Below are 57671 nucleotides of genomic sequence, written 5' to 3' on the forward strand. Positions count from 1 at the left end.
TCGATCCGTTTTATTGTGATTAAACCAGTCCGAAATAATGTGAAAATTTACACTAATTTGTGATATATTTCTTTACTGAAACCAGGATCTCTTAGCATTCTGTTGATTATTAATTCAGAAAGTTCTTCTTTTGAATGCTCCATCAAAAATTGTTTCCAGTTCTGCCAATCCGTTGGTGTTTCGATCCATTTTTTTATTTTCATCATGCACCTCAATTTATTTTTTTGATCGACTGGATTGTCCCTTACTGTCCTTTTATCGCATTTTCGATAATTCGCTTCCCGATGCCGAGCACCCTACTCAATTGTCGAATGCTGCCACCAGTTTCTCGGTATATTAGCTGGATACGTTCATTTCGTTCTGCCTTTGTTAAATCCATTATTCTGGAATAGTGATTACTAGCCTTAATCAATTCTTTGATGTCCTCATCCGTGCATTTTATAAAAGTTCTTGTATCAAGACAATCATCCTGATTTTCTTCACAAGAGAACTTTTCAAAATCGATACTATTTTTAAAATAACTTTGAACGATCTCAGTATCAACCCAACTAAAAATATTTTTATATACATCGAGATATTTTTGATAGCTACTCCATATATATTTTTCTTGCGATTCTGCTACATGCGCCTTTAAAGGATTATTATGTATATATCGCGTGACTGTCAATAAATACCGTTCATCTTCTACTGGTTCACTGTTGTAGCGGTTTTGAAATAAATGGCCTGTTCTCCCATATTTTTGGTTATGATATCGGACATATCCGACCGTTATCCGCTTGACACTTACGCCCAGTTCTTCACCTTCTTTCAGGAGCAAATGCACATGATTATCCATCAAGCAATAGGCGTAGAGTTTAAATTCTCCTAATTCCCGAGCCCGTATGAGCTTTTCCATAAAGAATAGTTTGTCTTCTTCATCCATGAATATGTTTCGACTGTCTATTCCTTTTAACATCACATGATAAACGCCTGTGCTACTTTTTATTCGTGCCTGCCTTGCCATATTTTCCTCCATCCTTCATTTTTAAAAATCATATCATATTTCACTTAATGTGACAAGTGAAACGTCCCCGTGTCACTTTTTAAGAAAGGCTCTATTTTCGGTTTCGCCATAAGCCTTATCCGCTGACAGTTCTTTTGGTTTTAAACCAACTTGCGTCTCAGCCTTTTGGAGCAGCTCCTGTAACTTTTTCCCATCACCGACGTTAAATGGCGTTTGAGATGATGCCAGGATAATTTCGCTGTCTTCGTCGATGATAATATGATCTTTGTAACCTTTTTTAACCGTACCTTTTGATTTATGCGCAACTCGTGCATCCGGATCGACAATGCTCACGATCTTATCTTTTTTATTATGGATATATTGATCCAACAAGTCATAACACAGACCAAATGCTTCCAGGTATTTCTGATTGGTCTGTAATTCATCATAAGTTTTGATATAAAGTATATCCACATACTTCTGGGTGATCTCGAGATGTTTTTGCCAACTGACTTTTTCTGATTTTTCATAAGTCAGATCCAGTTCTGATTCAATCATTGCTGATATTTCAGCTGCCAGTGGTTCATTGAATTCTGCCACCGCTTGGATTACTTTGTTGAAAGCAGTTCTTGCCAGCTTTTTTATTGACGGATAATTGATATTGGCAGCCACATCGGTGGAATCAATAATAAAACGATTTGTCCGGATGAGATCTTTTTCAATGCATTTTTTAACAATTTCAGTGAAAAAGGCTTCGAAATGCTCTTCTGTCAAACGCTGAACGCGAAAGAAACTGAGTGTGGTATCATCAGGAACAGTGTCGTTGATGCCCAGATTTAAAAACCATCGGAACACAATATCTGTTTGAATTCGTTTTACAACTTCTACATCGGAAAGTCGATACAAGTATTCCAGCAGAAAAATTTTAACTAGCATGACCGGGTCTTTGGATCCCCGGCCAATTGGACTATATTGATCTTTTACCAGGTCATAAATGAATGAAAAATCAATAATTGAATTGATTTTTACCAACAGGTGATCCTTGGGAACCAACTTCTCAAAGATGATATGATCAAACATATCTAATTGCGGTCTATTTTTCTTTAGCATGGTCTGAAACCCCCTTGTATCAACGTTTTACATGATTTCTTTATACCCGTTATTGGCTATTTTAGTTGCTATTCTGGGGTAGTTGATCAATAAAGTTCGTTGTGAGATTAGAGCGAGCATATTTATTCGTGTTATTGTATAGATTTACAGGTGCCTTCGTTTTTCGGAGGTTTCACAGGCACCGTTTACTGGAAGCCAGGGACTTACTGGAGATTATCCACGCCCGTCATAAAAAGGTTTCCACGATTTTCTGTTCCCAGTTTGCCCCACTCGGCTAGTACAGCAAATTTCCTGAAGCAACTGTCGCCGATGCCATACTTGATCGGATTGTTCACAATTCACACAGCATCGAAATTCAGTATATTGACAAGGAGCATGATCGCTCCATGCGTGAACTTTACGGAATTGATTCTAAAAACAATTAACTAGCCAATTGGCACCATGCCGAAACGTTTGAAACCACTGTCCGGACTCGGTGGAACGAATCTCCGGACAGGCTGGTTTTTTCGACCGAAATATTCAATTGTCGGCACTGACGGCAATTTGGGGACAAAAAAGATGGGACTGGCTGGAGAATTCAAATTCTTCAGTGAGTTTGGATGATCGGAAACTGGCGCAACTGATTGGAAACAGACAAAAGCTGGAAACCGGAGCCGCCAGCCAAATCTTTTCCAGACAGACTTTTCCAGATTTTCCAGCCACTTCAAAAAATTAAAAAGACGACCCGAGTCCCGAAGAACCCGAATCGTCTCTATTCTCTGTTTCTAAACCATCCAGCTCAATAAGTTAAGTTGAATAAGTTAAGTGACAGGCACCGTATGTACAAGGCACCGTATGTATTCATGTATTCAGGCACCGTAAGGCACCGTATGTATTCATGTATTCAGGCACCGTATGTATTTGTATGTCCTTTATTTCGCTACTGTAAAAGTAGTGAAATTTGTTACTTTTTGTCCGCTACCGAATAATAGATTAAATGTTGAGGATGGAGCTATTGTAATAGCTTGGTTAAACTGAGTAGCAGTTAATGCTGTATCAATAACTAATGTCACTGTACCTGTTGCAGCATTAAGTGTTTGTGTTGTAGCTGTTACTTCAGTTCCTCCAACTAGTACTTTATAGTACCCTGTTATGGTTTGTGTGTCTAATGCCTTATTATAAACTACAGTAATAGTTTGATAATCTGCTGAAGATAACGTAGCTGAAACTATGGTAGGCTGAGTATTGTCATTAAATGTCTTGTCAGCTTTATATGCTTCTGCAATAACGTTGCCCGCTACATCTTTGACATTTTGAATACCAAATTCACGTAATGCTGTAGTAGCAAAAGCATTATCTTTGACTGTTAAAATAACCTTATCTTTTGTGCCATTGTAGTAAGCAGTTGCGAATACATTAGCACCATCTACTGTGTAATTACTAGGTTCAATGGCTGATGTACCCATCAATTCACTATAAACAACCGCAATTGTATTACCTGAAACTGTTGCACTAACAACTGTTGGAGCAACTGTATCTGCACCAGTTAAAGAAGCTGAAATTTCGTATATTTTTGTATTGTTATCAGCATCTTTGATCAAACCTGATGGCAAGGTAATTTTGTATGTACCATTTTCATAGGTTAGTGATGACAAGTCAATTTGTACTTTAGTCGGGTAAACAGTTGTATTTACGTTTGTTACAGTACTATCAGCTACTGTACTTTGTACATTAGATGGTGAAATCACTGTGTAATCAGTTGCTCCAGATGAATCAACTGTTACTGCTTTATCAAATGTAACCGTAACAATTTGACCAAGTGCTGTAACAGAAGATACTGCAGCAGGAGTAGTGCCTGTGATATATGAAACAGATTTAGTTACATTATCAATGGTATTTCCTGATAAATCTTTCTGTCCAGAAAAAGCATAAGCAGTTATTGTATTTGTTGTCATGGTAGGTACTTTAATTGTATATACTAATCCAGTCGTATCAACTGTAGCAGTATAATTTACTGGTGTTGCTGGGAACTCTGTAATAACAGATAATGCATTAGTATTAAGTGTTCCTACAACTCCTAATTTTTCTGAGAAAGTTACTTTAATATAATTAGCACCAGCTGCTTCTGCAGAAACTACAGTTGGTTTAGTAGTTTCTGTAGCTGAAGTTACGAATGTATAAGAAAGTTTATTTCCTTCGAAATAATTACCAGCTAAATCTTTAGCACCTTCAATTGTTACAGTATAAGTTGTATCTGCAACTAAACCTGAAGTATCTAATACAAAATTTGTACCTAAAGTTGTGGCATATGTTGGTGTTACAAAAGTGCCATCAGCTTTTGTTAATGAAACTGTTGCACCTGTTAAAGCTGAAGCTGCATTTTGAAGAGTTTCATCAAAATTAACAGTGAATGTATTAGCAGCTTTATTGTAGCCAACTAAAGTTGCGATTGGTTTTGTAGTGTCATTTACATATACAAGGGTTGCAGCTTCTTTAATAGCCACATTTCCAGTTGATTTGATAGCATCTGCTACACTGGTTGTGATAACATAATTCGTCTTATTAGTCAATGCAGTTGCTAATGTAATAGTCACTGATTTAGCATCAGTTGATAAAACTACTTTTGGTGCGGTAGTAGCATTTAATGCAGTACCATCAAGTTTATAATTTGCTTGAACCACAGATGTTATTGGATCAACTGTAGTATTAAAGTCAATTTTTAATGTTGTAAGGTTAATAGCAGTTACAGAAGTAACCTTAGGTACTAACACCAAGTTAGCCTGAGCAGCGACAATATTTGCGGTTGCTGCATCAACTTCTGATTGAAGATTATCTTCATCAACAACATTAGCATTTACAACTGCTTGATAAGCTGTCCAGCTAGCTGCTGTATAATCAGCTTGCGTTACTGCTGCCAAAGCTGCTTCATAAGCTGTTAAGTCAGCTGCATTCTTAACAATTTCAACTGTAATAGCTTCTAATCGTAAGAATTGACCATCTGTTCCCAGTTGTTCGCCATTTTTAAATGGTCCAACATCACCTACGTTTTGAACGTGTCCGGTGTATACTACTGAGTAATCTTCTAATTGAACGCCTTCGTCGTCAACTAAAGAAATTTTAATTGCTTCGATTTGTTGGCTTTTGCCTTCAGTACCAGCAAATGCACCATCTTGAACTGGATCCATCCAGCCAACATTTTGTACATGTACTTGGTATTCGATATGAGCTCCTGCTGGAACATCACCGTTTAATTGAATCCAGAAGCCTTCAAGTCTAAGACTTTGACCTTCTGTTCCCAATTCTGTTGGACCTTGAATCCAGGTACCATCAAGTGGATAGTTACCTACGTTTTGAATGTGTCCACGGTATTCAACGCCAACATCTGTTGTTGCAGCTGTTTTAGCACTGAATAAACCTAAAAACGATTCCCATGCTGATACTTCTTTTTCAGCAGCGAATACGCTTGAGGAAAATACCATGGAAAGCATTAACAATGTTGTTAAAATGCTAACTGTAATCTTCTTCATACTTTGTTTCCTCCGTTGTTAAATTTTGGGTTTTTTTATCCGGAAGTTCCAGCAATAACTTACGCTAGTCGCCTAGAAATTCCAGAGCTTATTCTTGCTCCATATTTGTGTTCTGGATTTACTGTTCGAACTGTCCCTCTTTCCTCCTTCCTAATTTTTAGCTATGCAAATCATCATCTTCGTTTGAAAAGTCCGGTCTGCCAATACAATTGAACGGTAAACCTAGAAAGAGCGTTCTTGTATGATTCTACACCTTCTTATGATGTTTTGCAATAAATATCGTTGTTTTTTGAATAAAAAACGAAATTTTTACGTTTCAAATCCGAAACAATAATGTCTTCTACTCACATTTTTGACACATTCTAATATTTTATTTTTACAATGTATCCAATGCTTTCAATTCTGGCCAAATCAACTGCGTTTCTGCAGATAAACTTACTTTTAATATATTTACTTCGATGACAGCGATCAGCTCCTTTCGGGATTAACTTCACATTGGCGTTTTTGGTTTTTTGGCTCTACGGTTGGTTAACGCCTGACTAGAGGGTTTTATTGCATTGGATTTTAAGTTTTTTTATTTTTTTTAGTGGGTGGCTGGTCGCACATGAATTGCTGCGATGCCCGGGCGTGACACGGGGACATTTCGCCTTTCATCCCGATGGGCTGACAGGTGTAACGTCCCCTTTTCACACCCTACCTGCAACGTCCCCAAGTCACGCCCTATTGTGCGGGTTCTTCGGGAAGCTGTTCTGCTTCTTCTTCGGCTGGAGCTTCCGGGGTGATTGGGGTGGGTTCGCTTAAGGGGGTTTTTTCTTCGCTTAGCGGGGTTTTCTCTTCGTCAATCGCTTCGGTTTCTTTTTCCGGCGGAGTTACCTCTGGTTCGGCCGGGGTTGGGGGTTCTGTGATTGTTTGATCCGGGATGGCCGGGGTTTCAATCACAGCCGGTTCGACTGGTTCAGTTTCCATCATGGCGCCATTGGTATCACCAGACGTTTCGGTGGTGGTCGCTGGTGTTGTCACGGCCGGGGTTTCCTCGGTGGTGACCGGTTTGGCCAGGTCTTTGGTTTCTTTTTCCGGCGCATCCACGGTTATCACCTTGGTGAGATCCACGGCTTTTTCTTTGGATACGGCCAGTAAATCGGTGAGTGACATCGCCGCCAGGCTTTCCATGGTCAGCGAGCTGTCGGCGACAATCAGTTCTTTCATGACGTTAAGTTTACCGGTGGAAACATTGTATTGTTCGGCTTCAGTCACGGTCTGGCTATCCGGAGTAACGGATTGCCGCACGACGGTCGCCGCGACGTTTTCGGCGGTGGCGCTGTCTTTAATCACCTGATTCAGGGATGTTGCCAGATTATCGGCTTTGGCCGTGCTCTGATTTTCGACGGTCACCATGACCACACTGCTATCCCCATCGAGATAGCCGTTTTTAATCATGGTGGTGACGATCACGCCGACTGAGTCTTCCAGGTTGGACTGGCTGAAGTTTTCCTCATCAAGCAACTGCTGAACATCCTGATCATAGGCTTTGACCGAAAGGATCTGTTTGTGCTTGTTGGTGACAATCTCCACGCTCTGGTTGGCGTCCAGGGCAATAATACTCTCGGGGGTATTAAATTCCACAAACCAGGTGGATACACAGAATAGCATCACCAGACATCCGGCCACGGCTGCGGAGATGGGTTTAAAGTATCGCGGCATCTTTGCATGCTTAGGACCTGGTGTCTTCTGCCTGGTAATGTAGTCGTGCTCAGTCATTTTGACAACCGGCATGGCTGCCAGTTTTTCAAAGTCCAGACTGGGAGCCTGGCTGATACTCCGGGCCAGCGAGGCTTCTATATTCAATTTTTTATGATAGCTCATTATAACACCTCCTGTTCGATGAGATATTTTTTCAATTTTTTTAGTCCCCGATGATATTTAGACAAAACGGTGGATAATTTCATATCCAGACTTTTGGCGATTTCCCGGTGGGTAAAGCCGGAAATAGCATGTAAAAGGATAATTTCGGTTTCTTCGCTGCTGAGGATTTTGAGGGCAGTCTGGAGTACCAGTTGGTCTTCCTGATCACTGACGTAGGAAAAATTTAAGTCATTTTCCATATCGGTGATTTCGATGCTGTCGTTTTTCTGTCTGATTCTGATTTTGCTGATTGACAGATTCCGGGCAATGGTAAAAACCCAGGCCATCGGTTTGCCCATGGGTTGGTAGAGATGAGCGGCCGCCCGGATCTTTAAATAGGTATCCTGAACGACATCCAGCGCGTCATCATGATTCTTGACGGTAGATAAAACAAACGCATAGACGGTTCGTTCCGTCAGGCGGTAAAATTCTTCAAATGCAGCCATATCGTTTTCGGCAATCCGGGTAAATATGGCTTCATCGATATTCAGTTTTTGTTTTTCCTCGCTGCCAGCGTTATTCAGTACCACCATACTCAGGAATAGATTCATCAGGTATAACCCCCAACATTATATTAACGTTCAATAGTAACGTTTTATTGCATAGTTTTTATTTTTTATTTTCACAGAGATGCCCGGGTGTGACATGGGGACGCGACGGATGTCATCCCATGGGACGACACACGTAACGTCCCCATGTCACCCCCTACTTCTGGTGCGCACTCTATTATCGTCTATTTTTCAGCAAATGGCAAGGTGTGGCATCTGCTGTGCCGGATTATTTTTAGCTTTTTTTTATTTTGGGCGGTTTTCTTCTTTATTATTATAACATAAGGGAGCTGTCAAATTGGTGGTTTAATTGTTTATTAAGATTTAAGATAAGGATGAATTTTTATCTCCGGGGGGCCAAGGTTTATAGGTGACTTTTTTTTATTGACGTGATAGAATGTAGCTATTATGGGAATATAATCTATATCAGGTTTTTATGTACACGATATCAACGATAGAACACGATGTCTTGGGATAATTTATTTTTGGAGGAATATTTAATATGGAAAAGAAATTAAGCTACACCGTCGATGAACTCATTGATTTACATGTCTTGCAGCAATTTCAGGATAGTTTTGCAAAAGCTTTGGGGATGGCCAGTGTTTCAGTTGATAACGTCAAGGGAACCATTACCGAGCCCAGTAATTTTACAGACTTTTGTATGAAATACACCCGCGGATCCACCGAGGGTAATAAACGTTGTATCGCCTGTGATATCGACGGTGGCAAGAAATCTGGAAACACCGGTAAACCAGCGGTTTATTCCTGTCATGCTGGACTGGTGGATTTTGCCGCCCCGATCATTGTCGATGGTCAGCAGATTGGCGCTATTCTTGGTGGCCAGGTGCTGGATGCGCCGCCAGATGAGGACAAGTTCCGCAGAATCGCCCGGGAAATTGGCGTTGATGAAGATGAATACATTGCAGCCTTACGGAAAATAACCGTTGTGCCCCGGGAAAAGATCAATGCGGCGGCGGATATGCTTTATGTTTTTGCCAACTCGATTTCAAAAATGGGTCACCACAACCGCTTGCTGGTTCATGAAACAGAAAACTTCCAGGATATTTCGGAGAATATGTTTGAAAATATCGGCATCGTAACGGATGTTGTCAATAATTTCTCGATTCAGATTGAGCAATTGATCAAGGCTTCGGACGAACTGTTGGAATCTTCCACCATTTCCAAGAATAAGGTCAAGGAAACAGATTCCATTCTCAAATTTATTCGGGACGTTGCCACCCAGACTAATCTGCTGGGACTCAATGCGGCCATTGAAGCCACCCGAGCTGGCGAATTTGGTCGGGGCTTTAACGTAGTTGCGGATGAGGTCCGCAAGCTGGCGGTAATGAGTGTGGACTCAGCCAAGAAAATTGAGAGCATTCTTGACAGCATTGTCGTGAGCATGAACTCGGTGGAATCTCAGGCGGCCAAATCCTACAAGATCATTGGTGAGCATCAGGCTGCCATGAGCGAAATCAATGAAAAACTGGCTTTGCTCAACCAAATCTCAGATAAACTGAAGGTTGAGATTAATAATCTTAGAGCCAATCTTTACTAAGTTTGATAAGGCGGGAGAACCCGCCTTTTTTTTATGTCTGAAATACTGCGATGCCCGGGCATGACATGGGGACGCCCTATCTTTTGGCATCTTTTTTGTTTCTTTTCCATTTAAATGGTGTGAAACTATTTTTTTGAAAGGAGATTGAGTAATGCGATGAAGATGATTTTAGATGGTTTGCCGCGGGTCTTTGCGGTGCTGGGATCGGTGTTGGGTTTTCTACTGGGTGGGTTTGACGGGTATTTGTATACTCTGGTTGGCTTTATTCTGATTGATTACCTAACGGGTCTGAGTCTGGCGGTGGCCCGGCGGCAGGTATCCAGTGAAATTGGCTTTGTGGGGATTATGAAGAAAATGCTGATCTTTGTAATGGTGGCGATGGGCCACCTGCTGGATCAGAATCTGCTGGGTGGTGGAGCCACCCTGCGGACGGCGGTGATTTTCTTTTATGCGGCCAATGAAGGGATCAGTATTACCGAAAATCTGGGGAGTCTGGGTTTTCCGATTCCAGCCAAGCTGAAGCAGGTGCTGGAGCAGTTAAGAGAGGAGAATTAGATGTGTATGAATGATGAACAGCTTACGGCGCATTTTAACCGGCAGGAGTTTGTTTGCTGTTGTGAGGGAAGTTATTGTGACGGGTTTCCGGCAGAAATGAACCGGGAACTGGTGGGGCGGATGGAGGCCGTCCGGATGTTTCTGGATTCGCCCATTATTGTGACCTCCGGGGTCCGCTGTCCAATCCGGAATGAGGAGGTCGGCGGTATTCCCCATTCCCGCCATCTGGTGGGTGACGCGGCGGACTGCTATGCCCCGGGATTCTCGGTTTATGAGCTGGCCGATGTGGCCACCGCCGCCGGGCTGGGGGTGATTGTGTATGAGGATGAAGGGTTTTGCCATTTGGAGATTTAGCTGCGCACCCTATTATTTTTTATGGCACCTTTTTCCCAAATGTTCCATTTATAAGTATAACCGATGAAAGGAGGTACACACAATGCCAGTAACAACTGATTTTATTAGCAATAAACTGCAGGTTCGTTCGAACTATGGGATGGTGGATGGTAAAGAAGTGACTAAGTCCAAGACTTATGCAAATCTGAAAGCAACTGCCGTCAATGATGATATTTATGCTGTGGCTGAAGCGCTTGCAGGTTTGCAGGCTCCTGCCATGGAAGAAGTATTCAAAATTGAAACCACCCTATTGATTCCCGGTGTCTAGTACACCGCCAAAATATTAAAGAAGGAGGTAAAAAAATATGGCAGAAATTAAAGCAGCCATGGTCTTTCAACGGGCTGATGGTAAAAACGCGACTATTTCGGTATCGGATGCTGATCCGGCTGTGACTCAGGCGGAACTCAACACGGCGATGGATAATATCCTGGCCCGTAATGTGTTTGCACCTGACAATGTCGAGCTGGTGAAAAAGGTCAGCGGCAAGCTGATCAGCACCACAACCCAGGATTTTGAGATGACGGTGTAGATGATGAGGCGGGGGTTGACCCCCGCTTTTTTTATACCCTAATCAAACGTTTGTTCGGAAAACTGTTGATAATTGAATTTGAATGATGTATAATAAACAAAAGAACTGATGTTCTATTTTATTGAAAGAGGTGACAATATGGAAAATAATGAAATGATTCTTTTGGTTCGGGGTGCCCAGCAAAGGGATCCCCGCTGTCAATTGGCGTTGATTGAGAGCTTTCGGCCGTTGATGCTGGCGATGATCCGCCGTTATATTTATCAGACGGATGCGGTTGATGACTATTTGAGTGAGGCCGCCATTGTTCTGCTTAACTCGGTGGAAGCTTATAATGAAAATCTCGGTGTTCCCTTTTCCGGCTATTTGAAGAAAGAACTATTTTATTATTTTGTCAATGTGGCCAAGGTTCATCAGAACTTCACCTCGCTGGATCTTTCAACTAACGATGGCGAAGCGTTTTCACTACTGGATACTCTGGCCGATACGACTGATATCGAGGGTGATTACGTCCGGGCTGAGGACCTGTCGGCGTTGCAGATGTACCTGCCCCGTCTCCGCGAACGACAGCGCTGGATTATTGATGAACATTACCTTAAAAACCGCAGTTTCCGGGAAATTGCGGCCAGCATTGGGGTCAGCTCCAACAGCCTGGTCAAACTACATCGCCGGGCGATTGCTGATTTGCGCAAGTATTTTGGATTGGATCTGGTTAATTAATAAAAGGGCCAGCGCACAAGGGGACGGTTCTTTTGTGTCTTCTATTGAAACTAATTTGGTTGACACAAGAAAAACCGTCCCCTAGTGCTCTGCCCTATCGGCTTTTGAGGTCTTCGGCGATCTGGTTGAGTTTTTTGAGACGGTGATAGACGCCGGACTTTCCGACGGGGGGATCCAGGCGTTCACCCAGTTCTTTGATGCTGGCGTCGGGATAGTTTAATCGCAGTTCGGCAATGTCATAGAGATTTCGGGGGAGATTCTTTAAGCCAAACTGGTCTTTAATCAGCATGATATCGGCGACCTGATCATAGGCGGCGGCAATGGTTTTATTGAGATTGGCGGTTTCGCAATTGACCTGACGGTTGACGTCGTTGCGGACTTCCTTGACGATCCGGATGTTTTCCATTTCCAGCAGACCCCGGTGGGCGCCGATGACGCTGAGAAAGTCGGACACTGAGGCACCTTCTTTGAGGTACAGCACCCAGTGGGCCTTGCGGTGGATCAGGTTTGACTTGATCTCGTACTGATCAAGGATGGTTTTAATGCTTTGCAGATAGGCGCACTGCTCAACCCCGGCGACCGGGTTACGGTCGCTTTTTTTTTCGACTTTTTTAGCTTGGGGCATTTTCTTGCCGACCAGCTCCAAATGGTAAGTTTTTTCGGGATTGGATACTGATCCACAGCCGAGAAAGGCGCCACGGATATAGGCTTTGGTCTGATTTTGCTGCTTTTTGAATTTCTCAGGCACCTGATTGGCAAAAAATGCCTGGCCACTGGCGTTGTAGCTTAAAATCTGACAGTCTTCCAAAATTATTTTTGCTGTCCACGGTTCTTCAACCACCACTCGGTAGGCCCGGTGTTCTTTGAATTTTCGGGTTTTTTCGATTTTTATTTTTGGTTTAATCTGATACAGCGTTTTGATCAGCTGGTAACAACGGGCGACCACGGCGGGGTTTTCGGTTTTGACGCTGATCGTCATGGCGCCGGCTTCATTAACACTGATGGTAGCCACGGCACCAATCATCCCGGACAGTTCGGCCCGCTGACAGGCTCGGGAACCGAAGGGAAGCTTGGAAAGATCTTTTTTAAGAATGGCTGAGAATGTCATTGCTGCTCCTTTCTGCGCACAAGGGGACGGTTCTTTTGTGCACTTTTGTTGAAATATTTAGGAAAGCACAAGAAGAACCGTCCCCTAGTGCTCAGTCCATCCTACCATTCGCTTTTTTCTCTACTTGACATAGGTTTCGAAGATACGGCGGGCCAGCAGGTCGGCGTCGTGGCGGACAAAGCCGTTTTCCATGACGACGTAGTCGTCCAGGATGTACTCATATTGTTCGATGGGGTTTCTGATTTCAACCACGTTGGCGTCGCATTTTTTATATTTTTCTTCGATGCTTTTGGGCAGATTACCGGTGTTGGCGACCACGTAATCAAAAATTCGGCCTTCGGCCTGATCGAGATGATTCTCGATGGCCCGGATATGATCCTCCTGGGTGTAACCGTCAGTTTCTCCGGGTTGGGTCATAATATTGCAGATGTAAAAACGTCTGGCGCGACTGTCAAAAATGGCTCTGGCTACATCCTTCACCAGCAGGTTGGGAATCACACTGGTATACAGGCTACCGGGTCCGAGGACAATCATATCGGCATTTTTGATGGCTTCGATGGTTTCGGGCAGGGGTTTGGTGTCATCCTGTTTTAAAAATATCTGGGTGATTGGGCTCTGCTGGGCCAATGCCGCCTGGGGAATGGAAGATTCACCTTCGATTATTTGGCCGTTTTTCAGGGTTGCCATCAGCACCATCTGGGACAGGGTGACGGGCAGCACTTCCCCTTTGATCTGCAGCACATCGGAAGTGCGTCTGACAGCGTCATAAAAATCGTGACTGATGCCGTTCATGGCGGCCAGAAAGAGATTCCCAAAACTCTGCCCTGCCATGGGGCCGCCGGGAAAACGATAATTAAAGAGCTCCTGCATAACATTTTCATCATCAGCCAGGGCCAGGATACAGCTTCTGATATCGCCCGGGGGTAGAATACCCAATTCTTCTCGCAGTTTTCCTGAGCCGCCGCCGTCATCGCCTACGGTGACTATAGCAGTGAGATTATTGGTATATTTCTTTAATCCGCGGAGAATTACCGATAAACCGGTGCCGCCGCCGATGGCGACGACCTTGGGATTTCTCACTTTCACGATATCTTTCAAGGTAAACTCCCTTATATATTCTTTCATATCCATGGAATCACATCCTTTATGTTTGTTTCTTTCGCACAGTCGCACATGGGGACGAGTCGCACATGGGGACGGTTCTTTTGTGCTCTTTTATTGAAATATTTTAGAAAGCACAAGAAAAACCGTCCCCCTGTGCTCCACCATAACGTTATATTTGCACTAACTAGTGGTCCAGGCGGTTTCTTTTGATGTCCCGGTGTTTGATGGTGGTTTCGTAGCCTTTTTCTTTAAGGGCTTTGTTTAACAGACAGGCATAGGTGACCGATCGGTGCTGACCACCGGTGCAGCCGATGGCAATTTCGACAGTATTTTTGGACACCTTGGCAAATTGGGGAATCACAAATTCCAGTAAATCCAGTAGTTTATCGTAGAAGATCTGGGCTTCCCGGAAAGACATCACATAATCTCTGACGGGTTGATCTTCGCCAGTTAGATTTCTCAGTTCCTGTTTATAGAAAGGATTGGGCAGAAATCGGACATCAAAAACAAAATCTGCACCCATGGGACTGGCATATTTAAAACCGAAAGAATAGATTTTTACTTTTGGTTTGGAATGATCACGATCGATTTCAACAATTTTTTCCAGCTGTTCTTTGAGTTCATTGACCTTTATATCCGAGGTATCAATGACCTCATCGGCCATTTCTCTGAAATGTTCCAGACTTATTCGTTCCTGTCTTATGGCTTCGATGAGGTTGCTGGTGGAATCGGTCAACGGATGATCGCGCCGGGTTTCCTGATACCGGGATACCAGCACCTCGTCTCGGGCGTTTAAAAAGATCAGTTTGATATCATCTTTGGCAGCCTTATATTCGGCCAGGGGTATATCCTTGCCATCCAGAAATACATCGCCCCGGACATCAGTTACCAGGGCTATTTTTTCTATTTCGGTGGCTGATTGCTGGCAAAGATTGATGAAAGTCAAAATGAGTTGCGGCGGGATATTATCGACGCAGAAATAGCCCAGATCTTCGAGGATTTGGATAGCCTGGGATTTGCCTGCTCCGGACATACCGGTGATAATGATGATTTTCATGGGGGTCTCCTATTCTGCGATGTTGATGATGCGGCTGATGGGGATGCCGGCGGCTTTGATGGTTTCTGGGGTGTTGCGCATATCACCCAGGGCATGGATGTTGTGAGCGTCACTATTGATGGCAAAACTGACCGGATATTTCATGGCGACTTTTATTTCGTCGGCGTTTAAATGATGGTGGCGGGGGTTGATTTCCAGAATTACACCGTGTTCAGCAGCGGCTTTTGCCACTGGTTCGATATTGATCGGCATTTTGTCCCCGGGATGGGTGATCAGCTTGATATCGTTGTGTTCCATCATTTTTATATAGGTTCGGGTGTTCATTTCCACCACTGTTTTTCTAAGAAAGGGTAGCACCCGGGCCGCGTAATTGGGAATGGCAAAAACAAAGATGTCTTTGATACTGGCGGGGATATAACCGTAATGATACCCGGCTGAGATCCAGTCACAATATTGCTTTTCTTCTTCTTTAATATCAATATTACCTTCAGCCCCGGTGATGTTGGATTCGACCGAGAGGTAGATGTCGATGTCGTCATATTTCTGATTCAGAGCATCAATCTCAGCCCGCATTTTGGCAAAGTTCTTTTTTCTGACCCCAAACATCGGATGACTCCGGCCGTGATCAGAAATGGTGATGGCGGCAAGACCGATTTTGCGGGCCTGCTCCACCATTTCGGCGATAGTATTTTTGCCGTGACTATAGGTTGTGTGGGTGTGCATATCGTGTGTTATTTTCATAACTGATTAGTCGTTGCCGATGACGATGACTTCGGTTTTGAGATCGACGCCAAACTGGTCTTTGACGGCTGACTGGATAGCGCCGATGAGGTTTAAAATATCCGCGGCAGTGGCGCCGCCTTTATTGATAACAAAGCCGCTGTGTTTTTCGGACACCTGGGCGCCGCCGATGGAATGACCTTTAAAACCGGCGTCTTGAACCAGTTTTCCGGCATAATAGCCCACCGGTCGGCGAAAGGTACTGCCGGCGCTGGGATATTCCAACGGCTGTTTTGTCTGTCGCTGAGTATTCAAATCCAGCATTTTGGCCTGGATTGCCTGGTAATCGCCATTTTCTAGAATCAGTTCGACGCTGACCAGCACCCAGTTGTGTTGTTGCAGGATGCTGGATCGGTAACCAAAATGGCACTGGTCGGCGGAAATCGTTTTTAAACTGCCATCTTCGGTGATGACGGTGATGCTTTTAATGACATGTTTCATTTCGCCGTCGTAGGCGCCGGCGTTCATCGTGACGGCTCCACCGAGGCTACCGGGAATGCCGGAGGCAAATTCCAGACCGGTAAGTTTTTGTTCCAATGCCACATTGGCCAGATCTTTAAGGCTGATCCCCGGTTCGGCAATCAGCGTTTCCCCTACCGTTTTAACCTGATTCAAGGCTTTGGTATTGATGATGATGCCGTTATAACCGTTGTCCCGGACGATCAGGTTGCTACCGTTGCCCATAATATAAAGCGGTTTCTCGGATTCTTTACAGATTTCCAGTACCTTTTGCAGCTCTTCCCGGCTCTGAGGCTTTAAAAAAAGGTCTGCCGGACCGCCAACCTTGAAAGATGTATGGTTTTTCATGGGTTCATTTTCTTTTATATTTTCTGTGGCCATTACGGCTTCAAGTTTTTTGATTATATTATTCATATTACTTCCTAACTGTTATTTTGAGCACCGGGTACTCTAATTTTAATGATAAGGTTTGGTTCATCATACCATTATTTATTAAGATTCGCCACAAAAAAAGGCCCTGGAGGGGTCTTTTTAAGAATCTTTAATTCTATTCGGCGACGGCGCAGAGGGTGGCGATGCAGACCTGAGCGGCTCCGGCTTCGAGGAGGGTGGCACTGGTTTCGGCCAGGGTGGCACCGGTGGTAAGGACGTCATCCACCAGCAGGACGGTTTTATTTTGAATGTACTCAATGGTTTCGACATTAAAAGCGCCGGTAAGATTGCAAAGCCGTTCTTCCCGGCCCTGGCCGATCTGATGGGGTGTGTCCCGACTGCGAATCAGGATATCAGTAACTATAGCAGGCACTCTGGAATGCTTCTGACTTAAACCTTGTTGAATGCCCTCGGCGATCTTTTCGCTCTGGTTATAGCCCCGTTCTTCGAGCCGGTGCGGGTGCAGGGGCACGGGGATGATCAGATCCACATGATTGATCCACTGATACTTTGCGATGGCCTCCCCCATTTGGGTGCCGACCCAGATGCCCAGGTGAGGGCGGTCTTTGAACTTGATGGCATGAACCAGTTTTTTGCCGGAGTCTTCATAATTCAGATGGGTATAGCCGACCGCAAAGGGGAGGTTGAGTTTGGCACAGGGGCTGCAGACCTCACGATTGGCCCGAAAAATAGGGCGTCCACACTGGACACAGGTGGGCGTGCTGATGATTGGGAGATCGTCTTCACATTGATGGCACAAAAATCGGTCCGTTGCAAAAAGAACCTTACCACAGATGGGGCAGGTGCCGTTTTTCAGGAAGAGGTTGTTTTCAAGGAAGGTCAGGAGGGCTTGTTTCAGGTTCATGGTTACCTCACAGGACCGCACAAGGGGACGGTTCTTTTGTGCATTATTTATTGGAATGATCAGGAAAGCACAAGAAAAACCGTCCCCTAGTGCTACAGCGTTATGTTACTTTATACCATTGGGTGGTTGATGTAGGTGATGATGCGGTCGCGGAGGGCGGTTTGGCGGTTTTGGGATTCGGTGGATTTGATCATTTGCCGGAAGACATACTGGTTGCCCATCAGGATCAGCAGTTTTTTGGCCCGGGTGACGGCGGTATACAGGAGCTTGCGGTTGAGAAACAGCGGTGGGCCACCGACGATGGGCATGACCACCACCGGAAATTCACTGCCCTGGCTTTTGTGGACCGTCATGGCGTAGGCGTGGGTAATTTCGTCCATCTGATCAAAGTCGTAGGTCACCCGCTTGCCATCATTAAAGAGAATGGCAAATGATTTTTCGCGGCTACTGATGTTTTCGAGAATGCCGATATCACCGTTATAGATCCCTTCGCCCTGTTCCATCGACAGGGTATCTTCCCACTTGATGCGGTAGTTGTTTTTGATCTGCATCACCTTATCACCCTCGCGGTAAATCACCATTCCAAACTCCCGCTGGGCCCGGTCTTCCCGGGGCGGATTGAGCACCGCCTGGAGTTCCCGGTTCAGATTGATTACCCCGACCTTGCCATTTTTCATCGGCGAGATCACCTGGATGTCGTGGATGCTGTCAAACCCCTTAGCGATCGGCAGTCGATTGGTAACCAGTTCCAGAATATCCCGCAGCAGCTTATCGCCGTCGTTTTTATTGAGGAATAAAAAGTCTGACTCATTGTTGATGTCGGGCATTTGTCCGTGGTTGATTTCAAAGGCGTTGACGGAAATCATGCTTTCTTCCGATTGGCGGTAGATCCGGTCCAGGCTTAGCACCTTGACCGCCCCGCTTTCGATAATATCTTTAAGAACATTCCCGGGGCCGACGGAGGGTAGCTGATCGGCATCTCCCACCATGATCAGTCGGGTACCAGGCTGGACAGCCATTAAGAGGCTATCCATCAGCAAAATATCAATCATCGAGGATTCATCAACTATGATGGCATCGACGTCCAGCGGATTGGTTTCGTCCTTGCTGAAACTGGGGAAGTCATCGTCCTGGCTGTATTCGTATTCCAGCAGGCGATGGATGGTTTTGGCTTCGTTACCGGTGGTTTCGGTGATCCGCTTGGCCGCCCGGCCGGTGGGGGCCGCCAGAACGGTTTTCAGGCCCAGATCTTTGAAAATCCGAACGATTCCATTGATAATGGTGGTTTTGCCGGTGCCTGGTCCGCCGGTGATGATGATCACCCCGTTATCCATGGCGGCGGCAATGGCTTCACGCTGTTTATTATCCAGGGTAATTGACATGTCGCGTTCGTAGTTTTTGATCTTGGCATCGATGTTGATGTCGGCAATTTTATAGCTCATCTGACTGATCCGGGCCATCGCCAGAGCGGCATTGTCTTCGGCTTCGTAGAGGTTTCGGGGATAGTAAACCCGCTGATCGTCGACCTCCTCGCTGATGATTCGTCCCTGCAGTACCAGTTCGCCCAATTGAGCATTGATCTCGTCTTCGGCCACCCCTAAAATCCGGGCGCTGGTCTGGATCAGTTCGTTTTCGGTCATATAGGTATTACCGCGATTATAACATTCGCCCAGTGAATAGTTGATCCCGGCCAGAATCCGGCCGGGACTGTTCTCTTCAAAGCCCAGATGGTTGGCAATCTGGTCGGCTATTTTAAAACCGATGCCCCGAATATCATCAATCATCTGATAGGGATTATTCAGCAGCACCGAAATGGTGTCAAACTTATAGGTCTTGTAGAGCTTCATCGCCCAGTTGGCGGAGATGCCATAGTCCTGGATCTGGATCATAATCTGCCGGACTTCCCGCTGTTCATGGTACACTTCTTTGATGCCTTCCAGCGTTTTCTTGCCGATACCTTTGATCTCGGATAAGCGTTCGGGATTGTTATCCAGGATATCCAGGGTTTCTTCACCAAAACGAGCGACGATGGCTTTGGCGGTTTTTTCACCGATCCCGGGCAGGATACCGGATGACAGATAGCGGATGATCCCCTCGGTGGAGGTGGGAATTTCCATGGCATAGGATTCCATACTGAACTGGTCCCCATAGTTTTTATGCTCGGTCCAATAGCCGGTAAGTTTGAGGTATTCGCCGTGGTTCAGTTCGTCGAAATTACCGACTACCGTAACCAAATCACCGTCGATATCAAATTGAGCTACCGTGTAGCCGTTGTTGCTATTTCTAAAGACGATGTGCTCCACCGTTCCCTTAATGCTTTCCATGCTTTGCTCCTGTTATTTGAATTATGGTTTTATTATAGCACAAAAAAAGACCCATTATTGGGCCTTTTTTTGTTTATCTTTGTTATTTAAATCTTATTTGGCTTTTACTGAATTAAACCAATTTTGGTTTAACTGAGTATTTTGTATGCAGGATATGGTGAGCTTTGTGGCTGTTTGGTTCTTCCAAGTATTCTTCGTAAAGACGAATAACGGAAGGATTCTGGTGAGATTTACGGTAGGTTAATACATTGGCATCTTCGTCATAAAGAGCTTTTGCTCGTTCAACGCGGATATCAACATCCATCTTATCTTTTGCAGATACGATTGGTTGTCCACCACCATTGACACAGCCGCCTGGGCAGGCCATCAATTCGATGAAGTGGGTATCAGCCAGTTCACCAGCTTTAAGCATTTCCATGACTTCGCGGATATTTGATCCACCATGAGCGACCATCAGATTTACTTTTAAATCTGGAGTTACATCAACGCTGGCTTTTTTGATGCCGTCAACACCACGAACCACTTGGTATTCAATTTCTTGAATGTCTTTTTTGTTTAATACGTCCGCAACTGTTCTGACAGCCGCTTCCATAACACCACCGGTAGCTCCGAAGATTACGGCTGCACCTGTGGATTCACCATAGTAATCATCAAAGTCTTCATCTGGTAATTTATTAAACAGGATACGCGCTTCTTTGATCATACGTGCCAGTTCTCGAGTGGTAATGGAAATATCTACATCGGCGTTACCGTCGGTACATAATTCTTCTCGCTGAACTTCGTATTTTTTAGCGGTACAAGGCATGATTGAAACAACAACCATATCTTTAGGATCAATGCCATTTGCCTGAGCATAATGGTTTTTCAGTAAAGCACCAGTGATGTTTTGTGGTGATTTACAGCTTGACAGATGAGGAATCGCTTCTGGATAGTAGGTTTCAATAAATTTAATCCAACCTGGTGAACAGGATGTAATCATTGGTAGAACGCCACCGCCGGTTACACGACCAATTAGTTCGGTTCCTTCTTCCATAATACAAACGTCAGCACCGAAATCGGTATCGAATACTTTATCAAATCCCAATCTTCTCAGCGCAGCTGCCATTTTACCGGTAACTGATGTTCCCATTGGGTATCCGAATTCTTCACCTAAACCGGCACGAACAGCTGGAGCTGTTTGAACGATAACAGTTTTTGAAGGATCTGCAATGGCATCCCAAACGCGTTGAATATCAGATTTTTCTTTTAATGCGCCAACAGGACAGTTGATAATACATTGTCCACAGTTGATACAGCCAACTTCTGCCAGTGATTTGTTAAATACTGGTTGTACCTGTGATGTAAAGCCCCGGCCAACGCTGCCAAGTACGGCTACACTTTGAACGTTTGTACATACGGAAACACAACGCTTGCAAAGAATACATTTGGTTTCGTCGCGGACTACTGATGTCGACATATCATCAATTAATGTTCCTGATTTTTCGCCTTCGAAAGGAATATCAGAAATGCCCAGATCAGTTGCTAGTGTCTGCAGTTCACAGTTTTCGCTACGAATACAGGTTGTACATTCGCGGTTATGGTTTGAAAGGATCAGTTCAAGATTAACACGACGTGCTTTTCTGGCTGCTGGAGAGTTTGTTAATACTTCGATGCCATTGGCAACTGGGTAAACACAAGCTGCCTGTAAGGCTCTAGCTCCGGCAATTTCAACAACACACATCCGACATGCACCAATCTCGTTAACATCTTTCAGGTAACAGAGAGTTGGGATATCGATGTTGTTCATTCTGGCAGCTTCTAAAATGGTTGTTCCTTCAGGAACAGTCATTTCCTGACCGTTTATTTTAAATGTTACTTCTTTCATTATTCTAATGACCTCCTAAATTAACCCTTGGAAATGGAGCCAAATGGACAGGCTTCAATACAGGCACCACATTTAATACATTTTGCGGTATCAATGGTGTATGGTTTTTTCTTTTCACCAGTAATTGCGTCTGCAGGACATTTTTTAGCACAGATTCCGCAACCTTTACAGGTATCGGGATTAATTGTGAAGTCTAACAGATGTTTACATACGCCGGCTGGACATTTTTTATCATTGATATGTGCTTCATATTCGTCTCTGAAGTAACGAATGGTTGAAAGAACAGGGTTTGGAGCAGTTTGTCCCAATCCACAAAGAGCTGAAGCTTTGATGCCTACGGCCAGTTCTTCTAATCGTTCGATGTCGCCTTCAATCCCTTTACCGTCACAGATACGTTCCAGAATTTCTAACATTCTCTTGGTACCGATACGGCAAGGAGGGCACTTACCACAGGATTCGTCCTGAGTAAAGTCAAGGAAGAAACGGGCAACGTCAACCATACAGTTGTCTTCATCCATTACGATCAAACCACCGGAGCCCATCATGGAGCCAATAGCGATCAGGTTATCATAATCAATTTTTGTATCTAATAAAGAAGCAGGGATACATCCGCCTGATGGTCCACCGGTTTGAGCAGCTTTGAAAGCTTTACCGTTTGGAATACCACCACCGATTTCAAAAACGATTTCTCGCAGGGTTGTACCCATTGGGATTTCAAGAAGACCGGTGTTGTTGATTTTTCCACCAAGTGCGAATACTTTTGTTCCTTTAGATTTTTCGGTTCCTACTGATGCAAACCATTCTGCGCCTTTTAAGATAATGGCTGGAATGTTTGCATATGTTTCAACGTTATTTAAAACGGTTGGTTTTCCAAATAAACCCTTGTTAGCTGGGAATGGTGGACGTGGACGCGGTTCACCACGTTTACCTTCGATAGAGTTCATTAATGCTGTTTCTTCACCACATACGAAAGCACCAGCACCTAAACGAATTTCAAGGTCAAAGGAGAAATCAGTATCAAAGATATTTTCGCCTAATAAACCATATTCTTTTGCCTGGTCAATCGCAATTTGGAGACGGTGTACAGCGATTGGGTATTCAGCCCGAACATATACATAACCTTTAGAAGCGCCAACTGCAAAACCGGCAATCGCCATTGCTTCGATTAATGCATGAGGATCTCCTTCTAATACAGATCGATCCATGAACGCGCCAGGGTCACCCTCATCTGCGTTACATGCTACGTATTTGATGCCATCTTCGGATACAGCGTCATGGGCAAACTGCCATTTAAGACCGGTTGGGAATCCTCCGCCCCCACGACCGCGAAGACCGGAAGCTTTAACTTCATTAATAACGTCAACTGGTGTCATGGTTAACAGTACTTTTTCAAGTGCCATGTAACCGTCAAAGCCAATGTATTCATCAATGTTTTCTGGGTTAATAACGCCACAATTTGCTAAAGCAATACGTTTTTGTTTTTTGAAGAATCCTAATTCGTTGATTGAAAGTGGATGATGTCCATCACCTTTTTCGGTGTAGATCAGTCGATCCAATGGACGACCTTTGACAAGGTGTTCTTCAACCATTTCAGGGATATCTGAAGCTTCAACACGGCTGTAGAATGTACCTTCTGGGTAAATAATAACAACGGGTCCCAGTTCACACAAACCGAAACAACCGGTTGCCACAACTTCAACTTCATCAAGTATATCGTGTTTTACAAGTTCTTTTTTTAATTCTTTTACCAATATCATGGATCCTGAGGACGTACATCCTGTACCACCACAAATCAGTATCTGCGAACGTTTATATGCCATCTGCTCTTCTCCTCCTCAATTAACCCTTAACCGTTGGATCAATGACTTTACCATCAACTATTGTCATGGTATATTCACTGACCACTTTGCCTTGAGCCAAGTGTTCATCTACAACTCGTGCAACCTTTTCAGCGGTCATATGCACGTAGGTTACTTTTTCATTGTTGGCATCGTAAACTTCTACAATTGGTTCTAATCGACATGATCCGATACATCCGGTTTGAGCAACAGTAACGTCGACTAAACCTTTTGCATCCACTTCTTCCATCAGTTTAACCATGACTGGTCGTGCGCCGGCTGCGATACCACAGGTTGCCATTCCTACTACAACGCGGTAACCATTTTTGCCGTGTCGTAAATTGATTTCGTTTAATTTCTTTTCACGAATCGCTTTTAGTTCTGCTAAGGACTTTGCCATAAATTTTTTCCTCCATAATTTCTTCGAGACCTTCCTGTACGAATTCCCGGATCCAGTTAAGAATGTCCGGTTCGTTTAAAGATTCTACATCGAGGATCTCTTTAATTTCACGTGTATTAAAAACAAATAGTTGGTTATTGTAGTCGTGTTCATAGAAAAGATCAGTCTCCCCAAAAGACATTACCATAGTGAGGATCGTATCTGCCATGTTCCCCAGAGGGGCCCGGTCGATATGATCGCGCATGAAGTTTCCAACCACCTTTGTTCCGACATCTGGGGTTGAGCTTATCTCGAAAAATCCGCCGCATGCTTCCGCTGCTGCTTTGAATAGGGATAAACCCAGACCAACCCTTCGGGTTGTTCGGGTCGTCACAAAAGGATCAGTGATATTTTGAAGCCGGTCAGCCGGTATTCCGCACCCGTCATCTTCAATGATAATGGTGAGTTCATTGTTTGCCAAGGATTCAATAATCACTAATTTAACAAGCTTTGCTTGTGCTCTGATGGAATTCTGAGTAATATCCAATATGTGAAGGGACAATTCTTTCATAACTGTTAACTAAAATTTTTCTAGGATTCCTGGAATTTCATCTACGGTCAAACGTCCAAATACTTCTTCGTTAATCATCATTACTGGAGCTAAACCACAGGCGCCAACACATCGTGTTGCATCAACTGACCATTTTCCATCTTCAGTTGTATCGCCAACTTGTGTTCCCAGAACGCTGTTAACTTTGTCGATAATTGGTTGGGCGCCTCTAACATAACAAGCGGTTCCCAAACAGATACCAATTTTGAATTTCCCTTTTGGTTTAAGTGTAAATTGTGAATAAAATGTTGCCACACCATAGACTTCAGTCAAGGGAATCCCTAACTCATCTGCGATGGTTCCTTGTAGTTCAAGTGGTAAGTAGCCGTACTTAAGCTGTGTTTCTTGCAGGATCTGCATTAAACAACCTGGTACTTCTCTGTGCTCGGCGACTATTGCCTTTACTACGTCCAAATTTTCAACTGGTATTAATTCAGCCAATTTTCAAACCTCCTAATTAAATCGTGCAAACCTTTACGCTTTGATTGCATATTTTCTAACGAGGTCATTATAACACATAACGAAATCTTTCGTTATATTAATAACAGATAAATTTTTTACTCTATTTGCCCGTTATTTTAATGAAAACCTTTAACTTTTTCGATTTTTGAAGTAAAATTTCTACCCATTTGTTTTTTCTGCGCAGAAAGTGTAATAATTTTACACAAAAAAAACAGGTACTTCGAAAAATACCTGTAAAGTTCACGGCTAACTACCGTACCGACCAATTGTTAATCTGTTGTTCGCTGCGGAATCGGACAGGATTATCACCCTGTTCGCTCCGATGCGTACAACATGATGTAACAATTGTCGGTACTACTTATTCAATTTATCCCAGATAATGAATCAGGGTTTGCCGTTGCATATCCGGAAGTTCCAAAAAATATTCCCGTTCGGCCATGTCTTCCAACTGATGGGCGTCGGAGCCATGAATAAACTGATAGTCTTTAAATAACCGGAAGTTTTTTTTGACATTGTCAAAGGTTTCTTTTCTTGAAACTTCGCAAGTTTTTATATCCAATTCCAGAGGAATAAAACCCAGCGATGAAATAAGACTGTAGGATTTTCGGTCAATATGAGCCGGGACCAGAATCCCGTCGAGATCGGAGACGATTTTCCAGAGCTGATCGACACTGATATCAGTGGCCGAAATCAGGAGCTTATCAACTTCACCGATGATCTGATCATTTTCGTCCATAATATATTGAGGTCCAAATAATTCTTTCTCATTCATGACATCTGGTAAATGCTGATAAATAATCGCATCCAGTTTCATGGCGGCTTCCAGGGTTGGCAGATAGGCCAGAATATGAGCTTCTTCTTTGGTCGTTACTTCGATTCCCGGGAGAATACAAAGTCCTTGTGCCATTTCTTTGGCCAGTTCTTTTGCCACAGCCATAATTGCTGGTAAATTTTTGGCGGTGTTATGATCAGTGACAGCGATAAAATCCAATTCTTTGATGAGGGCCATATTCACGATGTTATTAGGAGTCATCTCGGCTTCTCCACAAGGGGATAAAACGGAGTGTATATGAAGATCTATGGCTACCTTTTCCATTTTATACGCCGGCGTTTCCTAAAATTTTACAGACTTCGTAGGCGTTAAGACCAGTTGTGATAATCGGGATATCTTCAATGATGGCACGTTCCAGGGTGCTTTCTTCGACTTCGGCACCTTCTGGGATGATGACACAGGCCATTTCCAGAAGCGATGCCACGGCGATGATATTGACATGGGTCTGGATGGTAACCCAGGCACAGTCTTTACTGGCATTGGCCATGACCCAGCTTAATAAATCGCCGACATAGCCGCTTTTAATCACCCCTTCAATTCCTACCTGGGGATTGAGACACTTGAATTCTTTGTTTTCTAATAACTCACTAACCTTCATTCATATTCTCCTTTATATTATTGCATTGGCTAATCTTTTTTAATTAGAGGTTTTTCGGTAGGGTGTTCCACCTGTAAAAGTTCATTGGTTAAAACTGAGAGATCTCTGACCCGATCCCTCATGATAAAAACGCAGTCGATTTCTTTGGCTTTTCCGGCAACAATGTCTTCTGCCAGCGCCCGACAACCGGGCGAACCACAGGAACCGCAGTCCAGACCGGGAAGTTTTTCTTCCAGTAATTCTATTTGCCGCATTTTCTCAATTGCTTTATTAATATCCTGATCCAGGGGTTCGGGACTTCGGGGCAGAATCCGCTCTTTAATGTGCATCATCCCGGAATTATAAATACTTTTGACATAGTCGTCCGACATGTGCACTATGGATGTCTGTTTCATTGTTTTGGTCCGGTCCTGGATATACATTTTAGCGACATAATTATTTTCTACAGTCAGGCAACCACCGACGCAACCGCCGATGCAGGCCAGCCCTTCGAAAAACTCAATCGTATCCAGTTTGCCACATTCGATTTCTTCCAACACGTTGATAACATTTTGAATGCCATCAACATGGAGCACGTTTTTGTTTTTCAGGTAGTCACTTTCTCCGCCGGACAAGGCCCAGGTGCAGGATTCCGGCGTGGTATTATGGATCCCTTCCACGGTCGGACAGTTGCCGATCAAACTGGCAAGATCACTGTAAATATCTTTGATGGCAATGGCACCGTCAATCTGATCGTATTTGTCATACTCGCTGGACGCCGGATTGTTGACCATGGTGGCTTTTGCCGCGCAGGGGGTGATGAAAAAAACCCCAACTTCGCCATTTTTATAGACCCCTTCTTCTCTGATCCGTTTTCTGACCAGTCTGGCCGTCATCGCCATGGGCGATTTCAAGCGACAGATGTTATCGGTGAGTTCGGGAAAACGCACCTGAATCAGCTTGACAACCGCCGGACAGGCTGATGAAATCAGTGGTTTGGGATAACGTTTAGCATGGTACTCGTATTTCAGGGCCTGACCGACCACCTCAGCGCCATAGGCTACTTCCACTACTTCATCAAATCCCAGGGCTTTAACTGCCGAAAGGATCTGGGAAATCGAATACTTTGGTTTAAACTGGCCAATGATGGCCGGAGCCACCATGGCGACCGTGTACTTAAAGTTATCCTTCTTTGATAGTGGATCTGTTTTTGCCAGCTTGGCATGATGGGGACAGATTCGAATACACTCGCCGCAATCAATGCATTTGGACTCATTGATAATCGCCTTGCCGCCCCGAACCCGAATGGCTCCGGTGGGACAGCTTCTGAGACAGGTTGTACATCCCAGACATTTTTCCTCATCAAGGTATACAGAATGAAGTAATTTTTCCATATGTCACCCTTCTTCCTGTTTATACTAAAAATTTCATGACAATTTTTGTTCCCTCTCCAATTTTTGAGGAGATTTGAAAATTGTCGGCGTTGTTTTTCATATTAGGCAAGCCCATTCCAGCGCCAAAACCCATTTGTCGGACTTCTTCCCCGGCAGTCGACCAGCCTGCTGTCATGGCCAGGTCGATATTGGCAATACCTGGCCCGGTATCTTCGATGGTAAGAACCAGTTCCTCTTCGCCCACTTCTAAAATGATTTTTCCACCTGCTGAATGGATGGCTAAATTCATTTCTCCTTCATAACCGGCAATGGACACTTTTCGGATCACCTTATTGGACACCCCCAATTGCTGGAGAGTCCGTTTAATTTTTCGCGAGGCTTCGCCGGCAGTGTCAAAATCGCCCCGTTCGACATCAAAGACGAGTTCGTAACTCATCTAAGGTGGGCTCCTTTAAGACCATTTTTATAGAGAATGCCGCAGCATTCGAAAAGAATGTACCTGGTGGACATAACCAGAAGATTACGTTCTTTGGCGATGTCGATCATCTCCTGACTTGGCATTTTGTTTCTGACAAAGATAATACTGTTCATATTTGCCATATCGGCGGTGTTCAGCACTTGTTTGTTGACAAGACCGGTGAGTAGAATGGCATCTTCTTTGGCAAAGCACAAGACATCACTCATGAGATCACAGCCAAATCCAGACTGCACTTCTTCATCAAGATGGCTCTCGCCTGATAAAACAACTGCATCGAGAAGGTCTCTAACTCGTCTTAATTTCATCGAACATTCTCCTTTATTTATACTTGCTTCTATCATTGTAAAGGATTTCTTGCTCTATTAGCAAGGTCTTTAGTTACTTTTTTGAAATTATTTGTGTATTCTTACAGATTTATTTTATGGTATGGGGCCCCCAACGACTTTAAGAGGTTTTCTTCATCATCATCACAGGTAAAGAGAATGACTTGACGTTCACTGCTGAGTTCTGAGAGCAATTTAAGGGCTTGGGTTTTTCGCTTTTTGTCGTACCTCACAAAAGGTTCATCGAGAATAAAGGGCATCTCATGACTGATGATGTCGCTGATTCCATAGCGGAAAGCAAAATGAACCTGATCCATGGTGCCGGCACTTAATTGTTCCGCATCTTTAAAATCACCGCCGCCAGGATCCACCACTTTGAGTTTCATCGCTTCATCAATTTTTACCCCTTTATAATGCTGGGTGATAGTCTCCAGGATTTTCCCGATATTTTTGTTCAGTTCCGGGGCCGACTCCAGATGGCTGTCTTTCTGGACCGTTTCCAGAACTTCCAGAGCGGCGTTACAGGCTTTAATTTCAGTATCAAAGGCCTGAATTTGCGCATCCAGCGATTTAATAGTCTCCTGAATTTCCACCGGTAGACCGATCCCATCGGTCAGGGCACTGTTTTCACCTTCCAGTCTGGCGATTTCTTTGCCCAGGTTTAACAGCTCTTCGGATTTTGGTGAGGCTTTCTGCCACACCGACTGTCCGTCATCTGTTTTTCCGCCGTTGACGGTTTCCAACAGATTCTCCAACAGCCGCAGGTTTCCGTTAAAACGGATTTTCAGTTCTTCCAGCTGCTGACCTTTTTCGCACCGTTCTTCATAATCGGCGATGTTTGGGACCTGAAATTCGGCTAGTTTTTTGTCGAGTTCCCGCATGATCCCCCGGCGCTGTTCAAAGAGCACCTCATACCCGGCCTGATGACGGGAATGCTGAACAATAATCAGTTCACATTCGTTTTGCAGCTGTTCCAGTTCTTTCTGGTTTCTAACTGCTTTTTTGTAGAAGCTGTCAAAACTGGGGCCATCTTTCAAGTTATACTTGGCCAGTATTTCTTCCTGAACCGAGATTAATTGTTTTTCGTTTAAAATTCGCCGCTTTTTAAGGGTTGCCGAAATGCCGAAGCTTAAACCGACGACGCCGACAATTGCCAACGTCACCCCAACGGTTAATGACAGGTTTTCAATTCCCTGACTGGTTCCCATCAAACCCATATTGGCCAGTCCGACCAGTCCCATCCCCAGCAGGGTTACCAACGTCGCAATGATATTAATAATAATATTTGACTTCGTATCGACTGCTTCCACTTCATCCTGGTCTTTTTTGAAAGCTTCGTAGTCTTCAGCAATATTATCCAGGGCATGTCCCGCCAGAGATTTGCGCTTGGATGCTTCTTTCTGGCGGATTGTTTTTAAATGTTCCGAGGCGTCGGCCATTTCCTTTTCGATGTAGTCCATCTGATCGCTGAGACGACCGACCTGATTCGAAATCGCTTTTAAGCCTTCCAGGGTCTTGTAGTTGTAGCCTTCGTAGATCTGGTCTTCTCTGATTATTTTTGACAGGCGATTGTTTTCTTTTTCCAGTTTGTTTATTTTTTCATAGGACTGTAGCAGTTCTTTTTTTCGCTTGACGACGGATTCCTGGCTCAGATAGTCATTTTCAGCTTCAATGCGCTTCATCTTTCTTTGATTTCGGGTGATCATTTCCTGGTTTTCAGCTACCTTGGCATAGGCGGCCTCGGCTTCTTTTAACAGTTCCTGGAGTTCATCCCGTTCTCTGATCGCCGTACCGATTCTTGATTTACTCTGGCCGGAACGGCCGATATTGTTCTTTTTTTCTTCCAGCCGTCTGGCAATACCCTTGAAATTAATCTCGATGCCGCTGGAATTCTGCATCTCAATGTAGGAATCCCGGACTTCATCCTGGCTGCCGGACTCGTTATCATGAACGGTCTGGCGCATATTGACGGTATTATTGTAAATGACCGAGGTCATACCCTGGTTTCCCAGGGGCAGATGCTGGCGAATGACGCCATCATATTTAAATTGATCATTAATTATTTTGCCGGTGGTATTATCATAAATAAACAACGAGTCTTTGGCTCTTAAAAAATTCCGTTCCAGCCGGATTTCCCGGCCGTCGGTCTCATAAACCAGAGAACCACTGTAGTCGAATTGGCTCCAGGGCATATATTTTTCGTATTCTTCACTGTAGGTTTTCTTTTTTCGGTAGGGTTTGTAAAACCCGAAAAACATTCCTTGGATAAAGGTCTGAACCGTTGTTTTACCAGCTTCGTTGGTGCCATAAACCAGATTAAGTCCCGGTTCCAGCTGAATGGTCTCGTCTTTGAATTTTCCAAAGGCTTTGATTGTCAAGGTTTTAATTCTCATTTTAAAACCCCCTCGCTGATCATCGCTTCGATGCTGTAGATGATCGCTTTTTTGCGGACTTCGGGTTCTGCTATGTTTTCCAGTTCGCTGAGGATCTGACCGATGGGATTGTTTTTATTTTCGCGAATCAGCAGGTCCAGATCAATATCGGGTTCCAGTTTGGAAATGTCTGTTTCAATGTAATAAAAAGACTCTTCCAGATCATCGTTGATCCAATCCATTTGTATTTCCGGGTTGATGTAACCGGTAAAACGGATGCGGTAGTAATTCTGCTGGCGATTTGTTTCGGTATCGCAGCTGATGGCTTTTTCGATGATCGCATGGTAGGAATCTTCCGGGGAAATCTGAATCTCCATGGTTTCATATTTTCTTGATTCAATGGGATTAAATCCACTGCTGGTAAGATAGGTCTGGTTTTCATAATCGATTGTTACCTGCGAAATTAAAAAACCCCGTTCACCGGTTTCGCCAAAATTCAGAGGCACCGGTGATCCGCAATAAGCAACTCCCCCGGGGGTCAGCCCCGGTTTGTGGATGTGTCCCAGGGCAATAAAATCGAACCCCTTTTTTTCTATCAATCTTAAATCAATCGGCAGATAGAGGCTTTGATTGGTTACTTCGCCGTGAGCCATCAAGATGTTATAGCGGGTATCATCCAGCTTAATACTGTTAAAGGAGCGCTCGGGAAAGGCCCGGTACTCGTTTTTAACCCAGGACATGCCGAATATTTCGGTGTTTAGCTCTTTTATATAAACGGAGCGGAACACATCTTCTTTAAAGATGTAGACATTGCTGGACCACTCAACTTTTTTATAGGGCGAGCTGTCCCCGTGATAATCATGGTTTCCAGTGATAATAACCACCCAGGTTTTGTCCAGACTGGCCAATCCTTCGGCCACTCTTTTTATATCCATGGAGAGTACATTGACACTATCAAATAAATCACCGGCAATGAGTAAAAGCGGAACGGCTTCTTCTTTGACATAGGCAATCATCTCGTCAAAGGCTTTCCATAATTCTTTTCTTTTATTTTTGCCGTAGTAGTTTCCTTGCTGTTGAAAGGTAAAGGGGCGACCTAAATGAAAATCACCTGTATGAACAAAGGTTGTCAGCATCCTCTTTGCCTCCTGATCTATAAATTTTTCACATATTATCTTCTAACTGATTTTTCATTATAACATCTTTTGACAAATGTTACATTTAAATTTTATTAGAATTGATCAGTTTATCTGTTTCAAGGAGTTGAAAAAGGGTAGGAGTCAAGGAAAATGCCTGCATGGCGGTTCTTACTTCGGTTAGGGCCTGGGCTTTTCTTTTTTCGGTTGAGCGGGTCTTTTTGGCTCGGATCAGGATGTTTTTGGGGGTGTGGGCCAGATCGACGAATTCCAGCAGCTGGACCTTGTAGCCGCAGGCTTCGAGGAGACTGCCGCGGATGGCATCGGTAATCAAAGCGGCGGTTCTTTCTTTAACGATGCCATATTTTGTCAACAGGCTCAGTTCTGCGGTTTCCATCTGAGCGTTTAGCTCATGCTGGCAGCAGGGTACCGAAAAAATCAACTTGGCATTCCATTTTATAGCATTGTACAGAGCAAAATCGGTGGCGGTATCACAGGCGTGAAGGGTGATGATCATATCAACCGGAAACTCGGCCTCATAGGCATCGATGTTCCCCAGTTCAAAGGTCAGACGATCGTAACCATATTTTTGGGCACTGGCATTGCAGCGTTCAATGACATCGCTCTTTAAATCCAGGCCCACCATTTTCACCTTGATGTTTTTAATTTCGGTCAGGTAATAATACAGAATAAAGGTCAGATAAGACTTGCCACAGCCAAAGTCGATGACATTAAGCTGGGCCCCAGGATCCAGATTTTTAATTTCATCGTCGATGATTTCCACAAAACGGTTGATCTGCCGAAATTTATCGTACATCGTCTTCACCACCTTGCCTTCTTTGGTGAAGATCCCCATATCCACCAGCGGTGCGATAATGACGCCTTCCTGAAGGATGTAGTTTTTTTCGCGGTTGTGGCTTATGGCTTTTGCCGGGGCTTCCTTGACGGCTTTTTTAGTCATCGTACTTTTTCCTTTTTTGCTGATTTGGATAATATATTCGAACCGATCATCCCAGGCGTTGTATTGCTGAAAATCATGTTCTAATGACTGCGTGATGAATTCTCTAAGCTGACCGGATACCAGATTTTCATTAAACACCTGGGTGGCGGTAAATTTTTCCAGATGGTATGCTTGATTTATTTGACTGATGACAATTTTTTTGTAATCACTTGTTTTTGATCTTGGTTTACTTAGGATGACTTTATATACGTTTAAATTAAAGCAAGCTTCAACCGCTGTTATTAAACTGTTCATTTTTTACCTCGTTTTTTTCTTCTTTTTAATATCCTATCATGCTTTGCACCGAAATTACAGATCGTTTTGATCTTTATTTGTTTTAATTAAATAGAAAAAAATACCGGAAGTATCCATTTGGATAGCTCCGGTATTTAAAACTGTAGTCATTGTACTAACGTAGTACCGATAATTGTTACATCATGTTTTATGCACCCATAAACATGGCCATGTCAGCATCAACTGAATCGATACCACCGATACCAAAGGTATCGATCAGGACATTGGCGACATTGGCGGATAAGAAGGCCGGTAAGGTTGGTCCCAGATGGATGTTTTTGACACCCAGGTGCAGCAGGGCCAGTAGCACGATGACTGCTTTTTGTTCATACCAGGCGATATTGTAGGCAATCGGCAACTCGTTGATATCGTTAAGCTCAAAGACCTCTTTCAACTTCAGAGCGATCAGCGCTAAGGAGTATGAATCGTTGCACTGTCCGGCATCCAGCAGTCGGGGAATGCCGCCGATGTCGCCCAGCTCCAGCTTATTGTAACGGTATTTGGCACAACCAGCGGTTAAAATTACGGTATCTTTTGGCAGTTTTTCAGCAAATTCAGTGTAATAATCCCGGGATTTCATGCGACCGTCACAGCCGGCCATGACAAAGAATTTTTTAATGGCGCCGGATTTAACCGCATCGACGACCTTATCGGCCAGGGCAAAAACCTGTTCATGGGCAAAACCGCCGACAATTTTTCCGGTTTCGATTTCGGTTGGGGCCTTTAAGCGTTTAGCCATTTCGACAATTTTCGAAAAGTCCTTTTTGCCGTTAGCATCCGCTTCAATATGGGTACAGCCAGGATGGCCGGATGCTCCAGTAGTGAAAATTCGGCTCCGGACTTCGTCACTTTTGGGAGGCACAATACAATTAGTAGTAAACAGAATCGGGCCATTGAAGGATTCAAACTCTTCGAGCTGTTTCCACCAGGCGTTCCCGTAGTTCCCGACAAAGTTATCATATTTCTTGAAGGCCGGGTAGTAATGGGCCGGTAGCATTTCACTGTGGGTATAGACATCAACGCCGGACCCTTTGGTCTGTTCCAATAATTGCTCCAGATCGGTTAAGTCATGACCGGAAATTAGAATAGCGGGATTCTTTTTAACCCCAATATTAACTTCGGTGATTTCCGGGTTGCCATATTTTCCGGTGTTGGCACCATCCAGCAGGGCCATGGCGGTAACACCAAACTGGCCGGTTTTTAAGGTCAGGGCGACCAGATCATCGGCGGTCAGCTTGTCATTGAGCGTCGCGGCCATGGCTTCATAGATAAAACCATATAAGCTCAGGTCTTCTTTACCAAGATTGAGGGCATGCTCGGCATAGGCGGCCAGTCCCTTAACACCGTAGGTAATCAGTTCTCGTAATGAACGGACATCTTCGTTTGCCGTCGCCAGGACCCCTACACTTGCGGCTTTTTTGATCATTTCCGCTTTTGTAGCGGTTTCAAATCGAGCGGCATCATGCAATGCTGAGACATTTATTTTTTTGCCATTTTGCTCTTTTTTTAAGCCCAACAGCTTCTGGAAAAAGCCGGGTGAATTCTTTTTATTGGCAGCATCTACCATATCTTTTAACTGATTTCTCAGGGTGGTCATTTTCTTTATTTCTTTGACAAAGGCATCGGCATCAAAGTTGGCATTAGTGATGGTCATAAACAGACTTTTTAGCACCTCATGGTTGACATCCCCCAATTCTTTTGCTTCCAGTTCGCCTTTAACGACGATTTCTGAAATCCCTTTGACGGTATAGATCAGCAGATCCTGAAGTTTGGCAACCTCTTCACTTTTCCCACAAACTCCTTTGACACTGCATCCTTTTCCTTTGGCCGCTTCCTGACACTGATAACAAAACATACTCATCGTATTGTCCTCCTGAAATTTAATTTGTATTCTTAACGATTATCTTAAAATCAACTGGTATCACTACCGCGTTTGTATGTTGCTATTATATCTGGGCCTCGAGTTTAAAGCCGTTGCAAATGCAACGGCTTTAATTTTTTTTAATTATTACGAAAAATAAAAAACACCTTCCGGTGTTTTTACTCGCTTTTTTTATCGTCTGTCTGGATATTCTTATTTTTGTAGAAAATACAGCCGGTTTCTTTATATGGATTTTTTAATACATCCATGTCGGGACATCGTCCGCTGACATTAAAGGTACAGTTTAAATAAGAACACGTATTTTTTTCTGTTGATTCCATTTGGCTCTCCTCTTTAGTTTTACACCCAAGGTGTTCTTAATAATTTTAATTGCGTGTAATTATACCAGTTGGTTAACCAATACTCAAGCGCTCAGTGCGCTTTAATTATTGCCGACGATTAATAAAACCATCGGTTAAGTAAACCGCTCTTTGTGGAAACAGATTAACTTATTTTTTGATTTTGAAACATAAGACGAACGATACGTCTCAAAAAATAAAACCGCTGTAAACAGCGGTTAAAAAATTCTGATATGGTGCTCCCTCAGAGACTCGAACTCTGGACACCCTGATTAAGAGTCAGGTGCTCTAGCCAACTGAGCTAAGGGAGCAATAGTGGTGCCGAAGGCGGGACTCGAACCCGCACGTGATCACTCACAACGGATTTTGAGTCCGTCACGTCTGCCAATTCCATCACTTCGGCGTAAAAAATTAGTTTATTTAATTGTGGAAATTGTACTCCTAATACGATAGAGATAACTAAGCGATTCACTCCAAATCAAAGATTTGGGTTCTCTGCTTATGCCAATTCCATCACTTCGGCGTAAAAAATTAGTTTATTTAATTGTGGAAATTGTACTCCTAATACGATAGAGATAACTAAGCGATTCACTCCAAATCAAAGATTTGGGTTCTCTGCTTATGCCAATTCCATCACTTCGGCGTAAAAAATTAGTTTATTGATATCATGCCCACAGGACACTGTCATAAATAATAACACAGCTTAAAAAGAATTTCAATCATTTTTTTTAATTTTAAATTATTTTCTAAAAATGAAAACACGACAAAATATTATCTTGTTTTTTTTTATTTATGGGGTACTATAAGTTAATACTGGATTGGTTATTAACAAAGAATCTAATGGCCCTTCCGAAAATCATATTTCCAGAAAGCAAGGTGAAGTGATGAGCATGTTTGAAAACCATAAAACAATCGCTTATAAGGAATTCAGAGAATTTGTGAATGAGTCTGTTCTTGAGTTGATCAAGAAAACAAAAGATAAAAAATGCAACGGCTGTATTGATTTTGTATTTGATGAAGAAACCTCCACGGGGCATTGCGAGGCACTTGAAACCACCTGGCCTGTTAAAAACCCCGATGCGGTCCAACGACTGACCGATTGCTATATTTGCGATCTGAAAGCCATGAAATAATAAATTGTAGCACCGATCATCAGATCGGTGTATTTTTTTCCTGATTTTCTCCGTCATAATTTCATCTCTTATTATGCATCTTTGGCATTATTTAAATATTGAAGGCTTCTTTTATTTTCTGACAACACGCTTCCGCGGTCCAGGTTTCGGTAGAAATCTGAAAATCACAGACATCATAATACTCCTGCCGTTCGGCTAGCATTTGCCGGATTCGCAACAGCGGATCTTCACACTTGAGCAACGGTCTGGTCGTATCATCTTTTACACGTCCGTAGATGGTTTCCGGCTGGGCTGATAAACTGACCACAAAGGCCTTCTCTGCCAACAATTTCCGATTCCTTTTAAATAGAATAATTCCGCCACCGGTAGACAGGACAATATTTTCCATGGTCAACGCCTTTTTTAAGGCCTCATGTTCGGCATCACGGAAGGCATCTTCGCCCAGCTGAGCAAAAATGTCCGCTATTTTCATGCCCATGTCTGCTTCCACCATGGCATCGGTATCCAAATAATCATATTCCAGCTCCCGGGCCAGCAGCGGACCGATGGTGGATTTTCCGGTGGCCATAAAACCAATCAAAGCAATGCATTTTTTTTTGTCTTTTTCACTTTTCATTTTATTCTATCCCTTCTATTCCTTTCTCCAGTAATTTTTTCCCAACCGCCGGATCTGGAAAAATTTCGGTCCATAATTCAAATGCCAGCAGTCCCTGATACAAAAGCATATCCAAACCATTTTGGGTTTTGGCGCCAATTGCGTTGGCGTCTTTCATCAATTGCGTCACCGCTGGACTGTAAATCATATCATAAACCAATAACTCTTTTTTTAGCAGCTCTTTGGGAAGCGGTGATTGTAGGGCAGTATCGGCCATCCCCAGACTGGTTCCGTTAACCACCACCGTTGCCTCGTCGACGGCTTTTTTCAGGGCTTCGGGTGTCATCCCTATGGCTTGTGCTTGCCCTGGCCAGCCTTCATTAATCTGGTTTACCAGCTCTTCTGCTTTCGCTACGGTGCGATTGGCAATGATAACTTTTTTGATGCCCCAATCAGCCAACGCCATGGCTACTGACTTAACGGCGCCTCCGCATCCTAAGATCAGAATGGTTAATTCATCTTTGGGGATTTCGATTTTTGATTCAATCGATTTAATAAAGCCAAATCCGTCGGTATTGTAGCCCACCATTTTTCCGTCCCGGAAAACCACCGTATTGACCGCTCCGATTTTTTCGGCTAAGGGATCCAAACGATCCAGAACTTTCATAATCTCCATTTTATGGGGTTTGGTAATATTAAACCCGCCAAAATTCATCAGTCTGAATCCATCCACCAGTTTTTCCAAATCCTCCGACTTAACCGCAATGGGCAAGTAAAGAGCGTCAACGCCGACTTCTTTGAATAATCCGTTATGGAGTTGGGGAGATAAGCTCTGGGCAATGGGGTCGCCGATGACGGCATATATTTTAGTAGTAACTGAAATTTTCATTCACTGGACTCCTTAAATTTTATGGCTTTATCTGCATTGTAACACAGGTTGAATGGCTGGTAAATAATCACCAACGGCCTTCTTCTGATTTTTTTATTATTATGCATTTAATTGTATAAAGTCTTTGCGGCTCACCATTCCTGTGTTATAATTTCAAAGGAAAATGAAAAGAACGGAGGAAATGTTTTGGACAGTCGAAGAATTATACAAGTGGAGGAAAAGGTGCCATTGAAGATGCTCGTACCGTTAAGCTTGCAGCATATGTTTGCAATGTTTGGTGCATCTGTTTTAGTGCCCTTCCTCTTTGGAATCAACCCGGCCATCGTACTCTTTATGAATGGCGTGGGGACGTTATTATTTATGGTCATCACCAAGGGCAAGGCACCGGCTTATCTGGGTTCCAGTTTTGCCTTTTTAGCTCCGGCCGGCATTGTTATCGCCACCTGGGGGTATTCTTATGCACTCGGCGGTTTTGTGGTTGTCGGTTTATGCGGCTGCATCCTGGCCGGTATTATTTATAAGTTCGGGATTGAGTGGATCAACGTAGTGCTCCCTCCGGCGGCCATGGGCCCGGTCGTCGCGCTGATTGGTCTGGAATTGGCCGGCACGGCTGCCAGCACCGCTGGCATTATCAGCAGCACCAGTTATGTCCTCGATGAAGCTTCCGGCCTTTATGAACAGGCGGTCACCGCCATCGTTCCGGAAAATGTCATAGTTTTTCTGGTAACTCTGGGCTTTGCAGTTTTTGGATCGGTTATGTTCCGAAAATTTCTGGCGGTTATTCCGATTCTGATCGCTATTGTGGCGGGTTATATCACCGCCCTGATTACTGGCGTGGTTGGTCCGGCGACCTTTGAAGCCGTAGCTGCGGCGCCCTGGTTTTCATTGCCGAACTTCCAGTTCCCGCAGTTTAATTTAGAAGCAATTATTATCATTTTACCCGTGCTGCTGGTTATTGCTTCAGAGCACATTGGCCATCAGATTGTCACCAGCAAGGTCGTCGGACGGGATCTTTTAAAAGATCCGGGTTTACACCGCTCTTTGTTTGCGGACAATTTTTCCACCATGTTATCAGGTTTTATTGGGTCCGTCCCAACCACCACCTATGGTGAAAATATCGGTGTTATGGCCGTAACCAAGGTATACTCCGTTCAAGTTATCGCCGGAGCAGCAATTATCTCAATAATTTGCTCGTTTGTCGGTAAATTATCGATGCTGATCTCCACCATTCCCGGACCGGTCATCGGCGGGATTTCCTTCCTTTTATATGGGATGATCGGTGCTGCCGGTATCCGTATTCTGGTTGATGCCCAGGTCGATTATGGAAAATCCCGTAATCTGGCCCTGACCTCAGTGGTCTTTGTGGTCGGATTATCTGGCATTGCCGTGACCTTTGGCAGTATTCAACTCAAAGGCATGGTTCTAGCTGCCGTAGTCGGGATGATTCTTAGTCTGATCTTCTTTGTCCTGGACAAACTGAACCTGACCAATGACCGGGAAGAAGAACATCCTTATGACCAACCTTAAATCGCTACCTAACTGATGGATGCGGGCGGGTACTACCCGCCCGAACCTCACAAAAAAGAATAGCATAAACCTAGTACCGACAATTGTTATATCATGTTGTACGCATCGGAGCGGACACGGCAGAGCCTGTCCGATTCTGCGCGCAGGCAGTCGCCAATCACAAGCTTGCTTGTAGTTGGCGACTGCCCGCGACCAATGCGAAAGGAGCAAAGCGGATTTCGCATGGCGCGGCGAACAACAGATTAACAATTGGTCGGTACGGTAGTTTGCCGCTAACCTCAACAACTGATCATTATGATCAGTTTTTTTTATGGCGGCTGTCGGTTGTAAAATAGGGTGATTTCCATTATACTGGTAGTAATGATAGGAACGAAAACAACTAATCGCTATAGAAATAGAAGGGTGACCCATGAAGAACGATATGAAAATTGCCGTCTTAATTGACGCCGATAATGTATCTGATAAATATGTTAAGTATATTTTTGATGAAATCTCCAACCTTGGCATGCCGACATTTAAGCGCATCTACGGCGACTGGACCAAACCCCAGCTGGGGTCCTGGAAAACGGTATTGTTGAACTATTCCATTACCCCGATTCAGCAATACAGCTACACCACCGGAAAAAATGCCACCGATGCGGCATTGATTATTGATGCCATGGATATTCTTTATTCCAACAACGTGGACGGATTCTGCATCGTCTCCAGCGACAGCGACTTCACCCGTCTGGCTACCCGACTCCGGGAAGCCGGGATGTATGTGGTGGGAATGGGCGAAAAGAAAACCCCCACCCCCTTTATCTCGGCCTGTGAAAAGTTTAAATATCTGGAAGTCCTGGCCAGTGATCCGGAAGCTGCGGCGGAGCAATCGGAAAGCATCCAAAACGGCAAACAGGGCAGCCAGAAAGAAGGCATGGCCAGCAAGAAAGAATTGATTCAATCACTCAAAACCATTATCACTGAAAGTTCCGATGAAGACGGCTGGGCGAATCTGGGCGAGGTCGGCTCCCGCCTCAACAATCGCTATCCGGATTTTGACACCCGGAACTACGGTCACTCAAAACTGCGTCCCCTGATTTTATCCCTCAATCAATTTGAAATTGAAGCCCGTAGAACCAGCAAAAATCAGAATTCACACTATGTTGTCCGCAACAAAGCAAAGCAAAGGTAGTCTTATGCAGGTTTATCAGCTTGAAAATGAAGCCTTCACAACGGATTCTTTTGAACAAATTGATCCAAACAACAGTCAAATCCATCTCTGCATCCTTGATTTCCCGGCACTGGCGGAAGCCAGTGCCAAGCTGGGAATCAGTGACCGACTGGTTGATGAATGTCTGAACAGCCGCTCATCAAAATTCGACAGCTATGATGGCTTTGATTTTATTACCATTATTCTTCCCGAATCCATCTCGCTGGATCTCAAACCTCGCCGGATCTGTATCTATTTCCGGGCCGATTTACTCGTTTTTGTCTCAGATCGCAGTGACTTTATCGATGGTATTGTTGTCAATACCCAAACCGAGGGGATTAAGGTTCACAGTCTGGGAAAATTTTTCCATCTGTTTTTTGATAAACTCACCATTGATGATCGAGAAGTATTGGTTTCGATTGAAGAGGAAATCTCCAGTCTGGAAGAAGAATTTATTGTCTCGATCAAAAATGATCTGGCGGATTACCTGATCACCTTTCGCAAGCGTCTGCTCAGTCTTAAGCAGTATTATGAACAACTTTTTGAAATTTCTGAGGCCATTGAAGAAAATGAAAATAACCTGATTGATAAAAAGGAACTACGCTATTTCAAAATTCTCACCAATCGGATCAACCGGCTCTTTACCAATGTGCTGAACCTCCGGGATTATGGCACCCAGGTCCGGGAAGCCTACCAGGCCCAACTGGACATTAACCTGAATAAAGTCATGAAAATTTTCACTGTAGTTACTTCAATTTTCCTGCCGCTGACGCTGATTGTCGGTTGGTATGGCATGAACATCATGATGCCCGAGTTTCATTGGGAGTACGGTTATCCGTTTGTGATTATTTTATGTATCGTGGTTGCCGTCGGCACGCTGATCTATTTCAAAAAAAACAAGTGGTTTTAGGACTGATTGTTTTTTATTCAATTTAAGTCTTAAATAAACGCTTGCATTATTATTCAGCATGTTGTATCATACCCACATGGTGGCATCGTCAAGAGCTGCACATGATTAACACGTAAAAACTATTATAAGAATATAAAAACCTGCTCTAATCCCTGGTGATAGAGACTGAATAAAACCATACCGTTTTGCATTTTTATAATGTAATGATAGGTCTTTTTGCAGTTGTTTATTTTCAGTGCAGAGGACCTTTTTTCTTTGCGCAAATTTAAACAGTAGCCTTCCGGTTTTGTCGAACAGAGTACCGACAACCTGGATTTTCAACAGCCACAGGTTTGCGTGACATGTGTTTCTCTGCTCTTTGCGGTCATAACCAAATACTACCAACAGGTGAAACGCATGAAAATCGGATTTATTGGCGCCGGCAAAGTCGGTACCGCCCTGGGCATTTTTTTCAAACATAATAGTCTGACCCTATCAGGTTACCTTAGCCGCAGTGAGACCTCGTCTCAATACGCGGCCAAAGCAACTGACTCCGCTGTTTTCTTCGACCTTCCCAGCATTGTTAGCGCAAGTGAAGTGATTTTTATCACCACCGGAGATGATCAAATTTCTGAGGTTATCAACCAACTCCTCCAAACCGCCTGCTTAACCGGGCATCATACGCTTGTCCATACCAGCGGCGCCCTGTCCACCGATCTTTTTGATCCGCCGTTAGCTTCAGGATGTGGTTTATGTTCACTTCACCCAATTATGAGTTTTTCTGATCCCTTCACTGCGTCTCAAAATTTAATGCAAACGGTTTTTACCCTGGAAGGCAATGAAAAAGGTCGGGCCGCTGCGCAAAAAATCCTGGCGCTCACCGGTAATCCCTATTCCGTCATTGACAAGGGCGATAAGGTCCGCTACCATGCCGCTGCCTGTATCCTTTCCAACTATCTGGTGACCCTGATTGATTCGGGTTTTGAACTACTAAAGACCACCGGAATTGCCGCCGATGAGATTACCAGGGCCTTTATGCCACTGATCACCGCCACCCTGGGCAACATCGAAAGATCCGGAACCGTCAATGCCCTCACCGGCCCGCTGGTCCGGGGGGATGAAAACACCATCGGTAAACACATCGAAGCCCTAAAAACCCAAGCCCCGGAATTCCTGTCACTCTACCAGACCATGGGCTTAGCCACCATTGAGATGATCAAAGACAAACGAATTGATGCCGAAACCTATGAGCATTTAGAAAACAAACTAAAATAATAAAAATGAAGGAAGAAACCAATGAAAAGTAAATTTACTGTCAGCTCTTTTTTACAAGCCAAAGCAAACAAAGAAAAAATCACCATGCTAACGGCCTACGATTATTCAATGTCCAAAATCGTCAACGATGCCGGAATCGATGCGATTCTGGTGGGCGATTCTCTGGGCATGGTGGTCCAGGGTTATGAATCCACTCTGGAAGTGACTATGGACGACATGGTATATCACTGTCGCGCCGTTGCCCGGGGCGCCGAAAACGCCCTGATTGTCGGCGACATGCCCTTTTTGTCCTATCACATTTCGGTGGAAGACGCCGTTCGCAATGCCGGCCGGTTGATTCAGGAAGGCAAAGCCCACGCCGTCAAGCTTGAAGGCGGCGTGGACCAGGTTGCCAATGTTAAAGCCATTGTCAAGGCGCAGATTCCCGTCATGGGCCATATCGGCCTGACGCCCCAATCGGTTAACCTATTCGGCGGATTTAAGGTTCAGGGCAAAGACATTACCCAGGCCCAGAAAGTCATTGACGATGCCCTGGCACTGGAAGCGGCGGGCGTCTTTGCTATTGTCCTGGAAGGGATTCCTGAAAAACTGGCAACTTTAATTACTGAAAAAATCTCCGTGCCCACCATCGGTATCGGCGCCGGTCGCTACTGCGACGGTCAGGTACTGGTCATTCATGATCTGCTGGGCATGTATGACCGTCAATCGCCCAAGTTTTCTAAGCGCTACGCGGCCTTGAATGAAACCATCAAGGATTCTGTGACGGCCTATGTCACCGAGGTGAAGACTGCCCAGTTCCCGGAAGAAAAACATACCTTCACCATTGATGATACGGTTATCGCCGCCTTGCAGCAATAAACCATGAAGATTGCCAAAACAATAACGGAATTAAAGACCGGTCTTGAAGAACTTGGTCGGGATAAAACCATCGGCTTTGTTCCGACCATGGGCTATCTTCACGACGGTCATCTGTCACTGATCAATAAAGCGCAAGGTCAAAATGATGTGACGGTCGTGAGTATTTTTGTCAATCCCACCCAGTTTGCCCCAGGCGAGGATCTGGATGCCTACCCCCGGGATTTTGACCGGGATTCACAGCTTGCCGAAGCAGCTGGAACCGATCTGCTGTTCTTTCCTGATCCGGCGGAAATCTATCCGGCGGGTGCTTCCACCTTTGTGGAAGTGGAAGGCGAGATCACCAGAAAACTCTGCGGCCAGTCCCGGCCTACTCATTTTAAAGGCGTGACCACAGTAGTCAATATATTGTTTAACCTGATCCAGCCAACCAGAGCCTATTTTGGCCAGAAAGATGCCCAACAGGTGGCGGTGATTAAAAAAATGGTCCGGGATTTACATCTGCCGGTTCAGATTGCAGTCTGCCCGATTGTCCGGGAAGCCGATGGTTTGGCCCTGAGTTCCCGAAATGTGTTTCTGAGTCCGGAGCAACGCAGCGAGGCCCTGGTTCTCAGTCAGTCGCTGGCTGCTGCCAAAGCCCTTTATGAATCTGGCGAACGCTCCGTCAAAGTATTAAAAGACCAGCTTGTCAGCCAGATCAACACCATGCCGCTGGCAATTATTGATTACGCTGATATCCTTGATTTTGAAACCCTGGCCGACATCGAAACCATCACCGCGCCAGCCCTGGCGGCAGTAGCCGTTCGCTTTGAGAAAGCCCGACTGCTCGATAATATTATTTTAGATTAAGAGGTAAATTATGTATATCACCCTATTTAAGTCAAAGCTCCATCGGGCAACAATCACAGAGGCTGACCTCAATTATGTGGGCAGCATCACCATCGATGCGGAGCTGCTGGAGCAGGCCGATATTCTTCCTGGTGAAAAGGTTCAGGTGGTGGATGTGAATAACGGCCAGCGCTTTGAAACCTATACCATCGTGGGTGAGCGCGGCAGCGGTATTATCTGTGTCAATGGCGCCGCAGCCCGGTTGGTTCACACCGGCGATAAGGTAATCATCATCGCCTATGCTATGATGGACCGGCAGGAAGCTCTGGCTTTTAAGCCCCGGGTCCTGATTCTCGATGATGACAATCATGTGACTGAACTTAAGGACCATGAGGTTCATGGTCAGAGTCATTAGTTTTCACCGTTTTCATCTAAAAATCAAACAAACAGGCTGCCACTTTTCAGATTACGATCTGAAAATTGACAGCCTGATTTTATTTTTTGATACCGCTTTTTCTATCAATCACTATCGCATTAAATGAATGGCTTCGCCGTTGACGGCGTGGGCGGCTTCCATCAGGGCTTCACCGACGGTGGGGTGGGCATGGATGGTGGCCATCAGTTCGGCCACTGTTGCTTCCAGGCGAATGGCCAGAGCGCCTTCGACAATCAGATCGGTGGCCCGGGGGCCAGCCATGTGCAGTCCCAGGATTTCGCCGGTAGCGGCATCAGTAACGTACTTGACCACCCCGGTCGTTTCACCCATAATCATCGCTTTAGCATTGACGGCCATCGGGAAATTCCCGACTTTGACTTCGTAGCCACTGGCCCGGGCCTGGGCTTCGGTCAAGCCGACACTGGCCAGTTCCGGTTTGCTATAGACACAATAGGGGATCGTTTTAAAATCAATTTGCGACCGTTTCCCCATGATCGTCTCAACCGCAAATATCCCTTCGGCCGAGGCTACATGAGCCAGCATTACCCCGCCATTGCAATCGCCGACGGCGTAGATGTGCGGCACATTGGTCTGCATTTTTTTGTTAACGACAATGGCGCCACGGGCGGTTTCTATGCCAGCCTGGTCGAGTTCCAGGGTCTCCAGCTCCGGTTTTCGGCCCACTGACAGCAGCACTTTGGCAACGGTAATGATTTTTTCGCCAGCTTCAGAACTGGTTCTTACCGCTAATCCGGCAGGCCCTTCCTGGATCGATTCGACCCGGGTGCTGGTAAAAATTTCGACCCCATCTTTCAGCAATTTTTCTTTTAGCGGCTTGACAATATCAGCGTCCATATTGGCGACAATTTCCGGTAGCATCTCGATGATCGTTACCTTACAGCCAAAGGCATTGTAGATACTGGCAAATTCACAGCCAATGACGCCACCGCCAATAATACCCAGACTTTCGGGCACAGCGTCCAATGACAGGGCGGTGTCACTGGTGATCACGTCCGGATGATTACTCCCCGGTATCGGCGGTATCACCGGTTTTGAGCCGGTGGCAATGATGACAAAATCAAAATCAATGACTGGTGTTTCGTCCTGATTTTCAGTGATGACTTTAATTTGATGCTCATTAAGAAAAACACCACGTCCCATTATTTTGGTGATGGCGTTGTTTTTCAATAAGCCATTCACCCCGCCCACCAATTTTTTGATGATTTTTGTCTTTCTTTTCTGCAGCTTCGGCCAGTCGCCATGATAGTCTGAAATCGCGATTCCCAGTTCTTTGGCATCATTTTTTAGAACATCCAGAAGTTCGCTGGTATGCAGCAGCACCTTGGTGGGGATACAGCCGACATTGAGACAGGTCCCGCCCAGGAATTTGTTTTCAATCAGGGTTACCTCGGCACCTAACTGAGCCGCCCGGATGGCTGCCACATAGCCGCCCGGGCCGCCGCCGATAATTACAATTTTCATGATTCCGCCTCCCTTACAACAGCAATAATCCCGGTTTTTCAATGAGCTCTTTGAGTCTGGCGACAAACTGCGCCGCCACCGAGCCATCAACCACCCGGTGATCAGCCGTTAAGCTCAGGTTCATCATTGGTTTTATGACCACCTGTCCATCAACTACCATGGGAGTATCCATAATGGTATTGATCCCCAAAATCGCAACCTCGGGCTGATTGATAATCGGCGTGAAGGATTCCATTCCAAGCATACCGATATTGGTGATGGTAAAGGTGCCCCCGGTAATTTCATCCGTTTCCAGTTCATTGGTTCGGGCTTTTTCGGCCAGGCTTTTAATTTCGCTGGAAATCGCGCCCAGATCTTTTTTATTGGCAAATTTAACCACCGGAACAATCAAGCCATCCGGCAGCGCCACGGCCACACCAATATGCACATAATTGCGGGTCACAATATCGGTACCGACAATCGAGCTGTTCAGTAACGGGAACTCCAGCAGCGCCCGGGATAAGATCTTAACCAGAATATCGGTATAGGTTATCTTGGTGGTGCTTTTTAATTCTTCCCGCAGCTGTTTCATGGCAGTGGTATCGACCCGCTGATTGTAGTTAACGGTGGCGGATGTTTCCTGACTGGCGGACATCCGGCTGGCAATAATTTTTCGCATCGCCGACATCGGTTTGGTGGTTTCCTGAGGGTCGGCAAATTTCAGGAAGTCAGCATTTTGCTTAAAGGCCAGCACATCAGCCTTCATAATCCGGCCGTCCTTGTTAATCTGTCCCGGGTCGATGCCTAAACCGGCGGCAATCACGCCGGCGGTTGGCGACATTTTGGGCGCGGCAGTTTTGGCATTTTCAGCAAAGGCGGTGACATCTTTTTCGGTTATCGCCCCGTCTGGACCCGTGCCCGGTACCTGGGAAATATCAATATTCAGGTCAGCGGCGATCTTTTTGGTTCGAGCCGACGCTTTGACTCTTCCACCGGCCGCCGGTTGGGTTGGAGCTGCGGCCAGCTTGGGCGCTTCCGCGGCTGGTTTTTCAGCGGCCGGGCTGTCCCCGGTTTTTTCGGCCTCAGCCAGCAATCCCGAGATATCTTCATCGGCCTTGCCGATGATGGCAATCGGTTTTAACACCTCTACTGTACCCTCTTCCACTAATATCTTCCGGATGATCCCTTCCCCCGGGGATTCAAATTCCTTGGTTATTTTATCGGTCTCCACATCAAAGATAATTTCACCCATGGCGACGCTGTCACCCTCTGCTTTTCGCCAGTTGGCAATATTCCCTTCAGTCATCGTCAAGCCGAGCTTGGGCATTACTAAAAACTTGGCCATAATTCAATCCTCCTGTTATTCTGAAACCTCGAAAAATCCGTTTTTTTGTCCCACTTCGATGGCTTTTTTAACATCCACGTGCCAGGGCCCGTTGCGGCTGATTTTAAAGGTAAAGGTCTGATTTTGATGGAATTCAATTTCCCGTTCACCATCCAGGGCAATGGTTCCCCGGCAATAGGTGGTCAGCTCATATTTTTCATTAAAATTTAAAATCACCGGCTGACTCGTGCCAATCGGCAGCACAATCCCGGCCGCCATGGGGATCCGAATCTTGGGCGCATTAATATCAATGCTGACATAGGCGCCAAAGTCGTCATCTTCGGTAATGATAATTTTCCCTCCTACCACGGACGAAAAACCAATCGAGGCCGGATGACTCCGAGCCACAAATATTTTCTCGATATCCTCAATTTTCCAGATCGCCCGGGACCCGACAAAAACATCCCGGGAAATTACGGCATCGATCAGGGCAATGTCTTTAATCTGCCCCTCTGAGAATATCTCAATAATCTTATCTCTATTTGAATAGACTTCTTTATCAAATTTATGGGAAGCCACCACTGCTGCGGCAATGCCGGCAATGGTTCCTTCGATCATGTCCGGATAGACATTGTTGGTACCGGTAGAGATGGAAATCATCGGGATCTCTTTAATGTCTTTGGCCACCGCCCGATTGGTACCATCGCCACCCAAGGTGACAATGCAACCCACTTTTTTTTCATTCATCAATCGGACCGCTTGATAAGTATCTTCAACAGTATCTTCCTTGTAAAAATCGAACACTTCAATCTCACATCTCAGCTCGCCGGAGGTTTTAAGCTTATCCTCCACCCGATAGCCCATATTATAGGGATCTGGCATCATATATATTTTTTTTACCCCATTCTGCTGGGCCCCCAGAATGATTCGCTCCACAATATTAATCTTCTCGTTATTATCGATAACCGTTGCATGAGAAACCAGCCGTCTGATGTCCTTTCCTGAAGCAGGATTGGCAATTATACCGATTGAATTCATAAGTCCACCACCTTTTTCTGTCTGTAGTCTAAAAAAGGTTCTGAAAATAATTTCATCGCTTGTCACTCCGTTATTTCCAGAACCATGACCCTTTATGCCGCGTTAATTGTTATCCTTAGAATAAAGATTTAACCGCCTGAACCACATCATCGGCATTTGGCAGTACGTAAGCTTCCAGATTTCCGGAAAACGGAATCGGCGTATTGAGGGCACAAACCCGCTTGATCGGCGCATCACATTCGTAGAAACATTCATCGGCAATGATCGCGGCCAATTCGCCAGCATAACTGCCCCGTTTTGCTTCTTCCGAGACAATGACCACCTTATGGGTTTTCTTGACCGATTCAAAGATGGCTTCCGTATCCAACGGATAGAGGGATCGTAAATCGATGACTTCCACATCAATGCCGTCTTTTTCCAGGATTTCAGCGGCTTTGAGGGAGTCGTATACCTGTTTACCATAGGTGATAATGGTAACATCGTTGCCTTCTCGTTTGATATTGGCTTTTCCCAACGGAATCGGTTTAACCTCATCTTCTACCTGGCTGGCGACGGCATACAAGGTTTTGTTTTCCAGATAGATAACCGGGTTATCATCATCAATGGCCGTCAGCATCAAGCCGATGGCATCCTGGGCATTAGAGGGATAGACGACCTTCAGACCGGGAACATGGGTAAACCAGGCTTCCAGCGATTGCGAATGCTGAGCCGCGGCGGCTACGCCACCACCGGATGGTAAACGAACCACCATCGGCAGTTTCAGTTTCCCGCCAAACATGTAGCGCATTTTAGCGGCCTGGTTAACCAGCTGATCCATCCCTACCGTAGCAAAGTCAACAAACATCAGCTCGGGAATCGGTCGTAAGCCGACAGCGGCGGCACCAACGGCAGCACCGATAATGGCGCCTTCGGAAATTGGCGTATCACGGACGCGTTTTTCGCCGAATTCTTCAAATAAACCTGAGGTTACACCAAAACAGCCCCCGAAAAGGCCAACATCTTCACCGAAAATGAATACGTCGGGGTTTTCCAACATTTTTATCCGCATACCTTCTTTGATTCCTTGACCATAAGTGAGCTCTCTCATCTTGATCGTCCCTCCTCTACTATATCGGTATAGACATCTTCAACTGCGGATGAGATATCTGGGAATTTACTGGCCAGCGCAAAATCAACCGCTTCTTCAACCAGAGCGTCAATTTTTTCATTGAGTTTATCCATTTCTGCCTGGGTCATCACCTGATTATCCAGGATATATTTTTCGACTCTGGGGATCGGGTCTTTTTTCTTCCATTGTTCCAATTCACCTTCGGGTCGGTAAACCGTTGGATCGCCTTCGAAATGACCGCGCCAGCGATAGGTTTTACATTCAATCAGAGTCGGGCCCTGACCTTTGCGGGCTCGGGCAACGGCTTCCTGAACCGCTTCAAAAACAGCAAAGACATCATTTCCATCGACGGTAATCCCGGGAATATTGTATGAAACTGCCCGCTGGGAAATATCGGTAATGTTCTGATGGCGGGCCTGACTCACGGAGATGCCGTAGCCGTTATTTTCGCAAATAAAAACAACCGGCAATTTCCAGGTACTGGCCAGGTTCAAGCCTTCATGGAAGGTACTCTGGTTGGTGGAGGCATCGCCAAAGAAGCAGGCACAAACTTGATCGGTGCCCTTATACTGAATGCCCAAACCGGCACCGGTAGCTATGTTATGACCAGCACCGACAATCCCATTGGCGCCGAGGATACCCTTGGTGGCATCGGCAATATGCATCGATCCGCCCTTGCCTTTGCAATAACCGGACTCTTTGCCGAATAGTTCCGCCATCATGTATTTCATGTCGCCGCCCTTGGCTAAGATATGCCCGTGACCGCGATGGGTACTGGTGATGTAGTCATCATCCCGTAAGCTTTCGCATGCTCCCGTTGCAACGGCTTCTTCACCGATATAAAGATGGACAAATCCGCCAACCTGACCTTCGGCAAAAAGATTCATCGCTCTTGTTTCGAACTTCCGGATTTTTACCATTTTTTCATACATTTCAATGATGGTTTCGTTTGAAATCTTCAAAATACTTCCTCCTTTGTAATCTGTTCTTATTTCGGGAATCATATCAATACTAAGCTGAGCTACACACTCACGGTTACACAAACAATAGCGGCTTCAATTGTATCATCGGTATCGCCAAAACCGGGAAAGAAAAGACCGGCGGTAGTTAATCCTCCTTTCCTGGCTTCAATGGTCACCTTTCCCACCGGGAACAGTTTTTTTAGCTCCTCGATGTTTAACTCTTCCGGCCGGGACACGCCGATAATTGCCTCAATCATCATTTTTTCATCGAGATTTTCTTCGGTTAAACCATGAATCTGATTCAGGCCAATCAGGCAGCTGCGGGAAATAGCGTCTTTAATCGCTTTTCCGGCCGCTTTATTAACATCCTGGCCATGAAAATCCATTCCCATTCCAAATTCAATGATAAACTTTTTGATAAGGGTCACCTCCTGACTTTTTCCAGCGGTTAATACTGACCCGTGCTCATTTTACGACTAAAATATTTCGTCGCCGCTTTTATTCTCCAGACCGGGGTGAATATCAAACCTGACGACGCCGACGGCTGCTTTTCCTTTGACGGCTTCACTGACCATTGCCGTCCCCCGGTGTCCAAACCCGCCGCAGAGTTCGAAGGCTACTACCCCTTCGTCAACCAGCTTCCGGGCTGTATCCACCGCTGCTTCGTAAGATGAAACCCCGACAGCGATCAGGGTAACCTGTTCGGTTTCAACCGCAGACCGGTGAATGGCCGGATCTGCATTGGGGGCAATAAAAATAAATGCTGCTTTTAATGCCATCGTAAACCTCCTTGTTTTGATATTGTTAAGCAATTACAAAACTGCCGTGAGCTTCGCTGCCGGTTTGCGCGAAACAATTTCTACACTGTACGGCGTACAGTCTATCGACTGTTCGCCTACACGTTACTAAATTGTTTGCGGAAACCGACATCAAAGCAAATCTTGTACGATTTTTAAAATTCTGAAATTACCTAATCTTATTATCTATATGTATACAGCAATATTCGTGCCAGAATTTATGAACGTTTTAAATATTTAAACGTTTACTTAAACGGTGTTAATTTCCGATTTTGAAAAGAGCTGATGTTTTTCTCAGTAAATGGCTCAGTGATTATTTCTCATTATGAGAATTTGCGTCTCAAAATGAGAAAAGCAGTCTCAAAAATGAGACTGCTGGAATCACAAGCGTTTTAAAATGTCACTGCGCAGCTGGCGCAATGCCTCGGAGGTCATCATTTCCTGGGGACTGGCATGCTTAACCGGCACGATGATTTCTTCAACGATGTGGGCCGGGGCGCCGTTAATGATATAGATTCGGTCGGATAAGAAGATCGCTTCATCGATATCGTGGGTAATGAATAACACTGAACCCTGGATTTTTTTTAATATCTCGAGCAGGTACTCCTGCATTTTCAGTCGGGTAATGGCATCCAGTCCGCCGAAGGGTTCGTCCAGCAGCATGATCTCCTTTGAAAACATGGTCGTTCGCAGTAGTGAAGCCCGTTGTTTCATCCCGCCGGATAATTGGATTGGATATTTTTCGCCATCATCTTCCAGCTGAAAAACCGACAGCATCGCTTTGACCTTTTCCCGGGCTTCTTTTTTTGATATGCCACGGATTTCCAGGGGTAAAATGCCGTTGTCAATGACGTTGCGCCAGGGCAGCAGCAGATCCCTCTGATACATATAGCTGACTACTCCGGTTTCCCCGGTAACCTCTTTGTCGTTAACGAAGACCTGGCCGGCTTCCGGGGTCAGCAGTCCGGCAATCACATTAAAGAGGGTGCTTTTGCCACAGCCGCTGGGGCCCAGGATGGAGACAAACTCGCCCTGATTGAGATGGATATGGATGTCCTCAATAATGTTTTTATGGTTATATTCCTGGGTTACTCCGACTACCTTGAGCACGGTTTTATTGTGGCAGGTATTCATTGGTAAAAGCCTCGTCGGCATTTAACTGGTTTTCCAGCAGGCCCTGATCGTACATCCATTTTCCATAGTTTTGCCAGATGTCTGGACTCATGATACCCCATTTTTCGGCATCACTCTGGTATTCGGCCGCCAGATATTTTTGCGAAGCCACTGCCAGCTCACGGTCAATTTCGGGGTTGTCAATTAATAACAGATCGGCTGCCGCTTCGGGATTTTCGATGGCATATTGATACCCTTTGGTGACGGCCCGCAAGAACTTTTTAGCTGTTTCCGGATTCTTGGTCAGATACTCTTCGTTGGCGATGATCACTGGGGTATAGTAATCCAGGTTTTTATCGACATCCTGAAGTTTAATAAAATTAATGGGTTCATTTTTAAGTTCGGCGGAGACCCCATCCCAGCCATAGAAGATCCAGGTGAAATCGACATGATCTTTAACCGCGGTAAAATAGTCCATGGCTCCCACATCAACGATTTCCAGCTTGCTAAAATCAGCATTGGCCCCTTCCATCAGGCCCTTTAAGGTCGCTACTTCCATCGGGGAACCCCAGCCGCCATATTTTTTCCCTTCAAAATCTTTGGGGCTGACAATCTTGCGGTCCGCCGGTGACGCAAAGCCGGAGGTATTATGTTGGATGATGGCGGCGATGGCTTTAATCGGCAAGGGATTAGCCGCGGTTCTGGCGTAGGTCACCTGTTCCTGGTAGCTGACCCCAAATTCTCCCTGTCCGGCGGCAATCAGATCGGCACTACCACCCTCGCTTGGTTGGATGATCTCCACATCCAGTCCCTCTTCTTCAAAATAACCCAGTTCCTGAGCCGCATATAAACCGGTATGATTGGTATTGGGGACCCAATCCAGAACCACGGTTATTTTTTCATTTTCTTTTGTTGTACACCCGGTTAATCCAATTATCAGTAAACCGACTAAAATAATCACAGCTTTCTTTTTCATTTTCATTCCAATTCCTCCTTTAACTTCTCCCAGGGCATCAGGGCCCTTTGAATCCCGGCAATGCCGTAAAATAACATGATCGACAAAATCACAATCACCAGAATCGATGCAAAAACCAGATCCAGGGCAAAGGCGTGCCGGGCTCTTAACATGTAAACCCCCAGCCCGGCTTTCCCGCCCAGCCATTCGCCGATAACCGCCCCCATAATACTGTAGGTAGCGGCAATTTTGAGGCCCGAAAAAAAATAGGGCAGGGCACTGGGAAACTTGATTTTAGCAAAAATCTGACGCCTGGTTGCACCCATCGACCGGACCAGATTGATCAGTTCCCTATCCACACTTTGGAGACCTTCGATCAGGTTTACGGTAATCGGGAAAAAGCAGACTAGCACCACTACAAATATTTTTGGCGCAATCCCAAAGCCAAACCACATCGCCAGCAGCGGAGCAATGACGATAATTGGTACGGTTTGTGAGATCACCAGCACCGGGTAGATGGCTTTTTTTACTACCGGCAATTGATCCATCACAATCGCCATAATCAGCGATAGACAAACGGCCACCAGTAGACCGGTCATGCCTTCAAAAAAGGTTACCCCGGTGTGCATCATGATATCCGACCCGTTCGCAGTCAGGGCCGTGATGATATCCGTTGGTGATGGCAGGATATATCGTTCCACCACCCCCAGGTTAACCACCAGTTCCCATAGGATGAGAATGGCCAGGATAAAGAGTATGGGGATGAGCTTATCACCGATATTTTGATACTTTCTCATTGATTGTGACGCCTTCTTCCTTGTAATCAATTTTTACGATTGAAACCACTCGCTCGGCACCATGTTCGATGCAGATCGATTGAGCGCGCTTGACAATATCCAGGAGTTCATCCAGTTCTCCTTCGATGGATGTCTCAAAAGGACCTACGACGTATTCCAATCCCGTTTGACTGATCATATCAATGACCTGATCCACCACGTAATAAATTTCGCTGTCCGGCACCACCGGTAAAACTTGTAAGCTTAGATTCACTTTTGCCATAACTCTCACCTCCATGTTCTTTTCATTTTTCTTTATTCTTTCCATATTAATTGTAGCATGTTTCATGCCAAAAAAAGACCCTCTGAAAAAACATTTAAAAATTTCTTCACAGGGCTTATCATTTTGATTATATTTGCATTTATTTATACACCGCTCATATGAATATCATAGGCTTTGATTTTCCGATAAATGGTGGCCTTACTGATGCTGAGATCTTCAGCGGCTTTTACGGCATTGCCTTTGTTGAGAAAAAGCGCATGTTCAATGCTATTTTTTTCCAGATCTCTGAGGGTTTCGCCATCGCTGTCATGGACCTGCATGATGGTTTCGTTTTCTTTAATCAACATATTGATACTGTCAATATAGACCCCTGAAGACAAATAAAAACCTCTTTCCACGATATTCTTGAGTTCCCTGACATTACCCTTCCATTCATACTCCAGCAGTTTTTCTTCAAATGCCTTGCTGAAGTATTTTTTCATATCATTATTTTCCCGGTTGAGCTGCTCCAGAAAATATCTGCCCAGGGCCAGGATATCTTCCCGCCTTCGCTTCAGCGGCAGCAGTCGCAAATTAATCACGTTGAGTCGGAAGTAAAGATCCTGCCGAAAGGCTGATTTTGACATTTCGTTAAGGAGGTTTCGATTGGTGGCCGCAATAATCCGGACATCCAGTTCCCGTTCAAAACTCCCGCCAATCCGCATGACCTTATTCTCATCCAGCACCCGCAGTAGTTTTGGCTGCATTTCCAATGGAATTTCTCCAATTTCATCCAAAAATAGGGTTCCGCCGTTGGCCAGCTCAAATTTACCCGGCATTCCGCCTTTGATGGCCCCGGTAAATGATCCGGTTTCATAACCAAAAAACTCACTCTCAACCAGCTCCTTGGGGATGGCTGCACAATTGATGGCGATAAAGGGGCCGTTGCGCCGCTGGCTTTCGTTGTGTATGGATTGGGCAAACAATTCTTTACCGGTACCACTTTCCCCTTCAATTAGAACCGAACAATTTGTTTTAGAAATACGCCTGGCTGTATTAATCAGCTCCAGCATCGTCTTGTTCTTAGTAATAATCTTGTCAAAGGTATAGTTCGCCCGAAAGCCCGCCAGTTTGTTGATCTCTTTGCGAACCTGTTTAGACTCCCGAATCACCAGTACCGCTCCCATCACCTTCTCATTGAAAGCCACCGGGGTAATATCCAAAAAACAGTCAATTTTTCGCGGTCCAATAAACAGCGTAATATCTGAATAAGAGAATTTGCGTTTGTTAATCAAAATATTGTCTACCACATCAATGTCTTTTAATACATGACTCATATCCAGCTTTAAAATATCGGCTTCACTCATTTGAAACAGTTCCGAAATCTTATGATTGAACTTTTTGACGCGCAACTCGGTATCAATAATCATCAACCCGTTAAGAATTGAATCCAGGGCCACATCCATCAATTTATATGAATCGACAATCTCATAGCGCATTTCCCGGGTTAGCGCATCGCCGTTCTTCAATTTTTCCATCAGTGTTTTAACTTCCATGAATTTTACCTCCCCTGAATCACCAATGCTACTATAAAATTGCAGGTTATCGCCGTGATGCGGCTTTCCTGACCGAAATCAGACGATTTGGATGGCCCCTTAATTTATGGCATGTCCATCGGTGTGGTTATCCTTACCAGTAATTCCCCATCATAGGACCCGGTGGGTAAGAGTTCAGTGCGGCCATTGAAAATTTGCTGGGCTGCTACCGCGTAAGACCTGGCAATGCTGGCAAAAGATCCTTCTTTAATGGTCGGATTGATATTTCTGGTAACAATTGAAATGGTACTATCCCCGTTTTCAAGAATTTCAAAGGAGCGGAAATTCTGCGGAAAATCCCGGAGCGATGCTGTTTCGACCACCCAGAAACCACGTTCCGGATGGCCAGGATCCGGGGATTTTACCGGGGTGATGGTATTGCGGTGACGATGTCCGGCGACCCAGAGAATTAGATTGGGATAAGTCTGCAGTTTTTCAATCAGTTCCTGTTCCGGCACCGGAGAAATGGTACTCCAGGACATAAACGGTCTGGTCAATGGTTCCTGATATTCCACCCCAATGGGGATGTGGGCAGCAATAATCATCAGCTGACCGGCTTGCTGACCGGCTTCCAGTTCTGCTACCAGCCAGTCAAAACGCTCGCGGTCCAGGGAACCGTGCGCATAACCCTGGACGTTGGGATCATCATCCCGTTGGGTATTATCCAGTACAATGACCTTAATGGGGAGCCCTTCTTTGGGCTCAAAGCTGTAGCAGGCAAAACCGGTTTCAAGACTCTCTTGACTAAAACCATGACCGCTGGGCTGGGTTTCAGTAATGAAGAATTCTTTCATCCATTCCAACCGGGACAGAAACCGCCGGTCGGGATCATCAGAAACCGCTTTTTCCGGTTTATCCGGCCAGGTATGATCGTGGTTCCCGATAATCTGATACCAGGGAATCTGCTGATTGAGTCCCACCGCCATAAATTCGTCATAGAAATCTTTCCGGGGGC

The 57671-nt window shown here is 45.0% G+C and carries 58 protein-coding genes and 2 tRNA genes (1 of these 60 running past the window's edge); 15 read left to right on the forward strand and 45 right to left on the reverse strand.

Features of this window, described 5'->3' with window-relative positions; all coding sequences use genetic code 11:
- Positions 1-47 precede the first annotated feature (47 nt).
- From ABGU93_RS05565 to ABGU93_RS05575, 3 genes are all read right to left on the reverse strand, one after another.
- Positions 48-203, reverse strand: a complete 156-nt coding sequence (locus ABGU93_RS05565) for a hypothetical protein (RefSeq protein WP_347412494.1) — start codon at positions 201-203, stop codon at positions 48-50.
- Between the two features lie 41 nt (positions 204-244).
- On the reverse strand, positions 245-1003 hold the full coding sequence (locus ABGU93_RS05570; RefSeq protein WP_347412495.1) for a transposase: 759 nt from the start codon (positions 1001-1003) through the stop codon (positions 245-247).
- A gap of 72 nt (positions 1004-1075) precedes the next feature.
- Positions 1076-2092 carry a transposase gene (locus ABGU93_RS05575; protein WP_347412496.1) on the reverse strand — a complete coding sequence of 339 codons (1017 nt, stop codon included), beginning with the start codon at positions 2090-2092 and terminating at the stop codon, positions 1076-1078.
- A 475-nt stretch (positions 2093-2567) separates the two neighbouring features.
- Here ABGU93_RS05575 and ABGU93_RS05580 point away from each other — a divergent pair, with 475 nt between their 5' ends.
- A complete protein-coding gene (locus ABGU93_RS05580; protein ID WP_347412497.1) occupies positions 2568-2807 on the forward strand; it encodes a hypothetical protein in 240 nt (79 codons plus the stop codon).
- Between the two features lie 196 nt (positions 2808-3003).
- Here ABGU93_RS05580 and ABGU93_RS05585 read toward each other — a convergent pair whose 3' ends face one another.
- The 3 genes from ABGU93_RS05585 to ABGU93_RS05595 all read right to left on the reverse strand — a co-directional run bounded on the left by ABGU93_RS05585 (position 3004) and on the right by ABGU93_RS05595 (position 8051).
- Complete coding sequence (locus tag ABGU93_RS05585) at positions 3004-5598, reverse strand: Ig-like domain-containing protein (protein ID WP_347412498.1); 2595 nt, start codon at positions 5596-5598, stop codon at positions 3004-3006.
- 720 nt (positions 5599-6318) lie between these two features.
- Positions 6319-7461: a hypothetical protein gene (locus tag ABGU93_RS05590; protein ID WP_347412499.1), complete on the reverse strand. Its 1143-nt coding sequence runs from the start codon at positions 7459-7461 to the stop codon at positions 6319-6321.
- A complete protein-coding gene (locus ABGU93_RS05595; RefSeq protein ID WP_347412500.1) occupies positions 7461-8051 on the reverse strand; it encodes an RNA polymerase sigma factor in 591 nt (196 codons plus the stop codon). The genes ABGU93_RS05590 and ABGU93_RS05595 overlap by 1 nt, the downstream gene beginning before the upstream one ends.
- A gap of 499 nt (positions 8052-8550) precedes the next feature.
- On the opposite strand from ABGU93_RS05595, the gene ABGU93_RS05600 reads away from it, so the two are divergent.
- The 6 genes from ABGU93_RS05600 (at position 8551) to ABGU93_RS05625 (ending at position 11801) form a co-directional block, all read left to right on the forward strand.
- Positions 8551-9606 carry a PocR ligand-binding domain-containing protein gene (locus ABGU93_RS05600; protein WP_347412501.1) on the forward strand — a complete coding sequence of 352 codons (1056 nt, stop codon included), beginning with the start codon at positions 8551-8553 and terminating at the stop codon, positions 9604-9606.
- Positions 9607-9762: 156 nt separating this feature from the next.
- Complete coding sequence (locus tag ABGU93_RS05605) at positions 9763-10161, forward strand: phage holin family protein (RefSeq protein WP_347412502.1); 399 nt, start codon at positions 9763-9765, stop codon at positions 10159-10161.
- Positions 10162-10515: a D-Ala-D-Ala carboxypeptidase family metallohydrolase gene (locus tag ABGU93_RS05610; RefSeq protein ID WP_347412503.1), complete on the forward strand. Its 354-nt coding sequence runs from the start codon at positions 10162-10164 to the stop codon at positions 10513-10515.
- An 82-nt stretch (positions 10516-10597) separates the two neighbouring features.
- Positions 10598-10822: a DUF1659 domain-containing protein gene (locus tag ABGU93_RS05615; RefSeq protein WP_347412504.1), complete on the forward strand. Its 225-nt coding sequence runs from the start codon at positions 10598-10600 to the stop codon at positions 10820-10822.
- A gap of 37 nt (positions 10823-10859) precedes the next feature.
- Complete coding sequence (locus ABGU93_RS05620) at positions 10860-11084, forward strand: DUF2922 domain-containing protein (RefSeq protein WP_347412505.1); 225 nt, start codon at positions 10860-10862, stop codon at positions 11082-11084.
- A gap of 138 nt (positions 11085-11222) precedes the next feature.
- Positions 11223-11801: a sigma-70 family RNA polymerase sigma factor gene (locus ABGU93_RS05625; RefSeq protein ID WP_347412506.1), complete on the forward strand. Its 579-nt coding sequence runs from the start codon at positions 11223-11225 to the stop codon at positions 11799-11801.
- Between the two features lie 94 nt (positions 11802-11895).
- Here ABGU93_RS05625 and whiA read toward each other — a convergent pair whose 3' ends face one another.
- From whiA to ABGU93_RS05745, 24 genes are all read right to left on the reverse strand, one after another.
- Positions 11896-12909, reverse strand: a complete 1014-nt coding sequence (gene whiA, locus ABGU93_RS05630) for a DNA-binding protein WhiA (protein WP_347412507.1) — start codon at positions 12907-12909, stop codon at positions 11896-11898.
- A 120-nt stretch (positions 12910-13029) separates the two neighbouring features.
- On the reverse strand, positions 13030-14040 hold the full coding sequence (locus tag ABGU93_RS05635; RefSeq protein WP_347412508.1) for a gluconeogenesis factor YvcK family protein: 1011 nt from the start codon (positions 14038-14040) through the stop codon (positions 13030-13032).
- A 157-nt stretch (positions 14041-14197) separates the two neighbouring features.
- Positions 14198-15070, reverse strand: a complete 873-nt coding sequence (rapZ, locus tag ABGU93_RS05640; protein ID WP_347412509.1) for an RNase adapter RapZ — start codon at positions 15068-15070, stop codon at positions 14198-14200.
- A 9-nt stretch (positions 15071-15079) separates the two neighbouring features.
- Positions 15080-15811, reverse strand: coding sequence for a PHP domain-containing protein (locus ABGU93_RS05645; RefSeq protein WP_347412510.1), 732 nt, complete (start codon positions 15809-15811; stop codon positions 15080-15082).
- 6 nt (positions 15812-15817) lie between these two features.
- Complete coding sequence (gene murB, locus ABGU93_RS05650; protein WP_347412511.1) at positions 15818-16723, reverse strand: UDP-N-acetylmuramate dehydrogenase; 906 nt, start codon at positions 16721-16723, stop codon at positions 15818-15820.
- Between the two features lie 133 nt (positions 16724-16856).
- Positions 16857-17606: a double zinc ribbon domain-containing protein gene (locus ABGU93_RS05655; protein ID WP_347412512.1), complete on the reverse strand. Its 750-nt coding sequence runs from the start codon at positions 17604-17606 to the stop codon at positions 16857-16859.
- 110 nt (positions 17607-17716) lie between these two features.
- The gene (locus ABGU93_RS05660; protein ID WP_347412513.1) at positions 17717-19930 is read right to left on the reverse strand and encodes an ATP-dependent RecD-like DNA helicase; all 2214 of its coding nucleotides are present in this window, start codon (positions 19928-19930) and stop codon (positions 17717-17719) included.
- 112 nt (positions 19931-20042) lie between these two features.
- On the reverse strand, positions 20043-21794 hold the full coding sequence (locus tag ABGU93_RS05665; protein ID WP_347412514.1) for an NADH-dependent [FeFe] hydrogenase, group A6: 1752 nt from the start codon (positions 21792-21794) through the stop codon (positions 20043-20045).
- A 20-nt stretch (positions 21795-21814) separates the two neighbouring features.
- The gene (gene nuoF, locus ABGU93_RS05670; protein ID WP_347412515.1) at positions 21815-23614 is read right to left on the reverse strand and encodes an NADH-quinone oxidoreductase subunit NuoF; all 1800 of its coding nucleotides are present in this window, start codon (positions 23612-23614) and stop codon (positions 21815-21817) included.
- Between the two features lie 19 nt (positions 23615-23633).
- Entirely contained in the window at positions 23634-24032 is a 399-nt protein-coding gene (locus ABGU93_RS05675) for a (2Fe-2S) ferredoxin domain-containing protein (RefSeq protein ID WP_347412516.1), read from the reverse strand.
- Positions 23995-24582, reverse strand: coding sequence for an ATP-binding protein (locus tag ABGU93_RS05680; RefSeq protein WP_347412517.1), 588 nt, complete (start codon positions 24580-24582; stop codon positions 23995-23997). Before ABGU93_RS05680 ends, ABGU93_RS05675 begins: the two co-directional genes overlap by 38 nt.
- Positions 24583-24591: 9 nt before the next feature.
- A complete protein-coding gene (locus ABGU93_RS05685) occupies positions 24592-25062 on the reverse strand; it encodes an NAD(P)H-dependent oxidoreductase subunit E (protein WP_347412518.1) in 471 nt (156 codons plus the stop codon).
- Between the two features lie 388 nt (positions 25063-25450).
- A complete protein-coding gene (locus ABGU93_RS05690; protein ID WP_347412519.1) occupies positions 25451-26179 on the reverse strand; it encodes a PHP domain-containing protein in 729 nt (242 codons plus the stop codon).
- 1 nt (position 26180) lies between these two features.
- Entirely contained in the window at positions 26181-26513 is a 333-nt protein-coding gene (locus ABGU93_RS05695; RefSeq protein WP_347412520.1) for an AraC family transcriptional regulator, read from the reverse strand.
- A 29-nt stretch (positions 26514-26542) separates the two neighbouring features.
- Entirely contained in the window at positions 26543-27886 is a 1344-nt protein-coding gene (locus ABGU93_RS05700) for a [Fe-Fe] hydrogenase large subunit C-terminal domain-containing protein (protein ID WP_347412521.1), read from the reverse strand.
- Positions 27887-27905: 19 nt separating this feature from the next.
- Positions 27906-28322 (reverse strand): ATP-binding protein, encoded by a 417-nt coding sequence (locus tag ABGU93_RS05705; protein WP_347412522.1) that lies wholly within the window; start codon positions 28320-28322, stop codon positions 27906-27908.
- Entirely contained in the window at positions 28319-28669 is a 351-nt protein-coding gene (locus tag ABGU93_RS05710; RefSeq protein ID WP_347412523.1) for a hypothetical protein, read from the reverse strand. The genes ABGU93_RS05705 and ABGU93_RS05710 overlap by 4 nt, the downstream gene beginning before the upstream one ends.
- Positions 28670-28770: 101 nt before the next feature.
- Positions 28771-31080 carry an AAA family ATPase gene (locus tag ABGU93_RS05715; RefSeq protein WP_347412524.1) on the reverse strand — a complete coding sequence of 770 codons (2310 nt, stop codon included), beginning with the start codon at positions 31078-31080 and terminating at the stop codon, positions 28771-28773.
- Positions 31077-32195, reverse strand: a complete 1119-nt coding sequence (locus tag ABGU93_RS05720; RefSeq protein ID WP_347412525.1) for a DNA repair exonuclease — start codon at positions 32193-32195, stop codon at positions 31077-31079. The genes ABGU93_RS05715 and ABGU93_RS05720 overlap by 4 nt, the downstream gene beginning before the upstream one ends.
- An 85-nt stretch (positions 32196-32280) precedes the next feature.
- Positions 32281-33450, reverse strand: coding sequence for an SAM-dependent methyltransferase (locus ABGU93_RS05725; protein WP_347412526.1), 1170 nt, complete (start codon positions 33448-33450; stop codon positions 32281-32283).
- Positions 33451-33637: 187 nt separating this feature from the next.
- Positions 33638-35350: a hydroxylamine reductase gene (gene hcp / locus ABGU93_RS05730; protein WP_347412527.1), complete on the reverse strand. Its 1713-nt coding sequence runs from the start codon at positions 35348-35350 to the stop codon at positions 33638-33640.
- A 179-nt stretch (positions 35351-35529) separates the two neighbouring features.
- Entirely contained in the window at positions 35530-35691 is a 162-nt protein-coding gene (locus ABGU93_RS05735; RefSeq protein ID WP_347412528.1) for a hypothetical protein, read from the reverse strand.
- 252 nt (positions 35692-35943) lie between these two features.
- Positions 35944-36020: transfer RNA gene (locus ABGU93_RS05740), tRNA-Lys, on the reverse strand.
- Positions 36021-36025: 5 nt separating this feature from the next.
- Positions 36026-36112 (reverse strand) — tRNA-Leu (locus tag ABGU93_RS05745).
- Positions 36113-36593: 481 nt separating this feature from the next.
- Between ABGU93_RS05745 and ABGU93_RS05750 the strand changes: the two genes are divergently transcribed.
- Positions 36594-36842 (forward strand): hypothetical protein, encoded by a 249-nt coding sequence (locus ABGU93_RS05750; protein WP_070370029.1) that lies wholly within the window; start codon positions 36594-36596, stop codon positions 36840-36842.
- Positions 36843-36933: 91 nt separating this feature from the next.
- Here ABGU93_RS05750 and ABGU93_RS05755 read toward each other — a convergent pair whose 3' ends face one another.
- Entirely contained in the window at positions 36934-37458 is a 525-nt protein-coding gene (locus ABGU93_RS05755; protein WP_347412529.1) for a shikimate kinase, read from the reverse strand.
- 1 nt (position 37459) lies between these two features.
- Positions 37460-38326, reverse strand: a complete 867-nt coding sequence (gene aroE, locus ABGU93_RS05760; RefSeq protein WP_347412530.1) for a shikimate dehydrogenase — start codon at positions 38324-38326, stop codon at positions 37460-37462.
- 186 nt (positions 38327-38512) lie between these two features.
- Between aroE and uraA the strand changes: the two genes are divergently transcribed.
- From uraA to panD, 7 genes are all read left to right on the forward strand, one after another.
- Positions 38513-39853 carry a uracil permease gene (uraA, locus tag ABGU93_RS05765; protein WP_347412531.1) on the forward strand — a complete coding sequence of 447 codons (1341 nt, stop codon included), beginning with the start codon at positions 38513-38515 and terminating at the stop codon, positions 39851-39853.
- Between the two features lie 409 nt (positions 39854-40262).
- Complete coding sequence (locus tag ABGU93_RS05770; RefSeq protein WP_347412532.1) at positions 40263-41024, forward strand: NYN domain-containing protein; 762 nt, start codon at positions 40263-40265, stop codon at positions 41022-41024.
- Positions 41025-41028: 4 nt separating this feature from the next.
- Positions 41029-41952, forward strand: coding sequence for a CorA family divalent cation transporter (locus tag ABGU93_RS05775; RefSeq protein WP_347412533.1), 924 nt, complete (start codon positions 41029-41031; stop codon positions 41950-41952).
- A gap of 387 nt (positions 41953-42339) precedes the next feature.
- Positions 42340-43206: a Rossmann-like and DUF2520 domain-containing protein gene (locus tag ABGU93_RS05780; RefSeq protein ID WP_347412534.1), complete on the forward strand. Its 867-nt coding sequence runs from the start codon at positions 42340-42342 to the stop codon at positions 43204-43206.
- 21 nt (positions 43207-43227) lie between these two features.
- Entirely contained in the window at positions 43228-44064 is an 837-nt protein-coding gene (panB, locus tag ABGU93_RS05785) for a 3-methyl-2-oxobutanoate hydroxymethyltransferase (protein WP_347412535.1), read from the forward strand.
- Positions 44065-44067: 3 nt separating this feature from the next.
- Positions 44068-44910 (forward strand): pantoate--beta-alanine ligase, encoded by an 843-nt coding sequence (gene panC / locus ABGU93_RS05790; RefSeq protein ID WP_347412536.1) that lies wholly within the window; start codon positions 44068-44070, stop codon positions 44908-44910.
- A gap of 10 nt (positions 44911-44920) precedes the next feature.
- Entirely contained in the window at positions 44921-45304 is a 384-nt protein-coding gene (panD, locus tag ABGU93_RS05795; protein WP_347412537.1) for an aspartate 1-decarboxylase, read from the forward strand.
- A gap of 111 nt (positions 45305-45415) precedes the next feature.
- Here the strand turns inward: panD and lpdA are convergent, their stop codons facing one another.
- From lpdA to ABGU93_RS05860, 13 genes are all read right to left on the reverse strand, one after another.
- Positions 45416-46807 (reverse strand): dihydrolipoyl dehydrogenase, encoded by a 1392-nt coding sequence (gene lpdA, locus ABGU93_RS05800; RefSeq protein WP_347412538.1) that lies wholly within the window; start codon positions 46805-46807, stop codon positions 45416-45418.
- Between the two features lie 13 nt (positions 46808-46820).
- Entirely contained in the window at positions 46821-48131 is a 1311-nt protein-coding gene (locus ABGU93_RS05805; protein ID WP_347412539.1) for a dihydrolipoamide acetyltransferase family protein, read from the reverse strand.
- A 15-nt stretch (positions 48132-48146) separates the two neighbouring features.
- On the reverse strand, positions 48147-49148 hold the full coding sequence (locus tag ABGU93_RS05810; protein ID WP_347412540.1) for an NAD(+)/NADH kinase: 1002 nt from the start codon (positions 49146-49148) through the stop codon (positions 48147-48149).
- Positions 49149-49263: 115 nt separating this feature from the next.
- Positions 49264-50235 (reverse strand): alpha-ketoacid dehydrogenase subunit beta, encoded by a 972-nt coding sequence (locus ABGU93_RS05815; RefSeq protein WP_347412541.1) that lies wholly within the window; start codon positions 50233-50235, stop codon positions 49264-49266.
- The gene (locus ABGU93_RS05820; RefSeq protein WP_347412554.1) at positions 50232-51221 is read right to left on the reverse strand and encodes a thiamine pyrophosphate-dependent dehydrogenase E1 component subunit alpha; all 990 of its coding nucleotides are present in this window, start codon (positions 51219-51221) and stop codon (positions 50232-50234) included. Before ABGU93_RS05820 ends, ABGU93_RS05815 begins: the two co-directional genes overlap by 4 nt.
- Before the next feature lie 56 nt (positions 51222-51277).
- Positions 51278-51646, reverse strand: a complete 369-nt coding sequence (locus ABGU93_RS05825) for a Lin0512 family protein (protein ID WP_347412542.1) — start codon at positions 51644-51646, stop codon at positions 51278-51280.
- A 48-nt stretch (positions 51647-51694) separates the two neighbouring features.
- Positions 51695-51997, reverse strand: a complete 303-nt coding sequence (locus tag ABGU93_RS05830) for a DUF6506 family protein (RefSeq protein WP_026393540.1) — start codon at positions 51995-51997, stop codon at positions 51695-51697.
- Between the two features lie 399 nt (positions 51998-52396).
- On the reverse strand, positions 52397-53149 hold the full coding sequence (locus ABGU93_RS05835) for an ABC transporter ATP-binding protein (RefSeq protein WP_347412543.1): 753 nt from the start codon (positions 53147-53149) through the stop codon (positions 52397-52399).
- Entirely contained in the window at positions 53130-54110 is a 981-nt protein-coding gene (locus tag ABGU93_RS05840; protein ID WP_347412544.1) for an ABC transporter substrate-binding protein, read from the reverse strand. The genes ABGU93_RS05835 and ABGU93_RS05840 overlap by 20 nt, the downstream gene beginning before the upstream one ends.
- The gene (locus ABGU93_RS05845) at positions 54107-54880 is read right to left on the reverse strand and encodes an ABC transporter permease (RefSeq protein WP_347412545.1); all 774 of its coding nucleotides are present in this window, start codon (positions 54878-54880) and stop codon (positions 54107-54109) included. Before ABGU93_RS05845 ends, ABGU93_RS05840 begins: the two co-directional genes overlap by 4 nt.
- A complete protein-coding gene (locus ABGU93_RS05850) occupies positions 54855-55142 on the reverse strand; it encodes a thiamine-binding protein (protein ID WP_347412546.1) in 288 nt (95 codons plus the stop codon). The genes ABGU93_RS05845 and ABGU93_RS05850 overlap by 26 nt, the downstream gene beginning before the upstream one ends.
- Before the next feature lie 143 nt (positions 55143-55285).
- Positions 55286-56677, reverse strand: a complete 1392-nt coding sequence (locus tag ABGU93_RS05855) for a sigma 54-interacting transcriptional regulator (RefSeq protein WP_347412547.1) — start codon at positions 56675-56677, stop codon at positions 55286-55288.
- A gap of 104 nt (positions 56678-56781) precedes the next feature.
- Positions 56782-57671, reverse strand: the 3' portion of a protein-coding gene (locus ABGU93_RS05860) for a metallophosphoesterase (protein WP_347412548.1). The gene runs 619 nt beyond the window's last position; only the last 890 of its 1509 coding nucleotides appear in the window; its start codon lies beyond the right edge, outside the window — the gene reads right to left on this strand; it ends in the stop codon at positions 56782-56784.

The organism is Acetobacterium sp. (genome assembly GCF_039830195.1).
GTDB lineage: Bacteria > Bacillota > Clostridia > Eubacteriales > Eubacteriaceae > Acetobacterium.

Coding starts and splice junctions, on each gene's coding strand:
- rapZ (WP_347412509.1), bottom strand. CDS start 15,070: ATGAAAATCATCATTATCACCGGTATGTCCGGAGCAGGCAAATCCCAG.
- ABGU93_RS05805 (WP_347412539.1), bottom strand. CDS start 48,131: ATGGCCAAGTTTTTAGTAATGCCCAAGCTCGGCTTGACGATGACTGAA.
- ABGU93_RS05565 (WP_347412494.1), bottom strand. CDS start 203: ATGAAAATAAAAAAATGGATCGAAACACCAACGGATTGGCAGAACTGG.
- ABGU93_RS05840 (WP_347412544.1), bottom strand. CDS start 54,110: ATGAAAATGAAAAAGAAAGCTGTGATTATTTTAGTCGGTTTACTGATA.
- panD (WP_347412537.1), top strand. CDS start 44,921: ATGTATATCACCCTATTTAAGTCAAAGCTCCATCGGGCAACAATCACA.
- ABGU93_RS05755 (WP_347412529.1), bottom strand. CDS start 37,458: ATGAAAAGTGAAAAAGACAAAAAAAAATGCATTGCTTTGATTGGTTTT.
- ABGU93_RS05675 (WP_347412516.1), bottom strand. CDS start 24,032: ATGGCAAAGTCCTTAGCAGAACTAAAAGCGATTCGTGAAAAGAAATTA.
- ABGU93_RS05830 (WP_026393540.1), bottom strand. CDS start 51,997: ATGGCATTAAAAGCAGCATTTATTTTTATTGCCCCCAATGCAGATCCG.
- ABGU93_RS05645 (WP_347412510.1), bottom strand. CDS start 15,811: ATGAAAATAACACACGATATGCACACCCACACAACCTATAGTCACGGC.
- ABGU93_RS05570 (WP_347412495.1), bottom strand. CDS start 1,003: ATGGCAAGGCAGGCACGAATAAAAAGTAGCACAGGCGTTTATCATGTG.
- ABGU93_RS05595 (WP_347412500.1), bottom strand. CDS start 8,051: ATGAATCTATTCCTGAGTATGGTGGTACTGAATAACGCTGGCAGCGAG.
- ABGU93_RS05610 (WP_347412503.1), top strand. CDS start 10,162: ATGTGTATGAATGATGAACAGCTTACGGCGCATTTTAACCGGCAGGAG.
- ABGU93_RS05855 (WP_347412547.1), bottom strand. CDS start 56,677: ATGGAAGTTAAAACACTGATGGAAAAATTGAAGAACGGCGATGCGCTA.
- whiA (WP_347412507.1), bottom strand. CDS start 12,909: ATGACATTCTCAGCCATTCTTAAAAAAGATCTTTCCAAGCTTCCCTTC.
- ABGU93_RS05655 (WP_347412512.1), bottom strand. CDS start 17,606: ATGAACCTGAAACAAGCCCTCCTGACCTTCCTTGAAAACAACCTCTTC.
- panB (WP_347412535.1), top strand. CDS start 43,228: ATGAAAAGTAAATTTACTGTCAGCTCTTTTTTACAAGCCAAAGCAAAC.
- ABGU93_RS05575 (WP_347412496.1), bottom strand. CDS start 2,092: ATGCTAAAGAAAAATAGACCGCAATTAGATATGTTTGATCATATCATC.
- murB (WP_347412511.1), bottom strand. CDS start 16,723: ATGAATAATATAATCAAAAAACTTGAAGCCGTAATGGCCACAGAAAAT.
- ABGU93_RS05700 (WP_347412521.1), bottom strand. CDS start 27,886: ATGGAAAAATTACTTCATTCTGTATACCTTGATGAGGAAAAATGTCTG.
- ABGU93_RS05600 (WP_347412501.1), top strand. CDS start 8,551: ATGGAAAAGAAATTAAGCTACACCGTCGATGAACTCATTGATTTACAT.
- ABGU93_RS05750 (WP_070370029.1), top strand. CDS start 36,594: ATGAGCATGTTTGAAAACCATAAAACAATCGCTTATAAGGAATTCAGA.
- hcp (WP_347412527.1), bottom strand. CDS start 35,350: ATGAGTATGTTTTGTTATCAGTGTCAGGAAGCGGCCAAAGGAAAAGGA.
- ABGU93_RS05775 (WP_347412533.1), top strand. CDS start 41,029: ATGCAGGTTTATCAGCTTGAAAATGAAGCCTTCACAACGGATTCTTTT.
- ABGU93_RS05625 (WP_347412506.1), top strand. CDS start 11,223: ATGGAAAATAATGAAATGATTCTTTTGGTTCGGGGTGCCCAGCAAAGG.
- ABGU93_RS05605 (WP_347412502.1), top strand. CDS start 9,763: ATGAAGATGATTTTAGATGGTTTGCCGCGGGTCTTTGCGGTGCTGGGA.
- ABGU93_RS05690 (WP_347412519.1), bottom strand. CDS start 26,179: ATGGAAAAGGTAGCCATAGATCTTCATATACACTCCGTTTTATCCCCT.
- lpdA (WP_347412538.1), bottom strand. CDS start 46,807: ATGAAAATTGTAATTATCGGCGGCGGCCCGGGCGGCTATGTGGCAGCC.
- ABGU93_RS05835 (WP_347412543.1), bottom strand. CDS start 53,149: ATGAATACCTGCCACAATAAAACCGTGCTCAAGGTAGTCGGAGTAACC.
- ABGU93_RS05680 (WP_347412517.1), bottom strand. CDS start 24,582: ATGAAAGAATTGTCCCTTCACATATTGGATATTACTCAGAATTCCATC.
- ABGU93_RS05695 (WP_347412520.1), bottom strand. CDS start 26,513: ATGAAGGTTAGTGAGTTATTAGAAAACAAAGAATTCAAGTGTCTCAAT.
- ABGU93_RS05850 (WP_347412546.1), bottom strand. CDS start 55,142: ATGGCAAAAGTGAATCTAAGCTTACAAGTTTTACCGGTGGTGCCGGAC.
- ABGU93_RS05810 (WP_347412540.1), bottom strand. CDS start 49,148: ATGAATTCAATCGGTATAATTGCCAATCCTGCTTCAGGAAAGGACATC.
- ABGU93_RS05705 (WP_347412522.1), bottom strand. CDS start 28,322: ATGAGTTACGAACTCGTCTTTGATGTCGAACGGGGCGATTTTGACACT.
- ABGU93_RS05845 (WP_347412545.1), bottom strand. CDS start 54,880: ATGAGAAAGTATCAAAATATCGGTGATAAGCTCATCCCCATACTCTTT.
- ABGU93_RS05770 (WP_347412532.1), top strand. CDS start 40,263: ATGAAGAACGATATGAAAATTGCCGTCTTAATTGACGCCGATAATGTA.
- ABGU93_RS05720 (WP_347412525.1), bottom strand. CDS start 32,195: ATGCTGACAACCTTTGTTCATACAGGTGATTTTCATTTAGGTCGCCCC.
- ABGU93_RS05665 (WP_347412514.1), bottom strand. CDS start 21,794: ATGAAAGAAGTAACATTTAAAATAAACGGTCAGGAAATGACTGTTCCT.
- aroE (WP_347412530.1), bottom strand. CDS start 38,326: ATGAAAATTTCAGTTACTACTAAAATATATGCCGTCATCGGCGACCCC.
- panC (WP_347412536.1), top strand. CDS start 44,068: ATGAAGATTGCCAAAACAATAACGGAATTAAAGACCGGTCTTGAAGAA.
- ABGU93_RS05585 (WP_347412498.1), bottom strand. CDS start 5,598: ATGAAGAAGATTACAGTTAGCATTTTAACAACATTGTTAATGCTTTCC.
- ABGU93_RS05620 (WP_347412505.1), top strand. CDS start 10,860: ATGGCAGAAATTAAAGCAGCCATGGTCTTTCAACGGGCTGATGGTAAA.
- ABGU93_RS05660 (WP_347412513.1), bottom strand. CDS start 19,930: ATGGAAAGCATTAAGGGAACGGTGGAGCACATCGTCTTTAGAAATAGC.
- ABGU93_RS05710 (WP_347412523.1), bottom strand. CDS start 28,669: ATGAAATTAAGACGAGTTAGAGACCTTCTCGATGCAGTTGTTTTATCA.
- nuoF (WP_347412515.1), bottom strand. CDS start 23,614: ATGGCATATAAACGTTCGCAGATACTGATTTGTGGTGGTACAGGATGT.
- ABGU93_RS05735 (WP_347412528.1), bottom strand. CDS start 35,691: ATGGAATCAACAGAAAAAAATACGTGTTCTTATTTAAACTGTACCTTT.
- ABGU93_RS05615 (WP_347412504.1), top strand. CDS start 10,598: ATGCCAGTAACAACTGATTTTATTAGCAATAAACTGCAGGTTCGTTCG.
- ABGU93_RS05725 (WP_347412526.1), bottom strand. CDS start 33,450: ATGAACAGTTTAATAACAGCGGTTGAAGCTTGCTTTAATTTAAACGTA.
- ABGU93_RS05590 (WP_347412499.1), bottom strand. CDS start 7,461: ATGAGCTATCATAAAAAATTGAATATAGAAGCCTCGCTGGCCCGGAGT.
- ABGU93_RS05635 (WP_347412508.1), bottom strand. CDS start 14,040: ATGGATATGAAAGAATATATAAGGGAGTTTACCTTGAAAGATATCGTG.
- ABGU93_RS05715 (WP_347412524.1), bottom strand. CDS start 31,080: ATGAGAATTAAAACCTTGACAATCAAAGCCTTTGGAAAATTCAAAGAC.
- ABGU93_RS05815 (WP_347412541.1), bottom strand. CDS start 50,235: ATGAGAGAGCTCACTTATGGTCAAGGAATCAAAGAAGGTATGCGGATA.